38 protein-coding genes, 18 tRNA genes and 1 pseudogene are annotated in these 40,670 nt (G+C 56.8%); 7 read left to right on the top strand and 50 right to left on the bottom strand.

Annotated elements, in window-relative coordinates; genetic code table 11:
- Together ACLBWT_RS22565 and lipA are read right to left on the bottom strand one after the other, a co-directional pair.
- The coding region (locus tag ACLBWT_RS22565; RefSeq protein WP_447665327.1) for a YutD family protein at positions 1-624 on the bottom strand (624 nt) is incomplete at its 3' end.
- A 34-nt stretch (positions 625-658) separates the two neighbouring features.
- The gene (lipA, locus tag ACLBWT_RS22570) at positions 659-1,555 is read right to left on the bottom strand and encodes a lipoyl synthase (RefSeq protein WP_447665328.1); all 897 of its coding nucleotides are present in this window, start codon (positions 1,553-1,555) and stop codon (positions 659-661) included.
- A gap of 163 nt (positions 1,556-1,718) precedes the next feature.
- Between lipA and ACLBWT_RS22575 the strand changes: the two genes are divergently transcribed.
- Complete coding sequence (locus ACLBWT_RS22575; protein ID WP_447665369.1) at positions 1,719-2,741, top strand: M23 family metallopeptidase; 1,023 nt, start codon at positions 1,719-1,721, stop codon at positions 2,739-2,741.
- 150 nt (positions 2,742-2,891) lie between these two features.
- Here ACLBWT_RS22575 and yunB read toward each other — a convergent pair whose 3' ends face one another.
- From yunB to ACLBWT_RS22590, 3 genes are all read right to left on the bottom strand, one after another.
- Positions 2,892-3,815, bottom strand: coding sequence for a sporulation protein YunB (yunB, locus tag ACLBWT_RS22580; RefSeq protein ID WP_447665329.1), 924 nt, complete (start codon positions 3,813-3,815; stop codon positions 2,892-2,894).
- Between the two features lie 314 nt (positions 3,816-4,129).
- Positions 4,130-4,495: a hypothetical protein gene (locus ACLBWT_RS22585; RefSeq protein ID WP_447665330.1), complete on the bottom strand. Its 366-nt coding sequence runs from the start codon at positions 4,493-4,495 to the stop codon at positions 4,130-4,132.
- Between the two features lie 80 nt (positions 4,496-4,575).
- The gene (locus ACLBWT_RS22590; protein WP_447665332.1) at positions 4,576-5,010 is read right to left on the bottom strand and encodes an RrF2 family transcriptional regulator; all 435 of its coding nucleotides are present in this window, start codon (positions 5,008-5,010) and stop codon (positions 4,576-4,578) included.
- A 448-nt stretch (positions 5,011-5,458) separates the two neighbouring features.
- Here ACLBWT_RS22590 and ACLBWT_RS22595 point away from each other — a divergent pair, with 448 nt between their 5' ends.
- Positions 5,459-7,282 carry a discoidin domain-containing protein gene (locus ACLBWT_RS22595; RefSeq protein WP_447665334.1) on the top strand — a complete coding sequence of 608 codons (1,824 nt, stop codon included), beginning with the start codon at positions 5,459-5,461 and terminating at the stop codon, positions 7,280-7,282.
- Positions 7,283-7,410: 128 nt separating this feature from the next.
- Here the strand turns inward: ACLBWT_RS22595 and ACLBWT_RS22600 are convergent, their stop codons facing one another.
- The 14 genes from ACLBWT_RS22600 to ACLBWT_RS22665 form a co-directional block, all read right to left on the bottom strand.
- A complete protein-coding gene (locus tag ACLBWT_RS22600) occupies positions 7,411-8,214 on the bottom strand; it encodes an alpha/beta hydrolase (protein ID WP_447665335.1) in 804 nt (267 codons plus the stop codon).
- Between the two features lie 131 nt (positions 8,215-8,345).
- The gene (locus tag ACLBWT_RS22605; protein WP_447665336.1) at positions 8,346-9,311 is read right to left on the bottom strand and encodes an acetylxylan esterase; all 966 of its coding nucleotides are present in this window, start codon (positions 9,309-9,311) and stop codon (positions 8,346-8,348) included.
- 179 nt (positions 9,312-9,490) lie between these two features.
- The gene (locus ACLBWT_RS22610) at positions 9,491-10,456 is read right to left on the bottom strand and encodes an ABC transporter ATP-binding protein (protein WP_447665337.1); all 966 of its coding nucleotides are present in this window, start codon (positions 10,454-10,456) and stop codon (positions 9,491-9,493) included.
- Positions 10,449-11,435 carry an ABC transporter ATP-binding protein gene (locus ACLBWT_RS22615; protein ID WP_447665338.1) on the bottom strand — a complete coding sequence of 329 codons (987 nt, stop codon included), beginning with the start codon at positions 11,433-11,435 and terminating at the stop codon, positions 10,449-10,451. The genes ACLBWT_RS22610 and ACLBWT_RS22615 overlap by 8 nt, the downstream gene beginning before the upstream one ends.
- A 9-nt stretch (positions 11,436-11,444) precedes the next feature.
- Positions 11,445-12,374 (bottom strand): oligopeptide ABC transporter permease, encoded by a 930-nt coding sequence (gene opp4C, locus ACLBWT_RS22620; RefSeq protein WP_447665339.1) that lies wholly within the window; start codon positions 12,372-12,374, stop codon positions 11,445-11,447.
- A gap of 17 nt (positions 12,375-12,391) precedes the next feature.
- Positions 12,392-13,345, bottom strand: a complete 954-nt coding sequence (locus tag ACLBWT_RS22625) for an ABC transporter permease (RefSeq protein ID WP_447665340.1) — start codon at positions 13,343-13,345, stop codon at positions 12,392-12,394.
- A 75-nt stretch (positions 13,346-13,420) separates the two neighbouring features.
- Positions 13,421-15,184: an ABC transporter substrate-binding protein gene (locus ACLBWT_RS22630; RefSeq protein WP_447665341.1), complete on the bottom strand. Its 1,764-nt coding sequence runs from the start codon at positions 15,182-15,184 to the stop codon at positions 13,421-13,423.
- 171 nt (positions 15,185-15,355) lie between these two features.
- Positions 15,356-16,291 (bottom strand): ArsR/SmtB family transcription factor, encoded by a 936-nt coding sequence (locus ACLBWT_RS22635; protein ID WP_447665342.1) that lies wholly within the window; start codon positions 16,289-16,291, stop codon positions 15,356-15,358.
- Between the two features lie 92 nt (positions 16,292-16,383).
- Positions 16,384-17,088, bottom strand: coding sequence for an ABC transporter ATP-binding protein (locus ACLBWT_RS22640; protein ID WP_447665343.1), 705 nt, complete (start codon positions 17,086-17,088; stop codon positions 16,384-16,386).
- Positions 17,085-17,870 (bottom strand): ABC transporter ATP-binding protein, encoded by a 786-nt coding sequence (locus ACLBWT_RS22645; protein WP_447665344.1) that lies wholly within the window; start codon positions 17,868-17,870, stop codon positions 17,085-17,087. Before ACLBWT_RS22645 ends, ACLBWT_RS22640 begins: the two co-directional genes overlap by 4 nt.
- A gap of 22 nt (positions 17,871-17,892) precedes the next feature.
- On the bottom strand, positions 17,893-19,173 hold the full coding sequence (locus tag ACLBWT_RS22650; protein ID WP_447665370.1) for a branched-chain amino acid ABC transporter permease: 1,281 nt from the start codon (positions 19,171-19,173) through the stop codon (positions 17,893-17,895).
- A 9-nt stretch (positions 19,174-19,182) separates the two neighbouring features.
- A complete protein-coding gene (locus ACLBWT_RS22655) occupies positions 19,183-20,166 on the bottom strand; it encodes a branched-chain amino acid ABC transporter permease (RefSeq protein WP_447665345.1) in 984 nt (327 codons plus the stop codon).
- Between the two features lie 85 nt (positions 20,167-20,251).
- The gene (locus ACLBWT_RS22660; protein WP_447665347.1) at positions 20,252-21,460 is read right to left on the bottom strand and encodes a branched-chain amino acid ABC transporter substrate-binding protein; all 1,209 of its coding nucleotides are present in this window, start codon (positions 21,458-21,460) and stop codon (positions 20,252-20,254) included.
- Positions 21,461-21,813: 353 nt separating this feature from the next.
- The gene (locus tag ACLBWT_RS22665) at positions 21,814-23,577 is read right to left on the bottom strand and encodes a glycoside hydrolase family 13 protein (protein ID WP_447665349.1); all 1,764 of its coding nucleotides are present in this window, start codon (positions 23,575-23,577) and stop codon (positions 21,814-21,816) included.
- 394 nt (positions 23,578-23,971) lie between these two features.
- On the opposite strand from ACLBWT_RS22665, the gene ACLBWT_RS22670 reads away from it, so the two are divergent.
- Positions 23,972-24,295, top strand: coding sequence for an SDR family oxidoreductase (locus ACLBWT_RS22670; protein WP_447665351.1), 324 nt, complete (start codon positions 23,972-23,974; stop codon positions 24,293-24,295).
- Positions 24,296-24,530: 235 nt separating this feature from the next.
- Here ACLBWT_RS22670 and ACLBWT_RS22675 read toward each other — a convergent pair whose 3' ends face one another.
- From ACLBWT_RS22675 to ACLBWT_RS22685, 3 genes are all read right to left on the bottom strand, one after another.
- Positions 24,531-24,986: a DinB family protein gene (locus tag ACLBWT_RS22675; protein ID WP_447665352.1), complete on the bottom strand. Its 456-nt coding sequence runs from the start codon at positions 24,984-24,986 to the stop codon at positions 24,531-24,533.
- A gap of 192 nt (positions 24,987-25,178) precedes the next feature.
- Positions 25,179-25,982 (bottom strand): TrmH family RNA methyltransferase, encoded by an 804-nt coding sequence (locus ACLBWT_RS22680; protein ID WP_447665354.1) that lies wholly within the window; start codon positions 25,980-25,982, stop codon positions 25,179-25,181.
- Positions 25,979-26,662 carry a potassium channel family protein gene (locus tag ACLBWT_RS22685; RefSeq protein ID WP_447665356.1) on the bottom strand — a complete coding sequence of 228 codons (684 nt, stop codon included), beginning with the start codon at positions 26,660-26,662 and terminating at the stop codon, positions 25,979-25,981. The genes ACLBWT_RS22680 and ACLBWT_RS22685 overlap by 4 nt, the downstream gene beginning before the upstream one ends.
- 151 nt (positions 26,663-26,813) lie before the next feature.
- Between ACLBWT_RS22685 and sspI the strand changes: the two genes are divergently transcribed.
- A complete protein-coding gene (gene sspI / locus ACLBWT_RS22690; RefSeq protein ID WP_021879181.1) occupies positions 26,814-27,026 on the top strand; it encodes a small acid-soluble spore protein SspI in 213 nt (70 codons plus the stop codon).
- A gap of 52 nt (positions 27,027-27,078) precedes the next feature.
- Here the strand turns inward: sspI and ACLBWT_RS22695 are convergent, their stop codons facing one another.
- From ACLBWT_RS22695 to ACLBWT_RS22710, 4 genes and pseudogenes are all read right to left on the bottom strand, one after another.
- Positions 27,079-28,662, bottom strand: a complete 1,584-nt coding sequence (locus ACLBWT_RS22695; protein ID WP_447665358.1) for a peptide chain release factor 3 — start codon at positions 28,660-28,662, stop codon at positions 27,079-27,081.
- A gap of 101 nt (positions 28,663-28,763) precedes the next feature.
- Positions 28,764-29,391: pseudogene (locus tag ACLBWT_RS22700) on the bottom strand (cyclase family protein).
- Between the two features lie 188 nt (positions 29,392-29,579).
- Positions 29,580-31,136: a glucose-6-phosphate dehydrogenase gene (gene zwf / locus ACLBWT_RS22705; RefSeq protein ID WP_447665359.1), complete on the bottom strand. Its 1,557-nt coding sequence runs from the start codon at positions 31,134-31,136 to the stop codon at positions 29,580-29,582.
- A 112-nt stretch (positions 31,137-31,248) separates the two neighbouring features.
- Positions 31,249-32,103 (bottom strand): hypothetical protein, encoded by an 855-nt coding sequence (locus ACLBWT_RS22710; RefSeq protein ID WP_447665360.1) that lies wholly within the window; start codon positions 32,101-32,103, stop codon positions 31,249-31,251.
- Between the two features lie 121 nt (positions 32,104-32,224).
- On the opposite strand from ACLBWT_RS22710, the gene ACLBWT_RS22715 reads away from it, so the two are divergent.
- Both ACLBWT_RS22715 and ACLBWT_RS22720 read left to right on the top strand, forming a co-directional pair.
- Positions 32,225-32,617, top strand: a complete 393-nt coding sequence (locus ACLBWT_RS22715; RefSeq protein ID WP_447665361.1) for a hypothetical protein — start codon at positions 32,225-32,227, stop codon at positions 32,615-32,617.
- 121 nt (positions 32,618-32,738) lie between these two features.
- Positions 32,739-33,419 (top strand): hypothetical protein, encoded by a 681-nt coding sequence (locus ACLBWT_RS22720; protein WP_447665362.1) that lies wholly within the window; start codon positions 32,739-32,741, stop codon positions 33,417-33,419.
- Positions 33,420-33,446: 27 nt separating this feature from the next.
- Here ACLBWT_RS22720 and ACLBWT_RS22725 read toward each other — a convergent pair whose 3' ends face one another.
- The 6 genes from ACLBWT_RS22725 to ACLBWT_RS22750 form a co-directional block, all read right to left on the bottom strand.
- Positions 33,447-34,100 (bottom strand): response regulator, encoded by a 654-nt coding sequence (locus tag ACLBWT_RS22725; protein ID WP_447665371.1) that lies wholly within the window; start codon positions 34,098-34,100, stop codon positions 33,447-33,449.
- A 38-nt stretch (positions 34,101-34,138) separates the two neighbouring features.
- Positions 34,139-35,131: a sensor histidine kinase gene (locus tag ACLBWT_RS22730; protein ID WP_447665363.1), complete on the bottom strand. Its 993-nt coding sequence runs from the start codon at positions 35,129-35,131 to the stop codon at positions 34,139-34,141.
- A gap of 135 nt (positions 35,132-35,266) precedes the next feature.
- Positions 35,267-35,980, bottom strand: coding sequence for a PspA/IM30 family protein (locus ACLBWT_RS22735; protein ID WP_447665364.1), 714 nt, complete (start codon positions 35,978-35,980; stop codon positions 35,267-35,269).
- Positions 35,981-35,984: 4 nt separating this feature from the next.
- On the bottom strand, positions 35,985-36,479 hold the full coding sequence (locus tag ACLBWT_RS22740) for a PspC domain-containing protein (protein WP_447665365.1): 495 nt from the start codon (positions 36,477-36,479) through the stop codon (positions 35,985-35,987).
- Positions 36,480-36,483: 4 nt separating this feature from the next.
- Entirely contained in the window at positions 36,484-37,164 is a 681-nt protein-coding gene (locus ACLBWT_RS22745; RefSeq protein ID WP_447665366.1) for a PspA/IM30 family protein, read from the bottom strand.
- Positions 37,165-37,201: 37 nt separating this feature from the next.
- On the bottom strand, positions 37,202-37,498 hold the full coding sequence (locus ACLBWT_RS22750) for a LiaF transmembrane domain-containing protein (protein ID WP_447665367.1): 297 nt from the start codon (positions 37,496-37,498) through the stop codon (positions 37,202-37,204).
- Positions 37,499-37,761: 263 nt separating this feature from the next.
- Between ACLBWT_RS22750 and ACLBWT_RS22755 the strand changes: the two genes are divergently transcribed.
- Positions 37,762-38,700: an alpha/beta fold hydrolase gene (locus ACLBWT_RS22755; RefSeq protein ID WP_447665368.1), complete on the top strand. Its 939-nt coding sequence runs from the start codon at positions 37,762-37,764 to the stop codon at positions 38,698-38,700.
- Positions 38,701-38,768: 68 nt separating this feature from the next.
- Here the strand turns inward: ACLBWT_RS22755 and ACLBWT_RS22760 are convergent.
- From ACLBWT_RS22760 to ACLBWT_RS22845, 18 genes are all read right to left on the bottom strand, one after another.
- Positions 38,769-38,851, bottom strand: a tRNA-Leu gene (locus ACLBWT_RS22760).
- A 74-nt stretch (positions 38,852-38,925) separates the two neighbouring features.
- Positions 38,926-39,002 (bottom strand) — tRNA-Arg (locus ACLBWT_RS22765).
- A gap of 13 nt (positions 39,003-39,015) precedes the next feature.
- Positions 39,016-39,089 (bottom strand) — tRNA-Cys (locus ACLBWT_RS22770).
- 9 nt (positions 39,090-39,098) lie between these two features.
- Positions 39,099-39,173 (bottom strand) — tRNA-Gly (locus ACLBWT_RS22775).
- A 6-nt stretch (positions 39,174-39,179) separates the two neighbouring features.
- A tRNA-Gln gene (locus ACLBWT_RS22780) sits at positions 39,180-39,254 on the bottom strand.
- 8 nt (positions 39,255-39,262) lie between these two features.
- Positions 39,263-39,338: transfer RNA gene (locus tag ACLBWT_RS22785), tRNA-His, on the bottom strand.
- Positions 39,339-39,343: 5 nt separating this feature from the next.
- A tRNA-Trp gene (locus ACLBWT_RS22790) sits at positions 39,344-39,417 on the bottom strand.
- A 6-nt stretch (positions 39,418-39,423) separates the two neighbouring features.
- Positions 39,424-39,509 (bottom strand) — tRNA-Tyr (locus ACLBWT_RS22795).
- A 7-nt stretch (positions 39,510-39,516) separates the two neighbouring features.
- Positions 39,517-39,592: transfer RNA gene (locus ACLBWT_RS22800), tRNA-Thr, on the bottom strand.
- 21 nt (positions 39,593-39,613) lie between these two features.
- A tRNA-Phe gene (locus tag ACLBWT_RS22805) sits at positions 39,614-39,689 on the bottom strand.
- A 20-nt stretch (positions 39,690-39,709) separates the two neighbouring features.
- Positions 39,710-39,786, bottom strand: a tRNA-Asp gene (locus ACLBWT_RS22810).
- 4 nt (positions 39,787-39,790) lie between these two features.
- A tRNA-Met gene (locus ACLBWT_RS22815) sits at positions 39,791-39,867 on the bottom strand.
- 9 nt (positions 39,868-39,876) lie between these two features.
- Positions 39,877-39,952: transfer RNA gene (locus ACLBWT_RS22820), tRNA-Val, on the bottom strand.
- A 4-nt stretch (positions 39,953-39,956) separates the two neighbouring features.
- Positions 39,957-40,031: transfer RNA gene (locus tag ACLBWT_RS22825), tRNA-Glu, on the bottom strand.
- Positions 40,032-40,045: 14 nt separating this feature from the next.
- Positions 40,046-40,133 (bottom strand) — tRNA-Ser (locus ACLBWT_RS22830).
- 18 nt (positions 40,134-40,151) lie between these two features.
- A tRNA-Ser gene (locus ACLBWT_RS22835) sits at positions 40,152-40,239 on the bottom strand.
- A 3-nt stretch (positions 40,240-40,242) separates the two neighbouring features.
- Positions 40,243-40,318: transfer RNA gene (locus ACLBWT_RS22840), tRNA-Asn, on the bottom strand.
- Between the two features lie 7 nt (positions 40,319-40,325).
- A tRNA-Ala gene (locus tag ACLBWT_RS22845) sits at positions 40,326-40,401 on the bottom strand.
- Positions 40,402-40,670: the final 269 nt, after the last annotated feature.

Here is a 40,670-nt window from a genome sequence, read left to right on the forward strand (position 1 = left end):
CGCAGCCGGCGCGGCGGCATCGCGGCGCGGTCCGCGGCGCTCGCCGCCGGAGCCTTGGCGCTTGCCGCCGCCCTGGCGTCCGCCCTGCGGGCTCTGGCGCGAGCCGCGCCGCTCGGTGGCGGCTGCGGCTTCCCCGGCCCCGCCGGCTTCCGCAGCGGCTTCGCCTTGCTTCGCATCGGATCCGTCGGCTTGATCGTTGCCGCGCTTGCCGGAAGAGCGGTCGCCGCGGCCGCGCCGATCAGCTGCCGGCGGACGGCTGTAGCTGTCCTCTTCGAATCGGCGCACGCCAGGCACGATCACGATGTCGTCCGGACCCGGCTCCTCGGGAGGAGCGTCCGGATCGGCGCTGAGCGGCTCCTTCAGCTCCAAGATGAAGTAAGCGCACCCGAAATTGCAATATTCATTGACATATTCCATGATGGCGGAAAATGCGGTATCCCGGTTCGCTTTGGGGCTATCGTCCCGATAGAAGCCCTTGAGCCTCAGCTGGCTGTAGCCCCAGTCGCCGAGAATATAATCGTAGCGCTCCAGGATGTCGCTGTAGCGATCGCGGAACACCTCCGCATTCCAGGCGGTTTTGTGCTCATGGATAAGCTCGTACTTTCTCGTGCCGACGAATATCAAGTCCGTACCCTCCTCGCGGGCAGGCGGCTGCTGCTTAGACGCCTGCAGCCGCTCCAGTTGCGGATTTCACCTGTTCATGCGCATGGTAGGAGCTGCGCACCATAGGACCGGATTCCACGTGGCTGAAGCCGCGCGCCATTCCTTCTTCCTTGAGCTGCTTGAACTCGTCCGGATGCACGTAGCGTTCGACAGCCAAATGATTCGAGGACGGCTGCAGATACTGGCCAAGTGTCAGGATATTGCAGTCCACGGCGCGCAGATCGTCCATTGAAGCCAGTATTTCTTCGTATTTTTCTCCGACGCCCAGCATGATGCTGGACTTGGTCGGAATGTCGGGATTCATTTCCTTGGCGCGCTTCAGAAGCTCCAGCGAACGGGCATATTTGGCGCGAGCCCGGACGCGGTCAGACATGCGCTCGACCGTTTCGATGTTGTGGTTGAGGATGTCCGGCTTGGCGTCCATGACCGTCTGCAGCGATTCCCGCTTCCCGAGAAAATCGGGGATGAGGACTTCGACGCTGCAGAGAGGGAGCCGCTTGCGGATGGCTTTGATCGTCTCGGCGAAAATCATCGCGCCGCCATCGGAGAGGTCATCGCGTGCAACGGAGGTGACGACGCAGTGGCGCAGTCCCATCTGCTCCGCAGCTTCCGCCACGCGCTCGGGCTCCTGGAGATCGAGCTCCGTCGGCAGGCCCGTCTTGACCGCGCAGAAGCGGCAGGCGCGCGTGCAGATATCGCCCAGAATCATGAAGGTAGCCGTGCGGTTGGCCCAGCATTCGTAAATATTGGGGCAGCGAGCTTCCTCGCATACCGTATGCAGCGTCTTGGAACGCATCATATCTTTAAGCTCAGCATAGTTGCCGTCCGTCGACAGCTTGATCTTCAGCCATTCCGGCTTCGGGAGCTTCGGCTTGGGAGCTCTCGTACTCATGAAATCCCCTGCTTTCCTGTAAATAGCTCATAAATCGCGTATAAGGTACGATACCGTCAAACTGTCATCTATTATAACATGTTTCGGATAAAAACCAATCGCCGTGCAGAACCTAGGGCAAAGCTTCATTTTGCCGTGGAGGAGGAATACCGTGTTGAAAATAATGATGTTCGCGGCGGCCTCTATTTTGCTGCTGTCCGCAGGCGCCGGAGCCGTATCCGCCGCAGCCGTGCCGGAATCCGCCGGGCAGGATCAGGCTGTGGAAGCGTCCTACAATGAAGAGCGCAAGCCGGTATACGCCCGGATGGCTCTCCTTACCGGACTGGCATGGGAGCAAGTCGCCGCCCTCGACCAATACGAGCGGACACTCGGCAAAGCCCGTCCCAAATCAAGGCCAAAATTAGGGAAATGGGCTGGCGTATATGTAACCCCGGAGCAGTGGACGGGCGCTCTCAACCCCGATGTCGACGACCGCAATCCCGATTCCATCCTCGTCTTTGGCGGAATAGGCAAGGACGGGGACGGAGACGGGAAGGCCGATCCGGCCAGCGACCTCGATCTGCTGTACTCCCAATCGGCCGCGATCGCCAAATATGGAACAGCACCGGACGATTTCGTCATCGGCGTGTGGGAATACTACCACAATATCCGGGCCGTCCAGCGGGTGAGCCAGTTCGCCCAGCTATACAAGACATACGGCAGGGTTGATCTGTCCGGAAGCGCGTTTCCCGTTCCCGTTGGAACCAATTATTCCTATCGCAGCACCTGGGGCACCGCGCGCGGCTGGGGAGGCCATCGGATTCACGAAGGAACGGATATTTTCGCCGACTACGGCCTTCCTGTACGAAGCACCTGCTACGGCATCGTGGAGAACATGGGCTGGAACAATTACGGAGGGTGGAGAATCGGAATCCGCGACGCCGAGAACCGCTACCACTATTACGCCCACCTGTCCGGCTTCGACAAATCGCTGAAAACCGGACAAGCCGTGACGCCCGGCCAGACGCTCGGCTGGGTCGGCAGCTCCGGATACGGCAAGCCCGGCACATCGGGAAAATTCCCGCCGCATTTGCATTACGGCATTTATCGTGACCGAGGCATGGTGGAATGGGCATTCGACCCATATCCGCTGCTGAAGCAGTGGGAACGGCAGGAGTTAAAAGCCAAGAAGGCGAAAGGGAAATGATCCAGCAAACAAAGCAGGCGGAAGGCTCTTTAGCCTTTGCCTGCTTTGTTTTGTTGGTCCGCCAATAGTTACGGCTCGCTAATGCCGTTGGCTGAATCTGGAGTCAGCGAATCCGGAGCTTCTCCTTGGATGGTTATGTCCCCCACTCGCTCAATGCTGCCCGGAGCCGCCGCCCGTGTCCGGGTCCGTCGGGATGGGAGGCAGGGCGAGAGCAGGCGCGGAAGCTTTGGCGTCGCCGACCGGATTGCCTTTGCCATCGTAATAATAGCTTGGAACATCGCCGACTACCATCAGATAAGAGACCGGGATTTCCGTCTCCAGAGACTGGGAGCTGGAATCGAACGGAATGATGACGGACAGCTCGGTTTTGATCCGGATATAGACTTCAACCAGAACCATATTGATGCCGGCATCGCTTTTGCGAGTGCCCAGCTCTACCTGAGCGTCTCCGAGCGGCTCGAAGCGGATCGGAATGCGCGGACCGAAGGAAGCAAGCAGCGCGCTTCCGAAAGCCTGGCCGATCGGAATGCCTTCCTTGAATTTGTCGCTGCCCTTCAGCGTGCTCTGCACCGTCTGGACCGTTTGCGCGGTTATTTTCATATGCTCGTTGTAATTCATCATGAAAGCGGCTATCTTGCCGTTGTCGCCTGTCTTCCAATCGATCAGGTTCTGCAGATCCGTTCCGGAAGCCACCTGCTCCGTAATCGCCTTGTTGATCGCTTCGGTCATGATCTGCTTCACCTTGATCTGCGCCACTCTCATCAGAGGGGGCTGAAGCTTCCTTTCGACGAACACGTAAGCGTTCACCGTGCCGGCCAGAACGAGAAGGGCCAGGAACAGCAGCCACCACCGTTTGCGGATTCTGCGCGGATGGGGAACGGATGGAGGAGTCCACCCTTGAACTCGGGCAATGCTTATTCTCCGTGAGGTCGTCCGGGCCGACGGCCTCCACTGCGCGGACGGCTTGGAAGCTCCCGGCCTCCAGCCTCCAGAAGCACGCGGCTTGGCCATGCGCATTCGTTTGGCCGGAGCAACCGGCATTTTCCATCTGACTCGCCTTCCCCATCGGGCCACTGGCCATCCCTCCCGGCTTCGTTCGCTTTTGCTACAGCCTATGCGTACAAGGCCGCAATCAGAAGGACAATGCAGGGATTTCAGCATGAAGATCGCTCAGCCATCGAGGAGAGAAAATTCAATCCAGCCCTCGCCAAAAGAAAAAAGGCCAGCCGACCGGCTGGCCTGGTCAGAGACGAAAAGTCCCTGCCTGCAAGCCGGCTGGCCTAGTTAGAGACGAAAAGCCCCTGCCTGCAAGCTGCAGACAGGGGCTTGCCCGGGATCATCGCCGCCAGCCTGAACAACTGGCAGTCCATTTTTAACGGCTGCCGCCCTCATTCATAGACAGCGAAGCGATGTACGGGATTTCCGAAAGCCGGGCTAGATGCCGCATTTTCATCGTCGCCGGACAGACGGGAGGCAAGATCCTTGAACCAGCCCTCGTCCTTGGTCATCAGCGCCAGCTCGATCAAGCTCCTCAGTTCCGCTTCGGTTGCAGGCTCATGGACATCCAGCTTACGCACCTTCGATGTCCTCGCCCCGACCTTTTTGCCGATGATGCGTTCGCGGTCGCTCTGGGTAACGTGGATCCGGCAGGTGTCGGAGTCGACCGAATCGATATAACCGATGAAGCGTTCATCCATGACTGTGGTCCCGCTGACCCAATCCCCCATGCCGATAAGGTAATCTACTGAACTCATTTTCCCATGCCTCCCCAGAATCTATATTCAAAAAAGTGACAGTTAGCTCGTAAAACAGCTCCGCATCAGCGCCTGGCAGCCTAGCCTAGCGCTGCGGTCTGGGCGGACTTGATGCGGTCCAGCACGTCGCGGATCGTCATGCTTTCCAGATGCTGAAGCAGCTTCTCCTCGGTCTCCATGAAGATGACGTCCATGACGCTCGCCATATTGCAGGCGACAAGGCAGTCTCCTTCTACGGTACCGGAGCACCACGAAGGCTTCATCGTTCCGATGGAGGTCGCCCGATAAATTTCGGCAAGCGTTACGCTCTCCGGGCTGCAATGAAGGATATAGCCGCCGCCCAGCCCTTCCTTGGTCACGACGTAATTCCGCTTTTTCAAGCAGCTCATCACCTTGCGGACTCGGGAGGGATGCGTATTCACGTTGTTCGCAATCGCTTCGCTCGTCGCCATCCGGTCAGGACGGTATGCCAGATAGACGAGGCTATGCACGGCAATCGTGAATTCACTGTTCATCCATATCCTCTCCCCTCTGCAAGCTTACTGTTATTCTACAGGTAACAGTTGTCGAAGTCAACTGAATCAGCAAAGCCGATTCAATGGCCTATGCGCAGCTGCTGTCGCTCACAGGAGCGTTCAAGCCGAATCTCGTCCAACACCCAGCCGGCGGTAATTGAAGAAGTTTGGATGCCAAGCATTCGTTTTATTGACGCTGCGAGCATAATTCGAATTGGAATTATACAAAATTAAATTGTTGCAGAAATTTTAATTGAATTCTATACTATTGTTGAAATATGGAAGCGTATTCAGAAAATCTGAAAGGAGGTGACTCCGCTTATCGAATCGCCTTGAGGCGCAGCCGCCGGCTTCTCATCGAAAGCAGCCGCTGCCGATTTAAAGTCAGCAGCATGATTCGGCATTTAAGCCAAGGCATGGCCAATCAATCTTCAGGAGGTTTTGTAACGTGTCCATTTCCCGCTCCGCCTGGCTGTGCGCTATTGCGCTCATTCTGATCTCTATCGCGCTCGGAGCCGTCAACTCCCCTTCCGCCAAAGCCGCAACGGTCAATCTGGCGCTTGGCAAGCCGGTTACGGTCTCCTCGGTCCAAAGCTCCGAATACGGCGGCTCCAACGCCGTCGACGGCAATACATCCACCCGCTGGTCGTCCAATACGAACGATCAGCAGTATATCATCGTCGATCTCGGCGCGGCCCGCTCCATCTCCAGCGTCGTGCTGCGCTGGGAAGCCGCTTACGCCAAAGGCTTCCAGATTCAAACCTCGAACGACAATGCGACCTGGACGACCGTCTACTCCAATTACAGCGGCACAGGCGGCAACAGCACGATCACCTTCTCCGCCAACGCCCGCTATGTGAAAATGTACGCCTTCACCCGCGCGACCGCCTACGGCTACTCCCTTTATGAATTTGAAATTTACGGCGACGATGGCGGCAGCTCTTCTGCAGGAAATCTCGCCCTCGGCAAGCCGGTCTCTGTCTCCTCGACTGAGGATTCCACCACTCCGGCCTCCTATGCGGTCGACGGCAACGCTTCCACACGCTGGAGCTCTTCCTATGCCGACCAACAGTACATCTATGTCGATCTCGGCTCCCAGCAAAGCATCGCCAAAGTCGTGCTGAAATGGGAAGCGGCTTATGCCAAGCAGTTCCAGGTCCAGACCTCGACCGACAACAGCTCCTGGACGACCGTTTACTCCAATTACAGCGGCACAGGCGGCACCAATACGATCACCTTCTCTCCCACGACAGCCCGCTACGTCAAGGTATATCTGATCCAGCGCGCTACGACCTACGGCTTCTCCCTCTATGAATTCGAAGTCTACAGCAGCGCAGGGGGAGGCGGCGGCACCGGCGTCGCGGCCGTCAAGCAGCGCGTTCTGGATTACCTGAACGGAATCTCCGGCAACCATACGATCGTCGGCATCGAGAACAAAAACGCCGGCACGCCGACAAGCGACAGCAACACCGTCGCGTCCATCGCCGGACGCACGCCATCCTTGTGGGGCGGCGACTTCGGCTTCGGCAGCGGAGCCGTCGACAAGCGCCAGACGATGATCAACGAAGCCAAAAACCAGTTCAACAAAGGCGCGCTCGTCACCCTGATGTATCATGCCTGCGCGCCGACCCGCGACGAATATTGCAGCTGGGACGACATCGGCGGAGCGAACCCGGCCAAGCTGACCGACGCCCAATTCACCCAGCTCACGACGCCGGGAACGAGCCTGTACAATGCGTGGATCGGCCGCCTCGACACGTTGTCGACGTATTTGCAGGACCTGGAGAACAACAATGTCGTCGTTCTGTTCCGTCCCTTCCACGAGATGAACCAATGCGTCTTCTGGTGGTCCTGCCACAAGGGGTCGAACGGAACCGCCAAGCTGTACCAGATCACCCATGATTATTTGACGAATACGAAAGGACTGGAGAACATCATCTGGGTTTGGAATATCCAGGACTTCTCCAATCTCAGCACGGAAATCGACGCCTACAATCCGGGTACTTCCTATTTCGATATCGCTTCTCTGGACGTCTACAATACGGGGTATACCACGACGAATTACAATACGATGCTGCGAGTGTCGGGAGGGAAGCCGATCGCGATCGGAGAATGCCAGTTCATGCCTTCCGCTTCGCTGCTCGCCAGCCAGAACAAATGGATTTACGCCATGCTCTGGCCGGACTTCATCGAGGACAATCGAAGCACGCTCCCGGGCATTTACGCTGCCGCCAACGTGCTGACGCTCGATGAGATGCCGGGCTGGAAGTAATCATGCGCATCGCCTCTCCAGCAATTGAATGGACGTAAAACGTCCGGACACAAACTTTCTCCTTGCCTTCAGGCCCGCGCATGCGGGCCTGTTCGGCTTGGACTTCATTTTCGCGCAAGAAACCGAAGCTACAAAGCACTGCCCGACTGCCCAAAGCCTTGCCGCTGGAGCCAAAGTCCGCAAACTGCATGCCAGCTCGCCACATGTGGATCTTCATCCGCGAGGCCCATTCCGTGCCGTCCCTTTTCATAGACATGCAGGTCGAACGGCACGCCGGCGCGGCTGAGAGCGGCAGCAAACAGCAGGCTGTTCTCTACCGGGACGGCGCCATCGTCGGATGTATGCCAAAGAAACACTGGCGGAGTGTCTGCGTTTACTTGAAGATTCGGACTGAGCCGTTCCACCAGCGCCGGATCGGGATCAAGGCCGAGCAGATTGATGCGAGACCCTTCGTGGGTATAGGCGAGGTCCATCGAGATGACCGGATAGCAAAGGATGGCTGCGTTCGGCCGGCTCGATATCCGGTCCTCCGGATCCTGAGCATCCGGCTGTCCGTCATCGTACAGAGTCGCCGCGGTCGCGGCGAGATGCCCGCCCGCGGAGAAGCCGAGCACGCCGATTCGATCCGGCTCGAGGCCCCATTCCGGCGCATGATGACGTACATGGCGAATAGCCCGCTGCACATCGTCCTGCGGGGACGGATAGGTATAAGGCGCGACTCTATAACGAAGCACAAAAGCAGAGATGCCAAGAGTGTTCAACCATAGAGCGATCGGTTCGCCTTCATGCTCCGCCCGCATCCCATAACCGCCGCCAGGGCATACAACGACGGCGCTTCCAGCTCCCTCAACCAGGTAAGGCGCCAGCGCCGGACGGTCTTCCTCGCCGTCGCCAGCCGCCAGCGGCGCTCCGGACGGCCATAATTCAATCATCTGGCGATTGTCGCTCCTCACAAGCCATCTCTCCTTTTTTCTCCTGCAATATCATGGTTCTACTTAAGTAGAGACAATTGAAATTCGTTCTTGCATGAAGCTGTTTCCCCGCGAGTCTTTCCCAACCTGGTCTATTGAAACCAATCCGGAAACTTCCGCTGCAAATAGGCCAGCTTGGCCTCCGTCTGCCTCGACCCGCCGCCCTCGTGGCCATTGAACGGATAGATGTTCATTTCCTTCTCCGTCCGAATCCGGTTATAGGTTGCGAAATACATCTGCGGCGGACAGACCTCGTCCTTGAGGGCGACCGAAGCGAGCACCGGACAATGGATGCGGTCGGCCATGTTCATCGTGTCGAAGTAGCTCAGATTGTCCAGGACGAGATCCGTCTGCTCCGGATGCCGCTTCAAATATTCCGTGACGCCGCCGAAGGCGCCATGGCAGCCCTCGACGCGGGCCTCTAGATTGCTGTTGCTCGGAACGTCGACCAGGACTGCCGCTGGCCGGTCGTCCAGAGCCGACACCGCCATCCCGAGCGCCCCGCCCTGGCTGACGCCTTCGATGACGATGCGGGCGGGATCGATCTCCGCCTGGGCGCAGGCGAAGTCGATCGCCTTGAGGCAGTCCATATAGGCATGCCGATAGTAGTATTCCATCTTGTCATGGACGCCTTTGACGGCGACGTTCCCGACAAAGCCATGCGTATAGGAGGCGCTGTTCCCGGTCGGTCCGCCCTGGTCGCGGCAATCGACGGAGAGCACGGCAAGGCCCATCATCGCCCAATGCATATGATCCGACGGCTCGCCTCTGCTTCCCGAGAAGCCATGATAATGGATGAGGCAGGGATAGCTTTCCTTCTTCAGAAAATGCGGAACGATCAGCCATCCCCGGATGGAGGTCTCGTCCATTCCGTTGTAAGAAATATCGTAGACGCCGACATGCCGGCTCGGATAGTCGATCTGCGTCCGCTGCGGCTGCAGCGGCACCGCCTTGGCCTGATTCAGAGTCTGATACCAGAAGGCGTCGAAATCTTCTTTTTTGGTCAGCTCGGGCAAATAGCCGTAGAGCTCCTTGGTTGCTTTTTCGATATAACCCATACTGACTTGATGCTCCCTTCGCAATCGATAACCATCGTCGCTTTCAACATTCGACTCCTGCGCCGCGAGTCCTCCTTGGCAGCAGCTTCAGCCGCATGGAGCGTTGCGGGATCGACAAAAAAATCGCCCCTCCAACCTCATCTCGAGGGGAAAGGCGATTCTGATCATGGAGCGCCCCGTCAGGCCAAATGGCAGGCCACGTAATGCTCTCCGCCCATATGGCGGAACTCCGGCACCTCAAGCTTGCAGCGCTCGACGGCCAGCGGACAGCGCGTATGGAATTTGCAGCCGGACGGCGGGTTGGCGGGATTCGGAATATCCCCCCGCAGCACGATCCGCTCCCGCTTCAGCTTCGGAATCGGCACCGGAACCGCGGACAGCAGAGCCTTCGTATACGGGTGGAGCGGCGTGAGGAACAGCTCGTCCCGCGTGCCCGTCTCCATCATCGAGCCGAGGTACATGACCCCGATCCGGTTGCACAAATGCTCCACCACGCTGAGATCGTGGGAGATGAACAGATAGGAAAGGTTCCTCGTCTCCTGCAGATGGCGGAACAGGTTGATGATCTGCGCCTGGATGGAGACGTCGAGCGCCGACACCGGCTCGTCCGCGATGATGAGATCCGGATTCAGCGCGAGCGCGCGGGCGATGCCGATCCGCTGGCGCTGCCCGCCGCTGAATTCATGCGGCAGCCTGTCGATATGGTACGCCGACAGCCCGCAGGACGCCAGAACCTCCTGCACCCGATCGCGGATTTCCTCCCTCGGCACCAGGCCGTGGTCCAGCAGCGCCTCGCCGATGGCATCGCCGATCCGCACGCGGGGATTGAGCGAGCTGTACGGATCCTGGAAGATCAGCTGCAGCTCGGGGCGCAGCCTGCGGAGCTTCTCGGACGGAAGATCATACAGATTCTGCCCCTTGAAGCGGACTTCGCCATCCGTTTTTTCCGTCAGCCGCACGATCGTTTTGCCGACCGTGCTTTTGCCGCTGCCGGACTCGCCGACAAGCCCGAACGTTTCGCCCGGAGAGATCGTCAGGCTGATGTCGTCCACCGCCTTGACATGTCCGACGGTGCGGTTCAGCACCCCGGCCTTGATCGGAAAGTATTTCTTCAAGTTCCGCACTTCCAGCAAAGCCTCAGACATGGGCCAGCGCCCCCTCTTCATACAGCCAGCAAGCCGTTTTCTGGCCTTGCCCGACATCCTTCAGCTTCGGCTCCTGGGTCACGCAGATCGCCATGCAATGCTCGCAGCGATCGTGGAAGTAGCAGGATTCCGTCAGCTCGAGCGGATTCGGAACTTGTCCGGGAATGGAATAAAGCGTGTCCTTGCGCTGGTTGATGATCGGCTTGGACTTCAGCAGTCCTTGCGTATACGGATGCTTCGGATGGTTGAACAGCTCGACGACCTCGCCTTCCTCGACGACCTTGCCGGAATACATGACCACGACGTAGTCGGCCATCTCCGCGACGACGCCGAGATCATGCGTGATGAGCAGGATCGACATCCCGCCTTCATCCTTGAGGCTGCGCAGCAGGTCCAGGATCTGAGCCTGGATCGTTACGTCAAGAGCGGTCGTCGGCTCGTCGGCGATCAGCAGCTTCGGTTCGCAGGACACCGCGATCGCGATCATGACGCGCTGCAGCATGCCGCCGCTCAGCTCATGCGGATACGATTCCATGATCTGCTCCGGCCGCGAGATTCCGACGAGAGCAATAAGCTCGATCGCCCGCGCCCGCGCCTCCTTCCGGCTCAGCTTGCGATGCTCCATCAGCGGCTCGACGATCTGCTCGCCGATCTTGAGCACCGGATTGAGCGAAGACATCGGCTCCTGGAAGATCATGGCGATATCGTTGCCGCGCACGGTGCGCAGTTCGCTCGCCTTCATGGCAAGCAGATCGCGCCCGTCGAATTCGATGGCGCCTCCGACGACTTTGCCGGACGGGCCTTCCACCAATCCCATGACCGACATCGCCGTAATGCTTTTGCCGCAGCCGGACTCGCCGACGATGCAGACCGTTTCGCCGGCCCGCACATGCAGGCTGACTCCGTCGACGGCCCGCACCGTGCCGGCTTCCGTGCTGAAATGCGTTTTCAGTTGCTCGATATGCAGCAAGTCTTTCACGACCCGCACCTACCTTCCCTTTTTCGGGTCCAGAACGTCCCTCAGTCCGTCACCGAAAATATTGATGGCGACTACCGTCACGAAGATGGAGAGACCCGGCGGAATCCACAGCCAAGGACGCTTCTCGAAATCGATCATGTTGTTGGCCGCGTCGATCATGTTGCCCCAGGTCGGAGTCGGCGGCGTGACGCCGAGGCCGAAGAAGCTGAGTACGGATTCGCTGAGAATCGCGCCGCCGATATTCAGCGTGGCGATGACGATCAGAAGCGGCACCAGATTGGGAAACAGATGGTTGAACAGCTTGCGGCGGCTGCGCAGGCCGAGCACCGTCGTCGCCTGCATGAACTCGCGTTCCCGGAGGCTGAGGATCTGGCCCCGGACCATGCGGGCCAGGCCCGGCCAGCCGACGATCGCCAGCATGATCATGACGATGTACATCCGGTAGTCGGGAGGAACCTTCCATTCCGAGAGGAGCGCTCCTGCGATGAAGAGCAAGGGAAGGCTGGGAATCGTCAGCAGCAGATCCGCGATCCGCATGATGATCTGATCGGCTACGCCGCGGTAATAACCTGCGATGATGCCGAGCAAGCCGCCCAGCAAGACGGACAGCACCATGGATGCCAGTCCTACCGTGAGCGAGATGCGGCCCGCCTGGAGCACGCGGGTCAGCACATCCCTGCCGAGCGCGTCGGTGCCGAGCCAATGCTTGGCGCTGGGAGCCTTGTTCATCAGCGCCATATTGATCTTGTTGTCCGCGTACGGAGAGAACATCGGGCCGAGGAAGCAGACCGCAAACATGAAGACGACGACGGCGAAGCCGAATACGGCCAGCTTGTTCTTCAGAAGCCTGCGGAGCGAATCGCCCCAGAGCGAGGATTTCGCCGCCGCTTTCGCTTTCGCCTTGCCCGGTCCGGCGAGCTCGCCTTTTGCAAGTGACATGGATGGCAGCCTCCTTCCTATAGTTTGACGCGCGGATCCGCCACGCGGTACAGAATGTCGGACAGCAGCGTTCCGATGACGGTCAGAACGGCCAGGAACATCGTGAAGCCCATGAGCAGCGGATAATCGCGCAAGCCGAACGACTTCATGTACAGCTGGCCGATGCCCGGCCAGTTGAAGATGCTCTCGATGATGAGCGAGCCTCCGAACAGAGCCGGCAGCTCGAAGCCAACGAGCGTGATCGCCGGCAGCAGGGCGTTGCGCAGCGCATGGGTGAACAGCACCTTGCGCTCGGTCAGCCCTTTGGCCCGTGCGGTACGGATATAGTCCTGCTTGAGGACATCGATCATGTTGCTGCGGAAGTATCTCGTCAGAGAGCCAAGGCCGAGCAGCGTCATGACGGCGACCGGCAGCGTCATATGGCGGAGCACCTCAAGCGCATAATCCCATCCGGCCGCATTGCTGCCTGTCGTCGTGATGCCTCCCGGCGGCAGCCAGTGGAGATCGACCGCGAAAATCTTGATCAGGAACAGGCCGATGAAGAAAGACGGAATCGACATCGCTCCGAATATGACCAGCATGACCAGCGTATCGAACCAGGAATACTGCTTGTACGCCGCGATGACGCCGATGACGACGGCGATGAACCAGGTGAGGAAGGTGGATACGACGGCGAGCAGGAACGAATTCCAGATATACTCGTTGAATATCGTCAGCACCGGCTTCTGCTGCGCGAGCGAGTAGCCGAAGTCGCCGTGCAGGGCGTTGCCCATCCAGGTGAAGTACCGCTCCATCAGCGGTTTGCTGAGGCCGTAAATCTCGCGCAGCTCTGCCTTCCGCTCCGGCGTCAGCTTGATGTTCCCGCTGATGAAGTCGCCTGGCGTCAGGGCATACAGCGAGAAGATCAGGAAGGAGGCTGCCAGCAGGATCAGAATCATATAGCTCAGGCGGCGGATCAAATATGTGCTCATATCGGCTCCTTAACAGGTCATCCCCTGCCGCGTTCAGTCCGGCAGGGGATGGATTCTTTTATCCGAGCATAACGATTACTGCACGTCCTTGAGCGACCATTGCGGCAGACTCGTTGCCAGGCCGTAGAACGGACTCACAGCCAAATTCTCGATCCGGGCATTGTATGCGTACACGCTCTTCTTGTAGCTTGTGAAGATGACCGGAAGCTCGTCGTTCAGCAGCTGGTAGATTTCCTTGTAGATCGCTTTGCGCTGCTCGATGTCGGTCGTCTCCAGGCCTTTTTTGTACAGCTCGGTGAATTTCGGGTTGCTGTAGCCTTTGACCTCTCCGTCCACGAACTGCATCAGGCCATCCGAAGGATCCGTAAGCATCGGCGTCGAGAAGGAGACGAGATCGTAATCCCCGCCTTCCACCTTGGAGACGAGAGAGTTGAAGTCGGCGAAGATTTCCGGCTGGAATTCCACGCCGAGCGCCTGATAGTTCTCTTTGGCTACGGCGATGAAGATATCCGTGTTCTTGCTCTTGGAGCCGAGATAATGGATCGTCAGCTTCTTGCCGTCCTTCTCGCGGATGCCGCCGGCGCCTTCTTTCCAGCCGGCTTCATCCAGCAGCGATTTCGCTTTGTCCAGGTCGTATTTGTACGGGTTGATGCCTTCTTCCGTGTACGCCCACGAGATCGGGGACGAAGGAATGTTGGCGATGCTGCCCGCTCCCTGCGCCGCATCCACGTAGATGCTTTGACGGTCGAGGCCGTAGGTCAGCGCCTGGCGCACCTTTTTGTCCTTGAGAGCTTCATGCTCCAGATTCACCTGCAGATAACCGTAGGTGCTTGGCGTATACGGAACGATATTCACGAATCCGAGAGACTTCAGCTTGTCGATGTTTTCCTGGGTGGCGCTGAAGGAGGCATAGTCGACCTCTCCGGTTTCCAGGTACTGCCAAGTGTCGCCTTCGGATGTTTTGTAGATGAAATTCGGCGTTTTCGGCTTGTCGCCGTAGTAGTTCTCATTGGCTGCGAAGCGCACTTCCTGCCCAGGCGTGAACTTGACCAGCTTATAAGGCCCGGTGCCGACCGGAGTGGCGCTCAACGACTTCATATAGCCGGTGTCGCCTTGTTTGTAGTCCTTGCCGTAGTACGCCTTGGACAGCACATCGCCGCCGAGCGTCGTCAGCGCGGCTGCATTGGCCTTCTCCAGCGTGACGCTGATCGTCTGCGGATCCGCGACCTTGATGCCTTCGATCGAAGCGGCCTTGCCTTCTTTGTAGGCCTCTGCGCCTTTGATGCCGAGCGTGTTGACCTGCGAATCGCCGTCATAGGACTTGTCGTTCAGGATCGTCCAGGTGAAGGCGACGTCTTCGGCCGCAAGCGGCGAGCCGTCGCTGAACTTCAGCCCTTGGCGAAGATGGAACGTATACGTCAGGCCGTCCTCGGAGGCTTCCCATTTCTCGGCCAGGCCCGGAACCGGCTCCGCCTTGTCGTTCACGAGAACGAGCGGGGTGTACAGCAGCGAGGACACGTTGCCGTCGTAACCGCTTTGCTGGAAGTAAGGCGTGAAGGCGCCGCTCGGGTCGGTCAAGCCGACGATGATCGTGTCGGTGCGCTGCTTGGCTGTCGCCGGCAGCTTGGATAGATCGGCTGCTTGGATGACACCCGCTGCGCCGTCCGTTGAAGCGCCGCCTGCATTGTCCGCGCCAGCGTTCACGGCTGTATTCGTCGTTCCCGATGCTCCATCGGCGGCGTTGTTTACGTTGCCGCTGTTGTCCGAGCATGCGGACAGCAGCAGCGCTCCCGCCAGCAAAACGGAGATGGATGCAGAGACTTTCATTCTTTTTTTCATAAGACCCTCCCGCTCAATCGAATAGCAGAGTATAATTCCGATTGATTAAGTATGAATTACTGAATTATCCCCATTATAGGAGCCCCATCCGGTTCTGTAAAGAGAGAACTTCAAATATTTTCTCCCTACAAAGAAAAAATAAGCCATAAAAAGAACCATTCCAGTCGATCGTCACATCGAATCTAAAATGGCTGGGTGCGGCTCAGCCTCGATATAGGCCTTCAAAGCCGCCTGCATCCTCTCCAGAGTCCCTTTCCGCAGGCTGTACACGGTCAGCGTCTCCCCTTCAAAATGGGCGTGGATGAGTCCGGCGCTCCGCAGCTTGCCGACATGGTCATGCGTAATCCCCTTGGACAGCTGCAGATGCCTGACGATCTCGATGAAGCTGCGCGGCCCTCCATGCAGGTAACGGAGAATCTTGAGCCGGCTCTTCTCGCCGAGGCTTCGGATGACACGGAAATCATGGGCGGAGAGGAAGTCGTCCTCGCTCATATCGATTCTTGCGGAATAGTAGCAGATCGTAAGCCGGCGGAAATGGCTGATGATATTGACCGGCTGGAAATGCATCTGGGGAATGAGCACCAGATCCTCCAGTCCCGGCATCGCCTCGAACACGAGACCGTTGGTCGTCTCATCGACGAAAGCCTTCTTGTCCGACCCGGGCAGGACGGCTTTCCGCTCCTCCTCTACTTGCCTCAGCCTTTCCAGGATCGCCGGATCGGCCGAGTGGAAATATTGCTCCTGCCAGCGGGAGAAGACGGAAACCGTCAGCTCCCTGAACGCCGCCATATCCTCCGGGAACTGGCTGCTGTACGGCGCCATCATTTCGTACATCTCTCCTGCGCTCAGACCGCGGAGCCAAGCGACGAAGCCCGCGACGTCATCCGCCGGACACAGGTGGATCAGCAAGAAGGTGAACTTCCAGTTGGCGTCGATCGCCAGCTCGTCCAGCAGCGCGGCGAAATCCGGCGTGAGCCGATCCCTGACCTCCGCCGCCCATGAGGACGGAAGATCCAGCTTTTTATGGGATTTGCGGCATATATAAGCGTGCAGACTGCTCATCGCTTCATGCAGCGGCTTGAACATGATGTGGACTTGATAGGTCATAATGGCACGCCCTTTTTGCGCTATCCTTGAAGATACCAGTTTGGGCGTATTCTACACGAAAACCCATTTGTTCTGCAAGCCAAAAATCAGTATCATGCCAGGTAGCTTTCTTTGACCTGCTCATCGACGATGAGCTCGGACGCCTTGCCCTGCATCGTAATTTCCCCGGTCTGGATGACATAGCCCCGATCCGCGATCTGCAGCGCATGGTAGGCGTTCTGCTCCACGAGCAGGATCGTCATGCCGGACGCGTTGAGCTCCTGGATGATTTCGAAAATCTGATCGACAAGCACGGGCGCAAGCCCCATCGACGGCTCGTCGAGCAGCAGGATATCCGGCTTCATCATCAGCCCGCGGGCGATCGCCAGCATCTGCTGCTCCCCTCCGCTCATCGTGCCGCCCGCCTGCCGGTATCTTTCCTTGAGCCTGGGGAAATAAGCAAACGCCTGCTCGATCCTTTCCTTGACGACAGCTTTGTCCTTGACGGAAAAAGCTCCCATCTCCAGGTTCTCCTTGACCGTAAGCTTCGGAAAAATCCGTCTGCCTTCCGGGACGTGGGCGATGCCGGCAGCCGCGATCTGATGGGGCAGCCAGGAGGCGACCCCCTCCCCTTTGAAGCGGATTTCTCCCGAGGTTTTGACCTGTCCGCAAATCGACTTGAGCGTGGTGGACTTGCCGGCTCCGTTGGATCCGATCAAGGTGACGATTTCTCCTTCGCCGACGGTCAGAGATATTCCCTTCAGCGCTTCGATTCCTCCGTAATAGGCCTGCACCCCGTTCAGCTCCAGCAAGCTCATGCCATCATCCCCTCTTCCACGGCGCTTTTGCCCAAATAAGCCTCGATGACTTTCGGATTGTCGCGGATGGCGGCCGGGCCTCCTTCCGCGATCTTCTCCCCATGGTCGAGCACGAGGATATGCTCGGCCAGGCGCATGACCAGCTTCATGTCGTGCTCGATCAGGATGACCGTCAGCTCGAGCTCCCGCTGCATCCTGCGGATCAGCGCGGTCAGCTCAGTCGTCTCGCGCGGATTCATGCCCGCCGCCGGCTCGTCCAGGAGCAGCACCTTCGGCTTGACGGCAAGAGCCCGGGCGACTTCCAGCCTCCTTTGCGCGCCGTAAGGCAAGCTGGACGCCTCCTCGTTGAAGTGCTTTTCAAGGCCTACATACTGGAGCAGCCGGTAAGCCTCCCGCCTCGCCTCCTGCTCCTCATGCCGCACTTTGCCCAATCCCAGAATAGTGCCAGGTATCCCCGACTTGAGATGGATATGCATGCCGACCATGACGTTTTCCAGGACGCTCATGCTTCCGAACAGACGGATGTTCTGGAACGTCCGCGCGATGCCAAGCTTTGCGATCACATGCGGCTTTGCCCGTACCAAGGATTTCCCGTCCAGCTCGATGCGGCCCCCGTCCGGAACATAGATGCCGGTGATCAGATTGAAAAAGGTCGTTTTCCCTGCCCCGTTGGGACCGATGACAGCCGATATTTCTCCTTTCGGAAAGCTGTAATCAACCCCATTCACGGCAACGAGGCCGCCGAAGCGCTTCTTGAGATTTGATACCGTCAATATCGCCATGAGGCACCTCCCATCGAACGATTTACTTGCGGATTGCCGTCCTGCCGGCAGACGCCGGATAAACGCCGCTTCCCGCGACGGATTCCAGACTGACTTTGCGGTTGCGTGCCCGGATCAGGCCGTTCGGCCGGAATATCGCGAACAGGATCAAGATCAGCCCGAAAATAAGCCGCTGCATTTTGGAAGGAGACAACGCCGTAGGGATCCCGATGTAGCCGTTGTTGGATAGGGCGTTCAGCGCGCTCGTCAGCTCGGTCAGCACCTGCAGATTCAGGATCGTAATGAGGCTCGCGCCCAAAATCACTCCCGGCACGCTGCCCATTCCGCCCAGCACGACCATGACAAGAATCGTCGTGGATTCCACGAGCGTGAAGCTTGTCGGATCGATGAAGGTCTGCTTGGCTGCGAATACGACGCCCATCATTCCGGAGAAGGAAGCTCCGATCGCGAAGGCTGCCAGCTTGGTCCGGATCAAGGGGATGCCCATCGACTGCGCGGCGATCTCGTTCTCGCGGACCGCCTTCCACGATCGCCCGAGCCGGGAATGCTCCAGCCTGCGGACCGCGAAGATGACAAGGGCAAGAATCCCGATCACGATAAAGTAAAATTGATGCGGAAACGTGAACTTGAAGCCGAACAAGTCCGGCGGCTGGATGGAGGACAGGCCCATGGCCCCGTTGGTTATATTGACCGGCTTTTCCATATTGTTGAAGATGATCCGGATGATTTCCCCGAATCCAAGCGTGACGATGGCCAGATAGTCGCCTTTGACGCGAAGCACGGGCAGACCGAGCAGAATGCCGAAGATGCCGGCCATGAAGCCGCCCAGCAGGATGAAGATCCAGAAGCTGCCGCCCGGCAGCGGGAACAGGCTGCCGGAAATGAAGTTGTTCGCCTGCGCCGTGGCAAAGATGCCGTAAGTGTACGCCCCGACTGCGAAAAAAGCGACGAAGCCCATATCCAGGAGTCCGGCAAAGCCGACGACGATGTTGAGGCCGAGCGCCATGGCGACATAAATGCCGCATTGAGCCGCTACTTCCATATAAGCCTCGTGCGACGGCCCTCCGGAGGCCGCGAAGGGGATGATCAGCAGCAGCAGGATGCCGGCAGATACCCACTTGATGCCGTTTCCGAAGCCGGTGTAATACAGCAGCAGCAGCGAGCCGAGCAGCAGCAGGAAGGCGAGAACGGATTTGTCCATCAGATAGACTGCAGCGGAAGTCGCGACGACAAAAGCAGCTAGAAGCCCTGCCTGCGCGGACTTGCTGCCGGCAAGCCTCTCGCGGGTTGGATTGATTTGCATATCCGCCACCTACACTTTCTCTTTGACGGCTCTGCCGAACAGGCCCTCGGGTTTGAAGATCAGGACGATGATGAGAATGGAGAAGGCGAAGACGTCCTTGTATTCGGCTCCAAAGCTGCCGCCGGTCAGCGTCCCGAGGTTCGAGGAGGCGAACATCTCCAGAATGCCGATGACGAAGCCGCCGAACATCGCGCCGCGGATGTTGCCGATTCCGCCTAGAACGGCTGCCGTGAACGCTTTCATGCCGAGAATGAAGCCGATATAGGGATCGATCGTCCCGTACTGCTGGGCGAACAGCACGCCGGTAGCTCCGCCGAGCGCCGATCCGATGAAGAAGGTCAGGACGATGACCTTGTTCACATTGATGGACATGAGGGAAGCCGTCTCGCGGTCTTGGGCGACGGCTCGCATCGCAACGCCCCATTTGCTCCGGTTGACGAACCGGTCCAGAGCGACCATGAGCAGCAGGGCGGCGCCGAGAATGATGAGGGTGTTGGTTTTGACGGTGGCATCGCCGAATATGCTGCTGATGGAGGAGGCGCGCAGGCTCATCCGCTCCCCGTATATGGAGCTGCTGCTCACGATATAATTGCCTGTCCGCAGCTCTGCGATGAAGCGGACGACGTCCTGGAGGACGAAGGAGACGCCGAAGGCGGCAATGAGCGAGATCAGCTTCGGAGCCTTGCGCAGCGGGCGGTAAGCCACCCGCTCGATGCCCACCCCGAGCGCGCCGGTGAACATCATCGCGATCAGCAGGATGAGCAGATAGAACAGCCAGGGCGGCAGGCTTGCGGCGAGTCCCGTTCCTTGGGCAGCGAGCAGCACAGCCGTGCCGACGAAAGCGCCCGTCATGAAAATTTCTCCGTGCGCGAAATTGATGAGTTCAAGAATTCCATATACCATCGTGTAGCCCAGCGCTACGACCGCGTAGATCGCTCCGAGCGCCATGCCGTCGATCAGCACCTGGGGAAGCGTATGCAGGATGTCGTTCATCTTATGGGCTCCTCTCCGATTCAAAAAGCAGGCGCGGAACGATCCCTTGCGGGAATCGCGCACGCCTGCGCGGCATGTCCGGCAGTTACTGGCTGACCTCCGATATCATGCTGCCCGGATAGGAAGCTCCTTCGAATTTGTAAATGAACACTTTGGCGTACAGATTGTCGCCTTTGTCGTCAAAACTCACTTTGGTCGCCACGCCTTCAAAGTCCTTCGTCGCCCGCACCGCGTCGCGGATCTTCTCGCGGGCAGGCAGCTTGCCCCCGTTGTCCTCGATGCTCTTCTTGACGGCGGCCAGCATGACCGACATCGAATCATAGGCATAGACCGAGTAGCCTTCCGGCCCTTTGCTGAATTTCGCCTGATAGTTGTCCGCCCACTGTTTGTTGGACTTCGTGATGTCCCCTGCGACGGAACTGTACAAAGTGCCGGCGACATCCTGTCCCGCGATGTCCGCCATGCCGGAGGAATCCAGCGCGTCGCCGCCCATGAGCGGAGCTGTGATCCCTTTGTCCTTCGCCTGTTTCACAAGCAGGGCGCCTTCCGCATACATCCCCCCGAAGAAGATGAGATCCGGCTTCTTGCTCTGGACGGTCGTCAGCACGCCGTTGAAGTCCTTCTCCCCGACCGTAATGCCCTCGTACCCGACGATGGTTGCTCCCGCTTCCTTGGCCGCATCCCGGAAAGCTTCGGCCAGTCCTTGGCCGTAAGCCGTCTTGTCTTGTATGACGAAGATGTTTTTGGCATTCAGCGTCTTCACCGCATATTGGGCTCCGGCAGGGCCCTGGAAGTCGTCGCGCGCGACGACGCGGTTGGCCACCTTGAGCTTGCGGTCGGTGAACTCCGTCGCCGTGCTGGCGGGGGAGATCATCGGCAGATTGTATTTTTCATAGACGACGGAGGAGGGGATGGAAACGCCGGAATTAAGATGGCCGATGACGCCCACGACGGCCTGGTCGGCGCCGATCTGCTCGGCGTTGGCAACACCCTTTTTGGCATCGCTCTGGTCATCGTACGGGACCAGCTCTAGCGTAAAGCCCAGCTTGGAGAACTCGTCCTTGTGGTCGTCGAGCGACAGCTGGGCTCCGAGCTTGATCGCCTCTCCCTGAATCGAGCTTCCGCCCGACAGCGGAGACTGCGAAGCGATCTTGATGACCTGTCCGCCGCTTTTGGCACCGCCCTCTTGGTTCGATGACGAATTGCCGTTTCCGGAGCCGCATCCTGCAGCCAATGCCATCACCAGAACAATCGCGGCAAGTCCTTTTCCTTTTCCAATCCCCTTTGAATTCATTCATTGTCCTCCCGTTTCATGTAATATTACTTAACATATATATAACGAACGCAAGGTTAGTATACCTACGAAGATGAGGTTCAGCAATCCGGTGTAACCTATCATTTTACAGTTTGTAAAAAAATAATTCCCATAATAGGGAATAGAGGATTAGTTACAGAAAGTCAACCATCTATCTTTTGGAATAAAATTTCAGATAATTATTGAAACGAAGATTATTTTATTCAGTTTCCCGGTTTTGCTAGCACATCCTATCGGGACATCGAATGAAATCAACGAAAAAAAGACCCTCGCCGTCCTCCGATTCAATCAGTGACGTTGAAGGTCTTTCGCTCATGACGACTGCTTAGGGACTAGACGGTTTCAATGATGGACGAATGGCCATCCGCTGCCGCAGGAGGCTTCATTCCATCTGTATGGCCCGCGCTCCCCTGCACGCCGACCAGCTTGTATACTCTGGACTCGTAAGGCTTCAGCGCGATTCCGGCGATATTTTCTTCGGCATCCGTCAGGTAGTTGGCCAGCAGCAGCTCGGAAGGACGGAAGGCATATTCCTCAGGAAGCTGCGCGGACGCATCGACAGGGAACAGATTGCAGAGAACGAGCAGCTTCTCGTCTCCATACGTTCTCGTATAGGCGTATATCTGCGGATGGTCGGCCAGAATCAGATCGTAAGTCCCGTATACGGCGGCGAGATTTTCCGTGCGCAGCCGAATCAGGCGCTTGTAATGATGGTAGATGGAATCCGGATCTTCCATCGCCTGCTGGACGTTGATTTCCGAATAATTCGGATTGACCTTGAGCCAAGGCGTTCCGGACGTGAAGCCGCCGTTCTCTTCCCGGCTCCACTGCATCGGCGTGCGGGAGTTGTCGCGTCCGGTTTTCCAGATGATCCGCATGATCTCGTCATGGCTCATGCCGTTTTCCGTTTCGAACCGGTACAGGTTCTTGATGGCTACGTCATTGTAATCATCGATGGAAGGGAACTGGACATTCGTCATGCCGATCTCCTGGCCCTGATAGATGAACGGCGTTCCCTGCATCAGGAAATACATCGTAGCCAGCGACTTGGATGATTCCTTCCAATAGACGCTGTCGTCGCCCCAGGTGGACACGGAGCGCGGCTGGTCATGGTTTTCCAGGAACAGTGCGTTCCATCCCATTCCTTCAAGCCCTTTTTGCCAGCGGGTAAGCGTAGACTTCAGCTGCGCCAGATCGATGCCGCCGGCGACGCTCTTGTTCCATAGGCCCAGATGCTCGAATTGGAAAATCATATTGAACGCGCCTTTGTCCTCGCCGACCCATACCTCGGCATCCTGGACCTTGACGCCGTTGGCTTCGCCGACGGTTACGATATCGTATTTCGAGAACGTCTCTTGCTTCAGCTCTTCCAGGAACTCATGGATTCCCTCGCGGTTCATGTGCCCGTCGAAGGAAGGGACGTACTTCAGATTGTCGGGATTCGGCATATCCGTAAGTCCCGGAATCTTTTTGATATGCGAGATGGCGTCAACACGGAAGCCGTCGATGCCTTTGTCCAGCCACCAGTTGACCATCCCGTACAGCTCTTTGCGGACCTCGGGATTTTCCCAGTTCAGATCCGGCTGGCGGCGGGAGAAGATATGCATGAAATACTGTCCGCTCTTCTCATCGAATTCCCAGGCCGGGCCGCTGAATATGCTCTCCCAGTTGTTCGGCTCGCTGCCGTCCGCCGCAGGATCGCGCCAAATGTAGTAATCCCGCTTCTCGTTGTCCTTGCCGGAGCGCGACTCGATGAACCATGGATGCTCGTCGGAGGTGTGGTTGATGACCAGGTCGAGAATAAGCTTCATCCCTCTGGCATGCACTTCTTCCAGCAGGAGATCGAAATCCTTCATCGTGCCGAACTCCGCCATGATGTCCTGATAATCGGAAATATCGTAGCCGTTGTCGTCATTCGGCGATTTGAAGACGGGGCAGATCCAAATAATGCCGATGCCCAGCCCCTTGAGGTAGTCGAGCTTGGAGATGATGCCCTGCAGATCTCCGATTCCGTCCCCGTTGCTGTCCATGAAGGAACGCGGGTAGATCTGATAGGCCACAGCTTCTTTCCACCATTTAATGGTTGCGGTTTGCATGGTGCTTGTCTCCTCTATTATAGACCGGGATTTTCTTTGTACAAACGTTTGCATAAAAGCAATTATAGCATAATTTAAAAGAGTGGAAAAAGCCTCATTTTCATTATGGACGCTAGTTGGGGCGTCTATTCCTGCATGCGCTCCTTCAGCAGCCTGCGAAGCCTTCCCGCCAGCAGGCGGACCGCTTGGGACGGCTTGCGGTCACGCGGCCTGACAAGCTACAGGCTTAGATGAGAATCCTTCTGGATCGACCATCGCGGTTGTTCGTTCAGAACAGCACCTTGGCCGCCGGCCCCAATGCGGCAACGATCGCTTCAAGATGTTTGTCCGGATAGATGACCAGGGGCAATTGCTTCATGTCCTTCATGGTTACGGAAGCACGCGACACAAGGGGATGCTCCCTTCCGACTCCAAGCGCCATCTGGCCGACGGCGATTTTCATAAAACGATTGCCGTCAACCAGCACGGCGTCGCCTACGGCATCATCGAGGCCGGCCGAAAGGTGAAGGAACTGGGCGTCAAAGGAGCCATCATCAATACGGCATCCGTTATTCGGCTCCCTCGCTTACCCCCCCGGAACCTTCGCTTACCACGCGACGAAGGCGCCGTCATCATGATGAGCAAATCAGCCGCCCTCGAGCTTGCCCCTCATGGCATCCGCGTCATCGCCGTCGCTCCTGGAGCGTTAGATACGCTGATTATCCAAGCGGATGAATAAACTCTTTAACGAAAAGGAAAGCCTGCATTCCGCCAATAGCCGGGTTGCAGCTTTCCTTTTCGAGTGAAACTACACGTGTGTGAAAACAGCGTCGTCATAATCGCTTTACTCCAACCTGGACCCAATCCAAGAAATTTACTTATTCGTGGATTCCTCGCTTTGCCTCATTCGGACTACCGTGTCTCGTTCGTTCAATGCCAATCCCATTCCGAGCAATCGTGATTAATAGGCCCTGTTAGAGCCTCGCGAATGTAATGTAATCGACTTGGACAGGCTCTGCCGATTCGATCCGAAGTGCCCGGTTGATCTGTCCCCGGTGATATTGACCATGCAAGAGGACCTGCAACAGGATGTCCCGGACGGACGTTCGGAACGGATCCCCGCTCTGGTTCGCATAGTCGATCATATCGTCCAACTCGGATTCCTCGAGCCCTTCGATATAGACGCGAAATTGCTCGGCGTTTTCTTCGAACGTCGTCTGGATCGCCGACAGGTCTTCCGCTGCCTCCCACAACGAATATTGCGCGCTGCCCTTGCCCTGCAATCGGGACAGCCAGACTTGTTCCGCGACCGCGATGTGCCGAACCAGCTTCAGAAGGTCCTTGTTCTTCGTCTTGCTCTCCTCGAGCGCGCCCAAGATTCGTCCGTCCGCCCAGTACATGTGGTCCATCATGCTCTTGATCGTCTTCATTTCGGTCCCCTCCTCTTCGTCTCATCGATTCTCTATCGTTCATTCGAATAATGTAAGATGAAAAAGTCCTGATCAATCAAGAGATTCTTGATCATCAGGACTGACAATACGGTGCCAAAATCAGATTACAAATCTATGCCGCAACAAGTTGCAACTGGTGTCAAACTGAATTACAACTTACACCAACGATGGCTACTTGCTGAATGCATGCTCCCGCTGGCGCAGCGCCTCATACAGCACCACGGTCGCCGCCATCGCGACATTCAGCGATTCGCTGCGGCCTTTCATCGGGATGATGATGCCGAGATCGAGCTGCTCCAACGTCTGCTCGGACAGGCCTTCGGCTTCATTCCCGAATAACAGCCATACCGGCCCAGTAAAGTCGCATTCATAACAGCTTCTCGCCGCCTGCAGGCTCGTTCCTGCCAGCAGCATGCCCCGCTCCCGGGCCTTCGGCAGCGCCTCGGCGAGATCCATCTCCAGCACCGGGAGATGGAACAGGCTGCCCATCGTCGAGCGGACGGTCTTTGGATTGTAGAGATCGACGCAGCCGCGGCCAAGAATGACGGCATCCGCTCCGGCCGCATCCGCGCTGCGGATGATCGTGCCGGCATTGCCGGGATCGCGGACGGCATCGAGCACGACGACAAGCGCATCCGGCTTGTGCAGTGCCGCTTCGTCGTAGGAAGGCTTGTCCACGACGGCGAACACCGGCGGCGGCGAATCCGTTCCGGTGCATTTGGCCAAGACCGCTGCCGAAGCAGGGACGAGCTCCGCCGCCGAATCGCGAAGCAAAGGCTCCAGCTCGGCAGGCATGCCCCGCCCGGCATCGTATACGATCGTGCCGACGGCGGCTCCGCATATAAGCGCTTCCTTGACCATATGGACGCCTTCAGCCAGGAATTGGCCGCTGCGCTTGCGGCCCTTGGCATCCAGCAAGGCCGTCCAAGCTTTTACGCGGGGATTAGAGGTTGAGGTCAACGGTTCGCTGATCACTTCCGGTTCAATTCCTCCTCGATGGAATAGGCGACCTCGAGGCCGGTCAGATCGCGGTTCGCCCCGACGACGACAAGCACTTCATCCGCTTCGATGACATGATCCGGCATCGGGGATATATCCATCTTGCCATGTGTTTTGATAGCCATGATGTTGCAGCGATGCCTGGCCCGTATATCCAGCTGCTTGAGCGTGCGCCCGACCATGGCGGGTGGAGCCTGGATCTCGATGATGCCGTAGTCCGGGGACAGCTCGATGAAGTCCAGCACATTGGGCGAGATCAGGTGATGGGCCACGCGCAGGCCCATGTCCCGCTCCGGGAACACGACGCGGTCCGCTCCGATTTTGCTGAGTACTTTGCCGTGCAGCTCGTTTTGGGCTTTGACGATCAAATAGGGGACTCCCAAATCCTTCAGGATCAGCGTCGTCAGGATGCTGGCCTGAATGTCCTCTCCGATGGCGACGACGACGACGTCGAAGTTGCGGATGCCGAGAGCGCGCAGAGCCTCTTCATCCGTCGTGTCCGCCATTACCGCATGGGTGACGAGGGGAGAGATCTCCTGAATCCGCTGCTCGTCGCTGTCGATGGCAAGCACTTCGAATCCCATCTCGGACAGGGATTGAGCTACGCTGGAGCCGAAACGGCCCATTCCGATTACGGTATATTGCTTTTTGCGCATGAAATAGTTCTCCGCCTTTCTTAAGGGCTGCATACCGTTCAGTATACCATATCCAGCTCTTTTCTTTCCCGCATCCGGACCGCATTCTTTACATGAACGATTCGACTGGGGGCATGCTATGGAGGAAATGACTCAAGGGGGAAATGCGTCCATGAATGAGTTCGACCTTCGCCAAGCCATCGCCCAGATCGTCAAGGACAAGTCGGAGAATGAACTTGGCGATATCATCCGTGAATCCATCGACGGCGACGAGAAAGCTCTTCCCGGTCTCGGCGTCTTGTTCGAGATGATCTGGAAAGACAGCGGCGGCCAGGAACAGCAGCAATTGATCGGCAAGCTGTACGGGCATCTCCATTCATCGTAATTGAACAGCCCCTGCCGCATTTTCGCGGCAGGGGCTGCTTTCATTCCGTTGATTATGGAGCCGTCTCCAGGAATTTGGAGGTCGGGTTCTTGTCGACAGCTGTCCGCATCGCATACTCGTTCTCGAACAAGGCGACGTAATTGTCCTTTTTGTCCTTGACGAGCGTCGAGTTGATCCGGAACTTGGACGGATCGATCTTGTCGTCCACGATCCAACGCGCGAACTGGAAAGGCATCCTTTGAAGGATGACATCCACGCCGTATTCGGCCTTCATGCGATACTCGAAAACCTCGAACTGCAGCTGGCCGACGACGCCTAGAATCGTATCCTCGAAACCGCTGGCGGACTGGAACACCTGAATGGTGCCTTCCTCCGTCAACTGGTCGATGCCCTTCTCGTATTGCTTTTTCTTCAAGGCGTTCTTGATCGAGACCTTGGCGAAAATTTCCGGCGAGAACGTCGGCAGCTCGTCGAATACGACCGAGCTGCCCTGCGAGAGGGAATCGCCGATGCGGAAGATGCCCGGATCGAACAATCCGATGATATCTCCCGGATAAGCCGCTTCGACGATATCCCGGTCCTGCGCGAGGAACTGCTGCGGCTGTGCCAGCTTGATGTCCTTCCCGATCCGTACATGCTTGACGCTCATGCCGCGCTCGAACCGCCCGGAACAAATACGGAGAAAAGCGATGCGGTCGCGGTGAGCCGGATTCATGTTGGCTTGGATCTTGAACACGTAACCGGTGAACTTCTCGCTCGTCGGCTCGATAGGGCCTTCCGTGCTGTTGCGAGGCTCGGGCTTCGGAGCGAGCTGCAGGAAGTTCTCGAGGAAAGTCTGCACGCCGAAGTTGTTGACGGCGCTGCCGAAGAACACCGGAGTCAGCTCGCCCGCGCGAACCTTCTCGAAGTCGAACTGGTCGCCCGCTACATCCAGCAGCTCCAGATCCTGCTCCAGCTGATCCGCGAGGTAATCGCCGGCCATTTCCCGAATGACCGGGTCCTTGTAATCGCCGACCTTGCGCACCTCGATGGTCGAGTGGTCATTGCCCTGGAACAGCTCGACCTGGCTCTTCATCCGATCGTAGACGCCGCACAGCTCCCGGCCCATGCCGATCGGCCAGTTCATCGGAACGGACCGGATGCCGAGCACGCGCTCCAGCTCCTCCATCAGATCGAACGGGCTTTGGCCTTCGCGGTCCAGCTTGTTGATGAACGTGAAGATCGGGATGCCGCGCCTGCGGCACACCTGGAACAGCTTGATCGTCTGGGCTTCGACGCCTTTGGCTACGTCGATCAGCATGACGGCGCTGTCGGCAGCGGTCAGGGTCCGATACGTGTCCTCGCTGAAGTCCTGGTGACCAGGCGTATCCAGGATGTTGACGCGATGTCCCTTATAGTCGAATTGCATGACGGAGGACGTTACCGAGATTCCGCGCTGCTTCTCGATCTCCATCCAGTCGGAGGTGGCGTGCTTGTTGGCTTTGCGGGCTTTGACCGAGCCGGCCTCGCGGATGGCGCCGCCGAACAGCAGCAGCTTCTCCGTCAGCGTCGTTTTGCCGGCATCCGGGTGGGAAATGATGGCGAACGTTCGCCGTTTGTCTACTTCTTGCTTGATTTCGTCGAGCAGTTTAGTCATGGTATTCCCCTTATATCGCGCTTTATTAGTCATGGAACAGGCTAGTGAGTCGCACATTGATGCGCTGCCTGCAGAATCAAATCGGTTGCATGCTGTCGCTCCTACGGCCTGCCGATGAGGATCGCCCTGGCGGGCGCTGCCTCGACTCCGCTCAGCTTGAGCGGGGCAACGACCATGAAGTAGGTTCCGGCCGACACATCCGCCAGCCTCAGTCCTTCCACGATAACGATATTATTGCGGAAGAGCGGGCGATGGGTCGGATAGTCGGGCTGCGAGCGCTCGATTCCGAGACCGTCCGTACCGATGCCGCGAACCCCTACATCAATTAAATACCGTGCGGCGTCTTCGCGCAAGTAAATAAAATCATCCTCGAACCGGCTGCTGAATGAATTGGCCGTCTTGAAAAGGACCCAATCGCCTCGTACAAGACCAAGAGGCTCCAAGTCCGCCCTCGTGATGGAATACGGATACATGAGTAAGGTCGACGACGCGGGCCGTGCCCGCCAGCTCTTCCAGCCCGATCGTCTCGATTCCGGCTCCATCCTCAAGCATATGCATCGGCGCATCCACATGCGTGCCGGTGTGCAGATTCATCCGCAGCTCCGATTCGTACACGCCTCCCTGGGCGAACGGCGTAACATTGCGGATCTCCGGCTTTTTGGCTTCGAGATTGGCCCATACCGCCATATCAGAATGAATGGGCATGGAAATATCGTAGATTTTGAACAAGCTTCATTCCTTCCTTTCGTCAAATAACGCTTCAATCCTGTCCGTAGCCGGACAGGATTGAACGTTGAAGCTTATGAACTCCTCACCTCGCTGCGGTGATTGAGTCGGTGCATGAGAGACGCCGCCTGCCGCGGTACGCCTCCAAGTGACGCAAGCTTGATCGCGATCACCCTCTGGGAGCCGCCGCTTTACTTCGCTCCGCCGCTGATCCAGATGACGTTGTCTTCCGCTTGGCCGTTGACAGGCCACCAGAAGAAGCCTTCTTTGTGAAGAAGCTCATCCGTAGCTTCCGGTCCCCAGGACCCGGCTGGATAGGAAAGCAGATCCTCCCCAGATTCTCTCCAGGCGGCCGCTATGCGGTCGACGAACGTCCACGCTGCCGCAACCTCGTCCCAGCGGGTGAAGTATGTCGAATCGCCGCGCGCCGCATCGTAGATCAGCAGCTCATAAGCTTCCGGCGTGTTGATGCCGACCTGGCAGCTCTGGCAGAATTCCATGGCGACAGGCTGAACCTCGTTGTCCGCTCCCGGCTTCTTGGCGTTGATCTTCAGGTAGATGCCTTCCATCGGATTGACGCGGATGACGAGCAGGTTCGGACCCAGCTTATGCCGCTTGGCGAACAGGACGTTGTCTGGAACGTTTTTGAACTCGATGACGATCTCGGTCGTTTTGACCGGCAGCCGCTTGCCCGTGCGGATGAAGAACGGAACCCCCGCCCAGCGGAAGTTGTCCACAAGCACTTTGGCGGCAAAATAAGTCTCCGTCTTGGATTCCGGATTCACGCTGTCTTCCTGGCGATAGCCCGGAAGCTCCTTGCCTTTGGACTGGCCGGAGGAGTACTGCGCCCGCACGACATTATCGCGGACTTCCTCGCTTGACGCGTACTGGCGGAGGGAGCGCAGAACCTTGACCTTCTCGTCGCGGAGACTTTCCGGATGCAGCCGTCCCGGAGGTTCCATGGCAATCATCGTGATCATCTGCAGAATATGGTTCTGCCCCATGTCCCGAAGCGCGCCGGAATTGTCGTAATAGCCGCCACGCTCCTCTACGCCGACCGTTTCGGACAGCGTAATCTGGACATTGGCGATATGATCCTTGTTCCAGAGAGGTTCGAACAGCTGGTTGGCAAAACGCAGGACCTGGATATTCTGGACCATTTCCTTGCCGAGGTAGTGGTCGATCCGGTAGACCTCTTCTTCCTTGAACACTTGGCTGATCTGTCCGTTCAGCTCGCGGGCCGATTCCAGATCATAGCCGAAAGGCTTCTCGATGACGAGCTTATGCCATCCCTTGGATTCCAGAAGGCCTCCGTCGCGAAGATTGAACGACACCGGACCGAAAAGCTCCGGAGCGAGAGCAAGATAGAACAGCCGGTTGCCTTCGATGCCGAATTTCTCATCCAGCTCCGAGGAGAGCTGATTCAGCTCCCGGAAGCCGTCGACGTTATGGATATCGAGCGGCTTGTAGACGAAGTGGTCGGCGAATTTCCGCCATACCTCCGCATCGGTCGGCTTGTACCGGCAAAATTCCATGATGGACTCGTATACGTCCTGGCGGAACTGCTCATTGTCCCGCGAACGGCGGGCGAGTCCGACAACTGCGAAATTCTCTGCCAGCTTGCCTTCTTTATATAAGGAGAACAGCGCCGGGAACAGCTTCCTCCGCGCCAGATCGCCCGTGGCTCCGAACAGATAATAGACCGCGCCTTCAGCAGCCGATGATTCCTGTTTGCTAGAGTAGTTCATGTTCCCTCATTCTTTCGTCATAAATTTTTGGATGCATCAGCTTGATATGGTATGTAGTGTATCATAACGATGCGGGAATCGCCATTCATGGCGGCCAATCTTCATGGGGCCTTCACGTACCCTCTGTCCCGCTCTCCGAAAGGTCTCCCGTGATGAGCGGAATGCCGGCCGTGATCTCTGCAGGGAAGCCCGCATCGCCTCCGCTATGCTCCGCCAGCTGGATGCCGGCTGACGGGCTCCCTTCCTTGCCTTCTCCAAGCCGCATGGCTCCTGCCAATGCAGTCGAGCTGTACGTCCGGACAATCGTTCTGGAATCCTTATATTCATCCAGAGCGACTCCTGCCGCCTTTTGCGCAATGCGGCCAGCAGCGCCGATCCGGATAGCCCTGCCGTACAGCTTGATGCTCATCATCGGCTCGGAGCCCGTGCCGGTCGCGGTCAGTGCCGCATTAACCTCGATCATTTCATTCAAGATAGCTTGAAGCTCGGCTGCAGGCGGAGCGTGGTAGGTCATGACGGCTGGCCGCGCCGCTCCCCTGTTCTCAGGATCCGTGCCGAGCAGCTGCAATTTAAGCGTGCCGTCCGCCGATGAACGCGCCGCTTCCCATAGGATGCCCCCGCTGGTTTTGTTTTCATCCTTCCCGCCGGCAAAGTCTTTCACGTCCGCCGTCATGCCGAGCGCTTCCGCCGTCTTGGCCGCCTGATCCGCCGTCATCCCCTCCACGCTCCAGCGCAAATGCCAGGAGGCCGCTCTGGATCCGCCTCCCAGCTCGGCGTCTGCCCAGTTCCACAGCTTCTCCATATCCTCGCCGGTTGCGGAGGACATCTGAACGTCCGGCTCTTTCGGTGCCGTCACGCTCCAGCCGATCGAACCTTTGCCGCCGGCTGTATAGATCGTAGCGAGAACGGCTAGCGCAAGAAAGGCCAGCATAACGCCTGCGCCTTGTTTGGCTCGCATATTGCTCATCATAGCCCCTCCATTCTTATTGTCCGTTAACGGGGTATTTGACCGTACGCATCAGCCATCAGTTGAATATAATGCATCATTCCATCTATCAAGGAAAACCAGAAAGGATGAGCAACGGAAAATGGAACCTATTCGGCCCTTGCACGAAGAACATGTCAAGCGTTTCTGCGGAATGCCGGTATGCGCCATTCTCAAGGACGGCACCCGCCATATGGGTATTCTCACCGCTTGCCATGGCGGGCGGGTCTATCTGAACGGCGGCGAAGAGCTTCATAAGCGCCAGCAGCAAGGAATCGGGATTTTAGGGAAGCCGGCAAAAGGCAAAGCAAAAAAATCCAAAGCTTCCAAACCCGAGAAGGAGCAAGTTCTGGAGCAGGAAGTCCACACTCAGGCTTATCCATACGGCCCTGGTCCCTATGGCGGCCGAGGTCCGTACGGATACGGATACGGATACGGATACGGCGCTGCAGTCGGCGTCGACCTCGCACTCCTCGCATTCCTGCTGCTGATCTGACAAACCGGCGATAGTCGAACAGCCCGCTGACGTTTCCGGGACAGGAAGCTTCGGCAGGCTGTTTCTCTATGGAGCTTATAGGGGTAATGAATTCCAATTCCAGCCTGAGGGAGGCTTCCTGATGATAGGTCCTTTGCGTCGAATGAACCGCATCTTCCATGTGGAAAAAGTAACGCCGACAGTCCCCGTTGCCCCTGTCGCTCGAGAGCGGGAAGATGCAGGCTTGTCCGACCATCGCATGGATGGCATGACAACCCGGTTCGTCTCCGACTTTCGCCTGACTGCATCCTGGCTCCAGGCTGCGAGCCGACTGCGTCCGCTCATCCAGAACATGCGCCGCCGGCGCCTGCAGCTGCTGAGCGACGGAGCGGCAGGAATTGATCTCTCGGGACTCGCTGAGACGGTATACGAGCTTGCGGAACGATGGAACGATCTGGAGCTGCTTTATTTCCGCTGCAGACCTGGCCTCAATCCTTCCATTGAGACCGACCTGCGCTCCATGCGATCCCATCCTGCCGCTCGTCATGCCGGATTGGACATGAACAGGCAAGGGGAATGGAGAGTCAATCCCATCGCCCTCAACCAGCAGCTCGAGAACCGCCCCGATGCTGTGCTTCGAGCCTTGTTCTCGTCGGAAGGACTGCTTCCTTACGCCGATCAGCTGCTCGCCTCATTCGAAGCACAGCCTGCAGCATCCCTTATCGATCATTCCAATCTGCCTTCGGCGGGAACCTATAACGAGGACGGGGTTCTCGATGGGATGACGCATCGTCAGGTCTCGTCATTCAGCTTCTTAGCTTAGGCCTCTTAAGCGCCTCGTGCTGAATTCTTAGTCCACGGCCAGATCATGTTTGTGCGCATATATAGCCGCCTGCGTGCGATCCTCTACGCCGAGCTTGTTGAGCACGTTGGTCACATGGAATTTGACGGTCTTGATGCTGATGAACAGCTTGTCGGCGATATCCTGATTGGACAAGCCCTGCGCGACCAGCATGAGCACATCCATTTCCCGCTCGGTAAGATCTTCATGAGGCGGTTTCTGGACTGGCTGCTTGGGTTGACGGAGCCTGCTCATCATTTTGGCTGCCACCTGGGATTCCAGCACGGATTGTCCTCTTGCCGCAGCCCGAATCGCTTCGGCTATTTCGCTTGCCCGTGAAGTTTTGAGCAGGTAGCTGAACGCTCCTGCTTCAATGACCGGGTACATCTTGCTGTCGTCGAGATAGCTCGTAAGCACGATGACCTTGCAATCCGGCATGATCTCCATCAGCCTCCGGGTCGTTTCGACTCCGTCCATCTCTTCCATGACCAGATCCATCAGCACGACATCCGGGGTGTAAGCGGTAGCCAACCTGATTCCTTCGGTTCCGTTGCCGGCCTCTCCCACAACCTCGATGCCCTCTTCCGTATCGAGCACCGCTGCAAGACCGATCCGAACCATCTCATGGTCGTCTACAAGCAGCACCTTGATCGGCCTTGCCATTCCGCTGTCCCGCTCCATTCGTTCCGGCATGCTCATGGTTAGAATCCGCCCTTTCCGTCTTCCAGGGGAAGCCACATTTCAATGGCCGTTCCTTCGCCCGGAGCCGTATGAATTTGTATGTTGCCGCCAAGCTCATGAATCCGCTCTTCCATCGTCAGCAAGCCGTAGGAGGCCTGTTTCTTTTCTTCCAGATCGAAGCCGACGCCATTATCGGCAAAGCTCAGCTTGGCTTTGGCTCCATCCCGCTCCAGCCTCATGACCATCTTGCTGGCTTTGGCATGGCGCAGAGCGTTGGACAACGCCTCTTGGGCAATCCGGAACAAATGATCCTCGGCACTGGGGCGGAACAGAACGGTCGGATCAACATCAACCGTAATGTCCATCGGGACCTTTGCTTTCAGCTCCCCGACCAGCCGTTCAAGCGCCTGGGCCAAGTTTTTGCCATCCAAATGAACAGGACGCAAATGCAGCAGAAGCGCTCTCATTTCGGATTGTGCCACGGCCGCCATTTCCTCTATCAGCTGCACCTGCCTGCGTGCACGCTCCCAATCCTTCTCGATCGTCCGGCTTACCGCTGTTGCGGTCATGGAAATGGCGAACAGCTGCTGGCTTACGGCGTCATGCAGCTCGCGAGCCAAACGCTGCCGCTCTTCGATGACAGCGGTGAACTTGACCTGCTCCCGCCACTCTTCCTGCTCCTCGGTTTCTTCCGGACGGGATCCCTCTCCCTCGGGAGAATGGGGAATGGTAATCGATTTGCGCCTGCTCTGCTGCTGGTTCAGCTTGCGGAGAGCTTCTCTAAGCTTGGACGTCTGGAGATAGCTGTTCAGCACAGCACCGGCGAGCGCCGCCGCGATTACCGCCAGCCCGTATAACGCCCCTTTTCCTTGTATGGCAAAGATTTCGACATATCCGGTTCCTTGCAGCACGATGAGCAGCAATCCAAGGATGATAAGCAGCCACAGTACCGTTTCAAGAACGTTTTTCTTTGTAGGTCCCTGACCCTTTCCTGGAGGCTTTTTGGCAGCCACAACGATACTCCCCCTTCTTTCTCTCTCTACTTTACCTGTCCGGCGTCAACGGTTCAAGCATTCATCCTTTGCAAGCAAACAAGCCTCGGAACCAGGCGGCTGCGCCGCCGTGTCCGAGGCTTGCGATAGCAAAGCTTAATTCGCTGCGTCTTCTTGTGCAGCACTTGCCTGAGGAGGATTCAGCTTGTTTTTGAGCTGCTGCAGCTGTTCTTCTACCTTCAGCTGGTTCTCTGGACGGATGGAGGCAGCTCCCTCCGCTTTATAGCCGCTTCCGTAAGGTCTGCGGAGAACATCGGCTTCGGCCTCCATCTGCATGATCTTTTCTTCCATGCGGCCGAATCCGCGGGATGCAGTGCCGGTATCGATGGAGCCGACATTGGCCGATGCCTGCGACATCTGCTTTTTCGCCTTTGCCATTTGGGCACGAGCGGCCAGCTCGTTGCGTTTGTTGCGAAGCTGGTAGTACTCGTCTTTCATGCCGTACAGCTGCTGCTTCAGCTCGTCGGCTTGGCTCTTCGCTTCCAGATGAAGCTGGCTGTATTCTTGCACTTTCTCCTCGAAATACAGCTTTTCTTCCAGAAGCTTGCGGGCGAGATCCTCTTGGCCGGAACGAAGAGCCGTTTCTGCTTTGCTGTCACGATCCGAGACGCTTCTTGCCGCTTCGTCGAAGCGCTGCTGCATGCGGCGCTCGTTGGCCATTTGCTTCGCTACCGTAACCTCGGCCTGGTGGATTTCCTGCTCCATGTCGCGGAGGTATTGGTTCAGCATAACGACCGGATCTTCCATTTTATCCAGTGCCTCGTGCATCGAAGCTTTTGTAATATCTTTCAGGCGTTTGAAAATACCCATGTTGTTATTCTCCCTTCTCATACTTCGAAAGTTTGGCTTTCAGTTCTTCCAGCTCGTTGCGCAGAGCTTTCTTCTCCAGGTCATCCATCATCTTGTCCAAGTCTGCCTGGCGGTTGCTGTCGGACTGCCATCCTGCCGTTGTCGGACCTTCCTGGTATTGCGGAGGGTTGCGGTAAGGGCCGCCATGCTGGCCGCCTCCTGCGCCTTGGCCGAATCCTGTGCGGCTGCGGCCTTGATCGTTGTGTCCTCCATAGAAGTCGCCGCTCCGTCCATCCTGATAAGACCCGAAGTTTCCTGGAGGAAACTGGTTATAGTCATGCTCCTTCGGAATTACCAGCGCCGCCAGGATATAGATGGCAATGGCTGCGCCGCTTGTGCAGACGGCAAGGATGATTGTCAGGATACGAAGCAGATTGGCATCCACATTGAAGTAATCCGACAGCCCGCCGCATAATCCGAACAGAACTTTTTTTCGTCTGGAGCGAAATAATTGCTTCATGATGTTAGGTTCCTCCTTGTCCCAGCTTTCTCTTCAGCTGTTCCAATTCCATTTCTACTGCCGTTTGATAGGAAGAGTTGCCGGCATGGCCTACGGTACCTTCGCTGCGAAGATCCCTGAGGCTGCGCGCTTCGTGCTCCATATCCGTGATCCGATCGTCGAGCCTGCGGAACATGCCATCCGGCTTGCCGCCGGGCTGACCGGAAACGGCTCCTGTGTAACGGGCGTTCATTCGCTGCTGCAGCTTCAGGGATTCCATGCGAGCCGCATAGTACTCTCGCTTGTCATACACGATCTGGTACTCGCTTCTCATCTCCTGAAGATTTCTTTCCAGGTCTTCCACGCTCTGGCGGCCTTGCTCGTACAGATCGCGATACTGCTTGGCGCGTTCCTCTGCCGATGCTTTCTCATGAAGGGCTATGCGGGCCAACTGCTCTTCGCCGGCTTTAAGCGCGGTGACGGCTTGCTGCTCCCGCTTTTCCTTCTGCTGCTCAGCGGTGAGCCATTGCATTTTCAATTGCTGGTTATGGGAAGAATACTGCTGGTACAGACGCTCCGATTGAATGATCTCTTCCCGTGTCGACCACAGGAACTGATCGATCAGCCGTACCGGATCTTCTGCTTTCTCTAGGTGCTCGTTCAGTGTTGCGATCGTTATGTCTCTGACTCTGCGGATAATACTCATATTTGTCCTCCTCTAACGGTTGCTCTCTTTCTTTTCGTTAATGAATCCTTTTTCCTTTAAAGAGGGAGACTCCCCATACAATCAGTCCGACTGCGAACAGCAGCATGATCAGAGGCGTTAATTTTCCAAGCAGCCAAATGGCTCCTACGAAGAGAAGAACTCCGCCTACGATCCGGTTGCCGTTCCTCCAGCCGATGACTCCAAGTCCCAGAACAATAAGAGGGAAGATCAAGGATACGGCCCAACTGATCAAATGACCCAATCCGAGAAATTTCATGGCCAGCAATGCGCCTGCCACAACCAAAATGATGCCTACCGTTGAATTGCGTTTCATCTCTGATTGCCACCGCCTTTCGATTCGCATATATGCTCTCTTACTTATGTCCTTATTTTAGGCCATCCCAGCAAAGTTCAAAACGGACTTGCGAACGTTTCTATACCTGGACTGAGGTCGGGGAGCGTCTCCGTCCTGGAATTGGGAAGGGCTGCGACCTGCTTATGACAAGCCTGAAACGTTGAAATCAGAGGTCCATATTTAATGGATACAGGTTTATACTAGTAAAGAAGAAGGGCTATATCTACGTAAGGGGTGCAGCTATGGAGTCCACCGTCGACCATGCTTCCTATTTCATGGATACCGCAACAAAATCCAAACGGCTTCATGTGATGGAATGGCGTCCTTCCGGAACAGCTAGAGCCATCATTCAATTAAGCCATGGCATGGCCGAACACGTCGCAAGGTATGACTCCTTTGCAAGGGAGATGGCCCAGGACGGATATATCCTTATCGGCCATGACCACATCGGACATGGTCTATCTGCAGGAGTAGGCGGTTTAGGCCATATGCCAGCATCAGGAGGATGGCAGGAGGCTTCCATGGACCTTCAGCGAATAGCGCTTCATGCGAAGGATCGGTTTCCAAATTTGCCACTCCTATTATTCGGGCACAGCATGGGATCCTTTCTGGCGAGAACCTGCCTGATCGATGCTCCGGACTTATGGCAGGCTTGCATTTTGAGCGGGACAGCCTGGAATCCTGCCCTTGCATTGGCCGCAGGCCAAACCTTGATTCGGCTTGAGATGATGCTGAGAGGTGAACATGCCCGCTCCGAGTTGTTGAACAAAATCATTTTCGGTTCCTACAACAAGAAATTCAAGCCTAATCGAACCCGTTACGACTGGCTTACGGTAGATGAAGGCAATGTGGACCGTTATATTGCGGATCCAAATTGCGGATTCATCCCTTCTGTCGGTTTTTTCAGCAGCTTGATTGCAACCGGAATCCCTTACATTCAGGATCGGAATCATCTAGCTAAAATGAACAAAACGATGCCCGTATATTTCTTTTCCGGCACCGATGATCCGGTCGGCCAATATGGCAAAGGCGTTGAACGTACGTTTCAAGCTTTTTTGGATGCCGGGATGAGCGACGTCACGATGAAGCTTTACCCAGATGTCCGTCATGAGGCTATTCAAGAATCGAATCGGAATGATATACGGGAAGATCTCAAGCTTTGGCTGATTTCCAAACTTTAATTTTTTTAGTGGATGCAAAAGAAAAAGGCTTGTAGAACCGCATAAGCGATTCTACAAGCCTTTTTGAATGCTGGTGAAGGGACTCGAACCCCCACTCCGTCTCCGGAAGCGGATTTTGAGTCCGCCGCGTCTGCCATTCCGCCACACCAGCACATATAAAATTTCCTCTTCACTCTATTAGTTCAAGAGGCAGAGGAATCAAACTTCATTTAAATGGAGAGATAATGGCGTGCCCTAAGAGATTCGAACTCCTGACCTTTTGATTCGTAGTCAAATGCTCTATCCAGCTGAGCTAAGGGCACACGTTAGATAAGATGGAGGCGCCACCCAGACTCGAACTGGGGGTAGAGCTTTTGCAGAGCTCTGCCTTACCACTTGGCTATGGCGCCATAAAACAATGGAGCGGAAGACGGGAATCGAACCCGCGACCCTCGCCTTGGCAAGGCGATGCTCTACCGCTGAGCCACTTCCGCAAATAATGGCTGGGGATTCAGGGATCGAACCTGAGAATGACGGAGTCAAAGTCCGTTGCCTTACCGCTTGGCTAATCCCCAATAAAACATGGGGCGATCGAGGGGAATTGAACCCCCGAATGCCGGAACCACAATCCGGTGCGTTAACCACTTCGCCACGATCGCCATACTGGCAGGGGCAGCAGGAATTGAACCCACACTAACGGTTTTGGAGACCGCTGTTCTACCTTTAAACTATGCCCCTAAAAACTGGTGGAGGATGATGGATTCGAACCACCGAACTCGTCAGAGAACAGATTTACAGTCTGCTGCGTTTGGCCACTTCGCTAATCCTCCAAAAAAATGGTGCCGCCGAGAGGACTTGAACCCCCAACCTACTGATTACAAGTCAGTTGCTCTACCAGTTGAGCTACAGCGGCATATTCAATTATCAAAAAACATGGTGGCTCGGGACGGAATCGAACCGCCGACACAAGGATTTTCAGTCCTTTGCTCTACCAACTGAGCTACCGAGCCTGAATGCTTATTGAAAAAAATGGCGGAGCTGACGGGATTCGAACCCGCGGTCTCCTGCGTGACAGGCAGGCATGTTAGGCCTCTACACCACAGCTCCATATTGGTTGCGGGGACAGGATTTGAACCTGTGACCTTCGGGTTATGAGCCCGACGAGCTACCGGACTGCTCCACCCCGCGGTAGTTGAATGGTGGAAGCTGAGGGGATCGAACCCCCGACCCTCTGCTTGTAAGGCAGATGCTCTCCCAGCTGAGCTAAGCTTCCATGATGGTGACCCGTAGGGGATTCGAACCCCTGTTACCTCCGTGAAAGGGAGGTGTCTTAACCCCTTGACCAACGGGCCTTGATTGAAAAGAACGGAGAGAGAGGGATTCGAACCCTCGCACCACTTACGCAGTCTAACCCCTTAGCAGAGGGTCCCCTTGAGCCACTTGGGTATCTCTCCAAACGAAAAGTCTTGCTACGGAGAAGGAGGGATTCGAACCCTCGATACGCGATTAACGTATACACGATTTCCAATCGTGCTCCTTCGACCACTCGGACACTTCTCCATATGGCTCCCCGAACAGGACTCGAACCTGTGACAACTCGATTAACAGTCGAGTGCTCTACCAACTGAGCTATCAGGGAAAATACTTGGTGGAGCCAAGGAGGATCGAACTCCTGACCTCCTGCTTGCAAGGCAGGCGCTCTCCCAGCTGAGCTATGGCCCCATGTTCTATGTATTGAATCATCGAACACCAGGTATAAACAGGCTTTCAAGCTTGCGCCTTGAAAACTGGATCGAACGAATATGGATGCTGAGTCCATTTGCTTTTCTTACATGGCTAGCGAATCGTATTCGGATTCATTCTCGCCATGTCTCGCTCACGGTCATCGTCTTGCGACGACCTCCCGTGATGCTTGATCCATAGGATAAGCCCTCGACCGATTAGTATTCGTCAGCTGCACGCATTGCTGCGCTTCCACCCCGAACCTATCA

It is taken from the genome of Paenibacillus sp. D51F (assembly GCF_053345695.1).

Excerpts from the sequence above, each read along its gene's own strand:
- ACLBWT_RS22670 (WP_447665351.1), top strand. The coding sequence starts at position 23,972 with ATGCTCCCTTCCGACTCCAAGCGCCATCTGGCCGACGGCGATTTTCAT.
- ACLBWT_RS22720 (WP_447665362.1), top strand. The coding sequence starts at position 32,739 with ATGATAGGTCCTTTGCGTCGAATGAACCGCATCTTCCATGTGGAAAAA.
- ACLBWT_RS22575 (WP_447665369.1), top strand. The coding sequence starts at position 1,719 with ATGATGTTCGCGGCGGCCTCTATTTTGCTGCTGTCCGCAGGCGCCGGA.
- ACLBWT_RS22635 (WP_447665342.1), bottom strand. The coding sequence starts at position 16,291 with ATGACCTATCAAGTCCACATCATGTTCAAGCCGCTGCATGAAGCGATG.
- ACLBWT_RS22605 (WP_447665336.1), bottom strand. The coding sequence starts at position 9,311 with ATGGGTTATATCGAAAAAGCAACCAAGGAGCTCTACGGCTATTTGCCC.
- ACLBWT_RS22625 (WP_447665340.1), bottom strand. The coding sequence starts at position 13,345 with ATGAGCACATATTTGATCCGCCGCCTGAGCTATATGATTCTGATCCTG.
- ACLBWT_RS22640 (WP_447665343.1), bottom strand. The coding sequence starts at position 17,088 with ATGAGCTTGCTGGAGCTGAACGGGGTGCAGGCCTATTACGGAGGAATC.
- ACLBWT_RS22695 (WP_447665358.1), bottom strand. The coding sequence starts at position 28,662 with ATGACTAAACTGCTCGACGAAATCAAGCAAGAAGTAGACAAACGGCGA.
- zwf (WP_447665359.1), bottom strand. The coding sequence starts at position 31,136 with ATGAACTACTCTAGCAAACAGGAATCATCGGCTGCTGAAGGCGCGGTC.
- ACLBWT_RS22755 (WP_447665368.1), top strand. The coding sequence starts at position 37,762 with ATGGAGTCCACCGTCGACCATGCTTCCTATTTCATGGATACCGCAACA.
- opp4C (WP_447665339.1), bottom strand. The coding sequence starts at position 12,374 with ATGTCACTTGCAAAAGGCGAGCTCGCCGGACCGGGCAAGGCGAAAGCG.
- ACLBWT_RS22585 (WP_447665330.1), bottom strand. The coding sequence starts at position 4,495 with ATGAGTTCAGTAGATTACCTTATCGGCATGGGGGATTGGGTCAGCGGG.
- ACLBWT_RS22610 (WP_447665337.1), bottom strand. The coding sequence starts at position 10,456 with ATGTCTGAGGCTTTGCTGGAAGTGCGGAACTTGAAGAAATACTTTCCG.
- ACLBWT_RS22675 (WP_447665352.1), bottom strand. The coding sequence starts at position 24,986 with ATGAAGACGATCAAGAGCATGATGGACCACATGTACTGGGCGGACGGA.
- ACLBWT_RS22665 (WP_447665349.1), bottom strand. The coding sequence starts at position 23,577 with ATGCAAACCGCAACCATTAAATGGTGGAAAGAAGCTGTGGCCTATCAG.
- ACLBWT_RS22735 (WP_447665364.1), bottom strand. The coding sequence starts at position 35,980 with ATGGGTATTTTCAAACGCCTGAAAGATATTACAAAAGCTTCGATGCAC.
- ACLBWT_RS22630 (WP_447665341.1), bottom strand. The coding sequence starts at position 15,184 with ATGAAAAAAAGAATGAAAGTCTCTGCATCCATCTCCGTTTTGCTGGCG.
- ACLBWT_RS22660 (WP_447665347.1), bottom strand. The coding sequence starts at position 21,460 with ATGAATTCAAAGGGGATTGGAAAAGGAAAAGGACTTGCCGCGATTGTT.
- ACLBWT_RS22645 (WP_447665344.1), bottom strand. The coding sequence starts at position 17,870 with ATGGCGATATTGACGGTATCAAATCTCAAGAAGCGCTTCGGCGGCCTC.
- ACLBWT_RS22685 (WP_447665356.1), bottom strand. The coding sequence starts at position 26,662 with ATGCGCAAAAAGCAATATACCGTAATCGGAATGGGCCGTTTCGGCTCC.
- ACLBWT_RS22725 (WP_447665371.1), bottom strand. The coding sequence starts at position 34,100 with ATGGCAAGGCCGATCAAGGTGCTGCTTGTAGACGACCATGAGATGGTT.
- ACLBWT_RS22740 (WP_447665365.1), bottom strand. The coding sequence starts at position 36,479 with ATGAAGCAATTATTTCGCTCCAGACGAAAAAAAGTTCTGTTCGGATTA.
- ACLBWT_RS22600 (WP_447665335.1), bottom strand. The coding sequence starts at position 8,214 with ATGATTGAATTATGGCCGTCCGGAGCGCCGCTGGCGGCTGGCGACGGC.
- ACLBWT_RS22650 (WP_447665370.1), bottom strand. The coding sequence starts at position 19,173 with ATGCAAATCAATCCAACCCGCGAGAGGCTTGCCGGCAGCAAGTCCGCG.
- ACLBWT_RS22710 (WP_447665360.1), bottom strand. The coding sequence starts at position 32,103 with ATGAGCAATATGCGAGCCAAACAAGGCGCAGGCGTTATGCTGGCCTTT.
- ACLBWT_RS22750 (WP_447665367.1), bottom strand. The coding sequence starts at position 37,498 with ATGAAACGCAATTCAACGGTAGGCATCATTTTGGTTGTGGCAGGCGCA.
- sspI (WP_021879181.1), top strand. The coding sequence starts at position 26,814 with ATGAATGAGTTCGACCTTCGCCAAGCCATCGCCCAGATCGTCAAGGAC.
- ACLBWT_RS22590 (WP_447665332.1), bottom strand. The coding sequence starts at position 5,010 with ATGAACAGTGAATTCACGATTGCCGTGCATAGCCTCGTCTATCTGGCA.
- lipA (WP_447665328.1), bottom strand. The coding sequence starts at position 1,555 with ATGAGTACGAGAGCTCCCAAGCCGAAGCTCCCGAAGCCGGAATGGCTG.
- ACLBWT_RS22745 (WP_447665366.1), bottom strand. The coding sequence starts at position 37,164 with ATGAGTATTATCCGCAGAGTCAGAGACATAACGATCGCAACACTGAAC.
- ACLBWT_RS22715 (WP_447665361.1), top strand. The coding sequence starts at position 32,225 with ATGGAACCTATTCGGCCCTTGCACGAAGAACATGTCAAGCGTTTCTGC.
- ACLBWT_RS22655 (WP_447665345.1), bottom strand. The coding sequence starts at position 20,166 with ATGAACGACATCCTGCATACGCTTCCCCAGGTGCTGATCGACGGCATG.